Below are 53,850 nucleotides of genomic sequence, written 5' to 3' on the forward strand. Positions count from 1 at the left end.
CCATCTTCTCAATGCGCGCCGCCTCGGCCTGATGAAGCCGGAGGCCTACATCATCAACACGGCGCGCGGCGAGGTGATTGACGAGGCGGCGCTCGCCCGGGCGATCCGCGCCGGCACCATCGCAGGCGCCGGCCTCGACGTGTTCGAGCGCGAGCCTTCCGTCAATCCGGACCTGCTCGGCTTGCCGAACGTGCTTCTGCTGCCGCATATGGGCTCTGCCACCATCGAAGGGCGCACCGAGATGGGCGAAAAAGTCATCATCAATATCAAGACCTTCGCAGACGGCCACCGCCCGCCTGACAGGGTTATCCCAGCCATCCTCTGATCATCGCCCCGGCGCGCCCGCGTCCGGTGAGCCTTCTCGCTATTGCGCGAGGGAGACATCCTCTCGCGGCGCCCTTGCGCGGTTGAGAAAGGCCCGAAGGTCTGCGGCGCTGCGCGCGGCGATTTCTTCCTGGGGCAGGTGCCCGACCCCCTCATAGAGAATGTATTCCGCGCCCGGAATGGCAGCGGCAAACTTCGCGCCGGCAGAGTGCGGGATCACATTGTCCTGGTCCCCATGCATCACCAGGGTTGGCACTTGGATGGATGACAGCAGCTCGTCAGAAGCGACCTGCCGGTTGCTGCGCCCGCCGGTCAGCTGCAGCAGGGCGTCCCGGTGGCAAGGCGCGCGGGAGAAGGAGGCATAGCGGTCCACCATATCCTGGGTCACGAAGGAAGGGTCCGCAAAGCTGCGCTCAAGTCCGGACCGGATCATGTTGGTCAGGTCGAGGTCCCGTATCACACGGCGCGCCAGCCCGATTTCAAGAATGCGGAAAACCGCCGGCCGGGAGTCTGGCTCATCGCCTTCTCGTGGCCAACCCGCCGCATTGACCAGAACCAGAGCCTCCAGCCGCTGGGGATGGGTAAGGGCATAGTGCCAGGCTGCAGAGCCGCCCATTGAATTGCCCGCCAGGGTAAAGCGCTCAATGTTCAGGGTACGAACAAGCCGGTCGATCACATCGACAAACTGGTCGGGCCCGATGGTTTCATTATCGAGACAGGTCGACAGGCCGTGCCCGGGCAGGTCAATGCTGACAACCCTGTAATCCCGCTTCAGGTCTGCCACCCATGGCTCCCAGGTATGCAGCGACGCTGCAAAACCATGGACCAGCACAATGACCGGCGCATTGCGCGGGCCCGTATCGCGGAAGTGAATCTGCTGATTGTCGCCGAGGCTCAGATAACGGCTGTCCACATTCGCATACAGCGTCTCAAGCTTCCCGAACGGGATATCATCCCGGCGGAGCGTAAGCCATCCTGCAAAGAGGATCACTCCGATCGTCAGAAGGACGGCAAATAGGCGAAGCAATGTGGCCCCTGCTGTTCTGGATGGCAGCACTTAGGCGTGAATAACGCCTCGGGTGCCGCTCCTGTCAAATGATCTGTTCAGGCCGAACACACCGGGCACTGCAAATCGCGGCGCAGCCGTACGGTTCGGGTCTCACTCCGCAATCCGTCGATGACAAGGATACGCCCGATGAGCGGATCGCCCGCGCCGGTGATCCATTTGACGGTCTCAAGCGCCAGAATAGAGCCCGTGAGTCCCGTGACCGCGCCGACCACCCCAACCTCGTCGCAGGCCTCTGCCGCAGGCGGCGCCTCAGGCACCCAGCACTGATAGCAGGGCGCCTGCGCGATCACACCGGAGGCGAAGACACCGACCTGTCCCGTCCACCCGCTCACCGCCGCTGAGACCAGCGCGCGCCCAGACGCGTGCGCGAGCCGGTTCAACGCGAACCGCGTTGCGAAATTGTCCGATGCGTCGACCAGCACGGTGCCTTCTGGCCGGCTGTCTTCCGCAAAGCGTTTCGCCATGACGCGAACGTCAATCGACGGATCGAGTGCCGCAATCCGCGCGCCCAGTGTCTCAGCCTTGACCGCGCCGGTATCGGCTTCGGCGAATTGCACCTGCCGCTGAAGGTTCGACCGTTCCACACGGTCATCATCCCAGATCTCGATCCGGCCCACGCCTGCCGCAGCAAGGTACAGCGCAGCCGGCCCGCCCAGCGCGCCCGCGCCGATGATCGAAACCGATGCCGCGCGCAGCTTCTGCACGCCCGGCCCGCCGATTTCCTTGAGCAGGATGTGGCGGCGATGGCGGTCAAGCTCTTCGGGCGACAGGCTCATCCTCCCGCCCTCAATTGTGTCGAGGATAGAGCGTGCTCCCGCGCCCGCAGATACACCCAGGCCGGCGCTGCCCGCCGCCCCAGCGATACTGCGTCACGCTCGCAGATCCGTGCGTATGCGAACTTCCGTGTGAACAGGCTGGCCCGCGAAATCCGGCTGCCCGGCCGGGCGATGATCGCCACTGGCACTGCCCGCGCCAGCCGCTCCCAATCCCTCCACCGGTGAAAGCTCCTCAGATTGTCCGCCCCCATGATCCAGACAAACCGTACCCCTGGCATCGCCCGCTTGAGCGCGGCAACCGTATCAACCGTATAGGTCAGCCCGAGCCGCGCTTCGATATCGCTCACCCGCATCCGGCGCCCCTGCGCCATGTTCCGCGCGGAGGCAAGCCGCGCCTCGAATGATCCGTGCTCGGCCTTCAGCGGATTGCCGCGCGCAACGATCCACCAGACGGCGTTGAGCTGCAGCCGCTTCAGTGCCGTCTCCGCGACATGCAGGTGTCCCGCATGGGCCGGATTGAAGCTGCCCCCCATCAGCCCGATGGTCAGGCCTCTGCCACGCCCCCGGGCCGGGCCGGGCAGGGGCACGGGCCTCAAGGCCGGACCTGGCCCGTGCCGCGCACGGCATATTTGTAGGTCGTCAGCTGGTCGGCGCCCACTGGCCCGCGCGCATGGATACGCCCCGTTGCAATCCCGATCTCGGCGCCGAACCCGAACTCGCCGCCATCTGCAAACTGCGTCGAGGCGTTGTGCAGCACGATGGCGCTGTCGACCCGCGCAAGGAATGTCTCGGCTGCGGCGCTGTCCTCGGTGATGATCGCATCGGTATGTCCGGACGACCAGCGATCGATATGCGCCAGCGCGCCCTCCAGCCCGTCGACCACGGCAACCGACAGGATCGGCTCCAGATATTCCGTCGCCCAGTCTTCATCCGTTGCCGGAGCAATGTTCGGCATCAGCGCCCGCGCCTGCGCGTCGCCGCGCAGTTCGCAGCCCTTCGCTTCCAGCGCTTCCGCAATCCGGGGCAACAGGTCCGCCGCCACGCTTGCGTCGATCAGCAGGGTTTCGGTCGCGCCGCAGATCCCCGTGCGGCGCATCTTGGCGTTCACCGTGATGGCCACCGCCTTTTCCGGGTCCGCGCCGGAATGCACATAGGTGTGGCAGAGCCCTTCCAGATGGCCGATCACCGGCACCCGCGCCTCTGCCTGTACCCGCTCGACCAGGCTTCGCCCGCCGCGCGGCACGATAACATCCAGCGCGCCGCCAAGCCCGCCCAGCATCAGGCCCACGGCCGTCCGGTCCGTCGTGCCGACAAGCTGGATTACATCCTCCGGCAGGCCTTCTGCTTTCAATGCGCTGCGCATCGCCGCCGCAAGCCGCCCCGAGGAGTGCGCGCTCTCCGAGCCTCCCCGCAGGATTGCCGCATTGCCGGAGCGCAGGCACAGCGCGCCAGCATCCGCCGTCACATTCGGCCGGCTTTCATAGATGATACCAATTACGCCCAGCGGCACCGCCACCCGCGCAATGTCCAGCCCGTTCGGCCGGCTCCAGCGCGCCAGTTCCCGGCCGATCGGATCGGGCAGGGCAGCGACCGCTTCAACGCCTGCCGCAATCGCCTCCACACGTCTTTCGTCCAGTGCCAGCCTGTCCAGCATCGACGGGGCGAGACCCTTGTCCCGCGCAGCGGCCATATCCTTCGCATTAGCCGCCAGGATTTCCGCAGAAGCCGCGCGGATGGAGGCGGCAATCGCCTTCAGCCCCCGCGTCCGGTCGTCTGGCGTCAGCAGGCCGAGCGCGCGGGACGCTGCACGGGCGCGTTGGCCCATGTCCATCATGGTTTCGGTCAGATCGGCGAGGGGCGGGTCAACAAGACGGGTCATGGCCTCCAAGTGCCGCAAATGCTGCATGGCCGCAAGCCTGCCCCCTTTCAGGCTTCATCCAGATTGGCGGGCTGACAAGGCGCCAGAAGGCGCTAATGTCCTCTGCAAACAGGAAAACTGCGGAGGAACCCCATGATCGACATCGAAGCGATGCCTTATCTCGCCGACATTCCGCGGGTGCAGGCGCAAATCCGCCCGCAGGCGACCGCCTTCTGGTTCGAGGGCAAGACCACCACCTATGGTGAACTTGAAGCGCGCTCGAACCAGGTTGCCAACGGCCTCCTGCGGCTGGGCATCAAGCCGGGTGACCGGATCGGCTATCTCGCCAAGAATACTGACCAGTATTACGAGATGATGTTCGGCTGCGCCAAGGCGCGCGCCGTCATGAACGGCGTCAACACCCGCCTTGCCGCCCCGGAGGTGAAATTCATCCTCGCCGATGCCAAGGCAAAGGTCCTGTTCGTCGGCAAGGAATTCTACGCCATGATCGACCAGATCAAGGCAGAGCTGCCGGACCTCGTCCGCATCATCACCCTCGATGGCGACCGCGAAGACTGGGACTTCTACCCCTCCTGGCGCAATTCCTGGCCCGCGACGCCGCCCGGCCTTAAGCCCACTGGCGATGATGATGTCATCCAGCTCTACACCTCCGGCACGACCGGCTTGCCCAAGGGCGTGCAGCTGACGAATGACAATTACCGGGCCTTCTTCACCCAGGCGAGCCTGCTCGAATGGTCCAGCTACGGCGTCGATGAGGGCGTGATGAACGCCATGCCGCTTTTCCATGTCGCCGGTGTCAATGTCGGCATCCTGTCTGCAGCCCAGGGGTCGCGCACCGTCATCCTGCGCGACATCGACCCCCAGCTGATCCTGAAGCTCATCCCGGAACACCAGATCGCCCACGCCTTCTGGGTGCCCGCCGTCATCCTGATGCTGACCCAGCAGCCGAACATCAAGGACGTGGATTTCTCCAGCCTGAAACAGGTGTTCTACGGCGCCTCGCCCATCTCCGAGGCCCTGCTGCGCACGGCGGTGGAGATCATGGGCGCCCGCTTCACCCAGCTCTACGGACTGACGGAAACCGTCGGCGCCGGCACCTTCCTGCCGCCGGAAGCCCATGACCCCAGCTGGGGCAAGCTGCGCTCCTGCGGTGTGCCGTGGCCAGGCGCAATCGTCCGCGTCGTGGATGGCACGGGCAATCCGGTGCCAACCGGCGAGGTCGGCGAAATCGTTATCAAGTCCGGCTTCGTCATGAAAGGCTACTGGAACCGCCCGGAAGCGACCACCGAGTCCATCCGGAACGGCTTCTTCCACACGGGCGATGCCGGCTATTTCGACGAGGACGGCTTCCTCTATATCCACGACCGGGTGAAGGACATGATCGTCTCAGGGGGTGAGAACGTCTATCCGGCCGAGGTCGAGAACGCCATCTTTGGCGCGCCGGGTGTGGCCGATGTCGCCGTCATCGGTGTGCCTGATGATAAATGGGGCGAAGCGGTCAAGGCCATCATCGTAAAGAAGCCCGGTGAAGATCCGACCCCGGACAGTATCATCGCCTGGGCGAGGGAGCGCATTGCCAGCTATAAATGCCCGAAGAGTATCGACTTCATCGACGCCCTCCCGCGCAACCCCTCCGGCAAGATCCTCCGCAAGGATTTGCGCGAGCCCTATTGGAAAGGGCGTGAGCGCCGCGTCGGCTGAGGCCGTCAGGGCAGCGCGACGAATTGCGGCCCGGTTCCCTGCTGCCCGGCCTTGTCGCCCGGGTTGTATAGCGCGCAGCGCTTCAGCGAGAGGCAGCCGCAACCGATACAGCCATCAAGCGTCTCGCGCATCTCCTGCAGCGCTGAGATCTTTGCGTCCAGCACCGCCCGGACCTTCAGGCTGATCGCCCGCCAGTCCGCCGCATTCGGCGTGCGCCCGTCCGGCAGGCTGCGGAACGCTGCGCTGATCTCCTCGATCGACAGCCCCAGCGACTGTGCAATCCGCACGAACGACACCCGGCGTATATCCGCGCGCAGGAAGCGCCTGTGCCGCCCGCTGCTCCGGAACGAGCGGATCAGCCCGCGCTCCTCATAATATCGCAGCGCAGACACGGCGACGCCCGTGCGCTGCGCCAGGTCGCCAATTGTTAGGACGTCGGAAGATTTCATGGGAGTGATTTTCTGCTTGATCTCAAGTGGACTTGAGATTGTATCGGAAGAGCCAGGCACAGTCCAGCTCAGGAGACACGCATGGCTCTCGCAAACCCCCGCCCGCCCCGTATCGAGCATGTGAACATTACCGTTCCGGATTCGGAATACACCGCCCGCCTGTTCGAACAGATTTTTGGCTGGCACGTTCGCTGGCGCGGCCCGGCCATGAATGGCGGCCACACTGTCCATGTCGGCTCTGGCGACCATTATCTCGCGCTCTATTCTCCGGGACCGGATCATCCGTGTCCGCAGCAATTCGAGAAGGGCCTGCCCCTCAACCATATCGGCATCGAGGTTGACGACATCGTCGCCATCGAGGCCCGCGTGCGCGAGGCCGGCCTGCTGCCCTTCAGCCATGCAGACTATGAGCCGGGGCGGCGATTCTATTTCTTCGACGAAAGCAATATCGAGTTCGAGATCGTCAGCTACGTCCCCGTCCTCGAGATGGTTCGGTGACGGCGCAGCCAGCCGGCTGTCACATCGTTCAGTGCGCGAGCTTCATCCAGTCGCGCGCCGCCTGCAGGGCGATCTTGACCTCATCGGTGCTCATCATCTCCGCCATTTCCTGGCGCTGCAGCTTGGCATCCTCATGCCCGCGCACGGCGGCAAGGTTGAACCATTTGTGCGCCTCGACGAGGTTCACATCCGTGCCCGTGCCGGTCGCATAAGCGAGCCCTGCGCGGTAGAGGTCTTCGGTATTGGAGTGCGCGCCGAGCAGGCTGGCGGGCTCCACCGGTATGTCTGAATAGGCCATCTCTTGTTCCTTTGTCCCATCTGTCTGACCGGCCGGGTTTTCCCGTGCGCGGCCTGAATGCCATCACGCGCCGGATCATCCGGCGACGGACAAAGCCTGCCCGAGGAGGGTTGGAACAAGGTTAATTTCGCATTTGCCATGCGCCCGGAGCGTTAACGCATGACGGGCCTACAATTAGGATTCGCCCGATTCCGGCGCGTCCATCCCGGGATAGCGCGCGAAGGCCGGGATCTCATGCAGCCGGGCAGCCCATGGCGCGGCCTCCGCCAGCTGCACCTGCGCGCCCGGAGAAAAGGCGCCCGGATCATCCAATGTCATCGCCTGCACATCGATCAGCCCCGGCAGGAAGGTCTCGTTGATATAGTAGAGGCCCGTCCCGCACGCCCCGCAGAAATAACGGAAACTGTCGCCGGAAGAGTTCACCGCCCGCGCCTCGCCGCGCGTGATCCTGAACACCTCCTTCGGCATCACCGCCCAGGCGACCATCGGCGCGCCGGAACTCTTCTGGCAGTCCCGGCAATGGCAGACCGCCACCCTGTCCGGCGGCGCCGAGAGCTCATACCGGACTTCTCCGCACTGGCAGCCTCCCAGAATGGCCATGCCCATTCCTCCCAAATGTTCATGATTTGTTCATCATATGCGGCGGGCCGCGCCCTGTCAAACAAAAACCCCGCCGTTTCCGGCGGGGTTTCGGCTTTACTCTGGCTCAGCCTGAAATCAGGCGGCAACCTTCTTCTTGGCCAGCGACTTGGCGAGCTTTTCCATCGCCTTGCCCTTGTCGATATTCTCGACAGCTGCCAGCTCGCGGGCCATCCGGTCCAGCGCGCTCTCATACAGCTGACGCTCGGAATAGGACTGCTCCGGCTGGTCATCGCCGCGGTGCAGGTCGCGAACGACTTCCGCAATCGAGATCAGGTCGCCCGAATTGATCTTCGCCTCATATTCCTGCGCCCGGCGCGACCACATCGTGCGCTTGATGCGGGCCTTGCCGCCCAGCGTCTTCAGCGCATCGTCCACCAGTTTCGAGCCGGCCAGCGCGCGCATGCCCGAGGCTTCGGCGCGATTCGTCGGCACGCGCAGGATCATCTTGTCCTGGTCGAACGCCACAACATAGACTTCCAGCTGCATGCCCGCCACCGTCTGCGTTTCGATACCGGTGATCCTGCCGACCCCGTGCGCGGGATAGACAACACTCTGCCCGACCTCGAACGAATGTGTCCGAGCTTCTGCCTTCTTTGCCATGTTTGGTAAGACCCTTATCTACACACAGTGCAAGAGACGAGTTTCCCCAGCCCAGTTCCCGGATAGGTTCTGAGTTAGGATTTCCCGCTCTTCATAAGTTGTTGCTCAAGTCTTAGGGGTAGCACAATCTTGCAGGAATTACAACAGTCTGGAACAGAGCGCCCCGGAAAAAGGTCCGTTTCAGGACGATTTCAAAGGTTAACGCCGGATTCGCCATGGAAGTTGCGGAAACTCCGCAAACTGCGGCCACTGCAATGCGTTCGCAAGTCCGGCGAGCCTGGGGATCAGTCCCCGGTACCGGGGTTCGGGCTGAAATATTTTTCCAGCTTGCCGGTTTCCTGCGCAAACTGCTCGCGGTCTGCCGGCGGCTCCCGCATCCGGGTAATGTTGGGCCAGACCTTGGCATATTCTGAGTTCAGCTTCAGCCATTTGCCGTCCGGATCGTCCTCGGTGTCCGGCTTGATCGCCTCCACAGGGCATTCCGGCTCGCACACCCCGCAATCAATGCATTCATCGGGATGGATGACGAGCATGTTCTCGCCCTCATAGAAGCAGTCGACCGGGCAGACCTCGACACAATCCATGTATTTGCAGCGGATGCAGGCATCGACAACGATATAGGTCATGGGGGCAGGGGTCTCGCAGGCTGAATTCGACCCGCCACTTGGCGGGGACGGGCCCAAGTGTCAATGAGCCGGGCTACAAGGCGATGGCAGATCCGCTCACCCCGCCCCGCTGCTGCGCGCTTCGGCGGCCCGCCGGGCCTGCGCCCGCAGCACATCATCGACATGCAGAAGGCCCGCCACATGGCGCACATAGGCGTCCTCAAGCTCGCTGTGCTCGCCATCGGCAAACACCACCCGGTAGATCGCCTCGATCACCTTCACCCGCTCCGCCAGCGGCAGCTTTTTCGTGTGCCGGGTGAACTGGTGACTGCCCACCGCTTCTTCCGCTAGCGTTTCCGCTTCCGCGAGCACGGCATCCGCCTTGGCGGCATCGAAATGGAACACTTCCAGCAGGATCTCAGCGATCATGTCGCTTTCGATGTTCACATATACCCCGTCCACCAGCGCCGCCTCGACCAGCAGCGCGGCAATCGCCGTCTCCGCCGGCATGGGCTGTTCGGCAGGCGTTTTCGGCGTCAGCAGTTTTCGGATGCGGTCCATCATGGTTCGGCCTCCAGGGCGCGGTAGAGCGTCCGTGCTTCGTCTGCCGGGCCCCGGCGCTCGCCAAGGTCCAGAACTTCCACCGAATAGATACGCCCCGCCTTCCCGAATGTCACCACATCGCCCACCGCAACCAGTGCGCCGGGTTTGTCAGTGCGCCGTATCTGGCCAAGATGCGACAGGCGCACCCCATGCCCCCGCACATGCCCTGTAGAAAGTGCGCGCGTCTTGAAAAACCGCGCGCGCCACAGCCAGACGTCGAGGCGCAGCGTGCCTGCGTCCGTCATTCGAACGGTTTGTAGACGAAGCCTGCCTCCGCAGCAGGCTCAGCTGCTGTCTCGGCAGTGGGGCGTTCGCGCCTCGGCTTTTTCGGCTTGGGCGCCCGGGGCGGTTTCGGCGGCGGCAACAGGGCCGCCAGCGCCGCAAACGGGCTGTCAGGGTCTGCCTGCTTGCGCGGCGGCGAGGCCTGGCGCGGTCCGCCCCGCTGATCGGGCCGCTGGTCTGACCGTTGACCTCGCTGACCACCCTCCCTGGGGCCGCTGCGGCCTTCCGGGCGCGGGCCCTTGCCCTGCGGGCGGTCTCCTTGCGGACGCGGCGGCCGGTCACCTGGCGGCGCACGCTCGCGCCGGGGCGGGCGCCCGCCCTCGCTTTCCGGGTTCGCGCGCGCTGCATAGCGCCACAGTGTGACCGCTTCACTCTCCTTGTCGCGCTCGGCCGGCGCCAGGCCGAACCCTTTCAGCACGGCCGGCCAGTCATCCGCCGGGCATGACACCATCGAGGCGAGGTCAATCGGAATGGCGAATGCGTTCTTGCCGGCTTCCTTGCGGCGTTTCGAAATCTCCCAGCCAAGCCGCTCGGCGAGGTCCGCGCGCACCGCCCGGCGCCCGAAGCGCAGATAGCCATTGGCGGTCAGCGCCTCGTCCGGCCAGGTCCCGTCCAGCGGGAAGGATCCCGCCCCCTCCGGCGCCAGCGGATAATCCGCCCCGCCCGCCACCGCCCTCAGAATCGCAATCATGCGCTGCGCTGCTGGCTTCTGCGCGTCCGGCACATGCACCGCCACCCGGCCTGCGCGGATGCCCGCCGCTTTCAGGGCTTCCCGCTGGTCCGGTGTCAGGCGCACAGGTGGGTCATCCCGGCGCAGATCCACCGCCGCGCCGGTCTCCAGGATGCGGAAGGCGAGCCCCCGCGCCATGCCTTCCAGCTTGTCGCCGCTTTCCCCGGCCGCGAGGCGCGCATGTGTCGGCAGGACCCGCGTAATCTCGCCCTTCAGCCATTCTTCCATCCGCTGCAGGGCAGGGGCACGCTCAGACGGCTCCACCTCCACCGCGCCGATCAGCTCCAGCCTCGGCGCCATCCAGCTCGCCCCGCGCAAGAGGCGCGCCACCGGCGCCTCGCGGAACTCGATCTCGGCTGCGCCCGTCAGCTTGAAGGCGTCTGCCGGCGCGCCGGTAATCTCGGCCAGCCGCTGGCTCAGCACCGGGCGGATCGCCGCCAGCGCCGCGCCGCGCACAGCCTTGCCTTCCAGCGTGCGGGCATCCACTGCCGGCTCGAACACAAGGCCCCGGATACGGCCGACCAGATGGCCTTCCACGGTCACATCGCCGTCCGGCGTCAGGTTCGTCACGAGGGCGTCTTCCTTCCTGAGGCCCGCGAGCAGCGCCGTCGTGCGCCGGTCCACGAAACGGGCCGTAAGCGCCTCGTGTAGCGCGTCCGACAGGGAGTCTTCAATCTCCCGAGTCTTCTGCTGCCAGTAGGCAGGGTTCTCCAGCCAGTCCGGCCGGTGCGCGGCGTAGGTCCAGGTCCGGATCGCGGCGAGGCGCTGCTGCAGCTGCGCGATGTCCCCGCGCGGCTGGCCGAGGTCCTCCATCCGCCGTTCGAGACCCTCATCGGAGAGCCGCGCATCCGGGTCGGCCAGCGTATCGGCAAGGCCCAGCACCAGCCGTCCATGCCCCTCCGGCCCTGCCTTGCGGAAGTCCGGCAGCCGGGCAAGGTCCCACAACCGGCGCACCTTGCGCTCGCCAGTCACATTGGGGCCAATGCCGCCATCCTCGCTCATCCGGCGCAGCACCCATTCGTCCAGCGCGTGCGGATTATGGATCAGCACCGGATTGCCGGAGGGCCGCTCAAGGCTGCGGATCAGGGTTTTGAGACTGGAGAAATCGAGCGCAGATGAGCGCCACTGCACCGCGCCCACCGGGTCGAACCGGTGCTGCTCGATCGCTTTCCACTCTTCCTCGGCAAAGTGCGGGCAGGTGCCCGTCTCGCCAAACTCTCCATCCGTGCGGAAGCGTCCGGCCCGGCCCGCGATCTGCCCGCATTCGGCCAGCGACAGCGCGCGGTGGCGCCGCCCGTCAAACTTCGCGCGCGAGGCAAACACCACCCGCCCGACATCCAGGTTCAGCCCCATGCCGATGGCATCGGTCGCCACGATGTAATCCACCTCGCCGGACTGGTAGAGCGCAACCTGCGCATTGCGCGTGCGCGGGCTCAGCGCCCCCATCACCACCGCCGCGCCGCCCTTCTGCCGGCGCAGCAATTCGGCAATCGCGTACACTTCCTCGGCTGAAAAGCCGACAATCGCCGTCCGCTTCGGCAGCTTGGTGATCTTGGTATGGCCGGTATAGCGCAGCTCCGAGAACCGCTCCCGCGGCTCCATCTCCGCGCCGAGTTTCAGCTCGCGCAGCACACCGCGCATCGTGTCGGCGCCCAGCAGCAGCGTCTCGTGATTGCCGCGCAGGTGCAGGATACGGTCGGTGAACACATGTCCCCGGTCCTCGTCCTCAGCCAGCTGGATCTCGTCGATGGCGACAAAGTCTGCCCGCACATCCACCGGCATCGATTCCACCGTGCAGATGAAATACCGCGCCGTCGGCGGCACGATCCGTTCCTCGCCGGTAATCAGCGCCGCATGTGGATATCCCTTCGCGGCGACAACCCGGTCATAGACCTCCCGCGCCAGCAGGCGCAGCGGCAGGCCGATCATGCCGGTGCCATGCCCCAGCATCCGCTCGATGGCGTAATGCGTCTTGCCGGTATTGGTGGGGCCCAGAAGGGCCTTCAGCGTGCTCATGAAGGCGCAAGGGATGGGCTGCGGCGCGCGTCAGGTCAAGCGCGGGCAGCCTCCATCCGGATCATGCCCATCATCTCGGGCCGGAACCCGGGCGGCAGGCGCGTGCCCGCATCATACAGCGCCCCGGTGAACACAGCCCCGGCCGCATCGCCCCACAGGCAGGTCGCCCCGCTGAGGTTCGCGCCGGACAGGTCAGCTTCCTTCAGCAGCGCGCCGGTAAGATCAGCGCCGATCAGCGAGGCGCACACCAGCCGCGCCCCGCGCAAATTCGCGCCCTTCAGCGACGCGCTTCTCAGGTGCGCATGGGCGAGAGAGGCGCCCAGCAGGCGCGCATGATCCAGCCCTGCGCCTTCAAGGTTTGCCCAGTCGAGCCGCGCGCCCCTCAGTTCGCAATTGCGAAAGCGCACGCCCGCAAAGTCGCGCGCCGTCAGGTCCGCGCCGTGAAAGTCGCGTCCCTCGATCCGTGCGGCGTCGCCTGCTCCGCGCGTTGCGCCCTGCATGTCCGCAATCCCGGTGCCCATCATGAAATTTCCGTCAGCCTTCTGCCTATCTGGGGTTATTCGGCCTCGCAGGGAAGGGCGTTTGCGCCCGGATCTCAAACAATGCCTTGCGGCTGCACTGCAGCGGCGCGATGAAAGTCCGGATTGGACACGCGGCAGCCCTCGTCATAATCTCAATACAGCGTTAACCTATGGAGCTGGGGCGTTCATTGGCATTCGCATGGGGATATCCGGGATGTTCAGACAGTTGACCGCGCGGTCCACCCGCGCCGCTATGGCGGCCCTGCTGGCAGGCGGCGCCTTGCTTGTGGCCTGCGACCGGATCGAGGAGCGGCTTGGCCGGGCCCGGGAAGTCGCAGACGCCTCTGTCGGCCAGATCAGCGGCGAGACCATCGTCGATCCTGGCCAGCGCAATCTCGCCCGGGCCGCGCCGCTGGACCGCGCCATCGCTGGCACGGTCATGGCCCAGTTCGCCGTCGATGAGGAGGAAACCCCGCTCTTTGCGATCGGCTCCATCATCGCCAAACCGAGGGAGCTGGTCGACGACGAGGAAGCCGCAGGCGGCATCTGGGAGGACGACTATTTCGACGAGACCTCCGAGGAGGATCTGTCAGGCGATCCCGGAGCGCCGGTGGCTGGCGCACCCGTGGTGGAAGGCACCGCCCCGCGCACAATCGAAGAGCTGAGGCCCGCCTTGCGGCAGGCCGAGATCGCGACCCCCGAAAACCTGCGCCGCATCCGGATTGACCCCCGGGACATGCAGGAAACCCGGCAGGAAGTGGCCCGCGCCGCCCGCGACCTTGAACAGATTGCCATTGAAGCGCCGGGCGACATGGTCCAGCAGCGCCGGATCCAGCGGTCCGAAATTCGGGCGCTAGAGCCGGAAGCACAGGAGGAAGTGCTCAAACTTGCCCGCCGCGCTCCGGTGACGCGCCAGGCCGTCCGCCGCCAGCTTGATGCGAATGAAGTGATGCTCGAAACCATGTCGCGCTATGGCATGGGCGGCGAGGTGCAGCTCTCCCGTCAGGGACAAATGGTCATCCAGCTGGGCACCGATGGCGCCAGCCCCACCCAGTTCCGCGGCCGCGCCGCCGCTGCCGAATTCCTCGCCCGCGCCGATCAGGTCGACTGCCCGGAGAATGCGAGCATCGAGACCATTCGCGCCGACCTCGCGCTCGCCACCGCCTGCATGGTCCGCGACCTGCAGGACTCCGGCCAGTTCGAATATGTCGAGCGGGATTATATCTTCCAGAACCAGTTCGCCCGCCGCCCGCCCGAAAGCCAGCCCGGCACACCCGGCGCCAGCCGCCCTCCGCAGGCTGGTACGCCCGCAGCGCCCCAGCCCGCCAGCTTCCTGCCGAACGACCCCCTCTGGGCGCTGCAATGGCACTTCCGTGATCGCGGTACCGCCGATGGCCGCGCGCCGGGCGGCGCCGGTTTCGAGAGTTTCTGGCAACGCCAGGGCACAGCCGGCTCACGCGATGTCGTCGTTGCCGTGGTCGATACCGGCATCCAGAAGGACCATCCGGACATTGCCGGCTCGCCCAACATCATGCCGGGCTGGGACATGGTGTCCGATCCCCGCATGGGCAATGACGGCGATGGCCGCGATCCTGACCCGACCGATCCCGGCGACATGTGCGACCCGACGCGGCCCGGGGCTGCTGACAGCTTCCATGGCACGCATGTGGCAGGCACTATCGGTGCGGCGGCGACTAACAATGGCTCGGGCGTTGCCGGCGGCGCCTGGAATGTCCGCATCGTCCCGGTGCGCGCGCTTGGTAAATGCGGGGGCCGCCTGTCGGATATCAACGACGCGATTCGCTGGGCCGCCGGGCTCATTCCGGCGGAACATCCTGACGGCCGTGAGGTGTGGAACGAGAATCCCGCCCATATCATCAACCTGTCCATCGGCCTGCTCGGGGCCTGCCCGGCATCCCTTCAGGACGCCATCGATTCTGCGGCTGCCGAGGGCGTTCTCGTCGTCGCCGCTGCGGGCAATGCCCGCCTGCCGACCAGCTTCTATGCGCCCGCCGGCTGCCGGAATGTCATCACCGTGGCGGCAGCAGATGCGCGCGGCCACATCACGCCGTATTCGAATTTCGGACCGGAGGTGATGCTGCTCGCCCCGGGCGGCGACCTGACCCGGGATGACAATGGCGACGGCAAGCCGGACGGTGTCCTGTCCACCAAGCGGGCGACCGACTGCTTTGATCCGGTCACCGGCGAAGGCGTCGAGAATTGCTATTATGCCTACGAGCAGGGCACCAGCATGGCCGCGCCGCATGTCTCCGCCGCGCTCGCCCTCCTGCGCGCCCGCGATCCGGATGCGCGGCCCGGCGACCTTGTCAGTAAGCTGATGTCCTCGGTCGATCCCCGCAGCACGCTTCAATGCGCGAGCCCCTGTAGCCAGTATCCCGGCACGACGCCCTTGCCGGATGATCCGGAAATGTGTTCGCGCCCCTGCGGATCGGGGCTGCTGAACCTCGCGAATGTTCCGGTGCCGCCCGCCAATAGCGGGTCCAGATAACCGGATGGGCTGGCCGAACCTCCCGCTTGATCTCCGTGGACCGCTCGGCCTGGTTGGTGCCGGCCTGCTCGCGGGCGCTGCCGCGCTGGTCACCGCCGGCATCACCGGGGGCGGCAACTCCAATCAGGGCGCGGCGTCCGTCGAGGCTGCGGTGATCGGTTCTAGCGAAATGCCCGCCGGTTCAGCCGAAGCGTCAGAAGACGGGCCAATCCCGCTGGTTGAGCCAGCCGGAGATCTAGCCTCGGTCGAGGTTATTCCGCCCGCGATTGCGCGCCCGGTGATTGATCCGGAGCCGGCACCGCTGAGCGAAGTGTCCCCCGCAACCCGCCCCCCGGTGGCCCTCCTGTCGCCCCAGCAGGCCGGCGGCGGCCCGGTCAGCATCCCTGCGCGGGCCGGCATGGCGGAAGTCGTCTACATCGTCCGCCTGCGCGGCGCCCCGGAAGCCGACCTCATCACCCGCAATTTCCGCCGCGATCCGCAGGCTGCCTATGCCGCCTGGGCCGACCTTATCGAGCGGGTGCCCGAACTCGCCGAGTTCGAACTTGCCGGCGCCACCTATTCCGGCGAGCTCCGCCTGCTGTTCCGGATGCCGTCGGCGACACCTGCGGCCGTGCGCGCCATTCAGGACCGCCTGCTCGCCATCGAGGGCGTCGCCTATGCAGACCCCGATTTTATTGCCCATCCGGGTAAGGAGGATACGCCATGAAGCTGCTCAGCCCGCTCGTCCTGTCACTGATGCTGACGGCAGCCCTGCCCCTTGCGGCCTGCGACCAGCTGCCCGGCCGCGCCCCGGGCCCCGCCGTGCCCGCTGACGGCCCGGTTCCGCAGCCAACGGAAGAGACCATTCCCGAGGCCGCTGGCGGCGACCTGCCGGTCCATCCCCAGGCGGCCGCCAGCGACACCGCGATCGACTGGGACGCCGCCCGCCGCGATCTGGCCTCCCGCTCGCCGGACAGCATGGTCGGTGCCTTCCAGGTCGCCTCCGGCGAAGCGGCCCCGCCCGTGCCAGTCTTCCTGCCCTCCGCGCCAGTTACCGCCCAGAGCGGGGAGGAGGGTCTGCGTTTCCAGCCGCTCGCCGATGGCTATTTCGCCTTCCTGCCGGGTGAGCGCTGGGACGCTGTGGTCAATGGCACCAACCGGGTCATGCTGGCGCCCGGCGAAACCCGCCAGCCGCGCAGTGACACATTCCTGTTCCAGCCAACCCTCACCGGCGCCCAGGTCTCCTTCTCGCGCTATGGCGCAGACTATCTCGTCGAGTTCGAGTGCAAGGAGCTGACGAATGGCCAGCCCACCTGCATCACCGCCGACGAGGCGGTCGCCTTCGCGCAGGATCTCGTGATCGCGGGGACACGCTGATGCGCCGGGCTTACTCCGCAGCCGGCCTCGCCTTCATTCTCGCAACGCTTGCGGGATGTGATGTGGTCCGTTTCCCCGGCGATGGCCGCCCGCCGCCAGAGCTGCCCCCGGTCGGCCCCGTCACGCCGCCCCCGGCGGACCCTTCGCCGGATATCCCTGTGCCGGACCCTGCCGGCGGCGATCCCGCCATTCCGGACGATCCGTCCACGGAAGTCCCCGTTGATCCGCAGCCGGACGACCCGGCCACGCCGGATCCCGTCCCCCAGCCGGACCCTGAGCCCGAGCCTGAGCCGGAACCTGAACCTCCGGCACCTCCGCCGCCCCCACCGCCACCGCCTGCGCCGGTCTTCAGCTTCTATGCCCCAGGCGCGCTGCTGCCGGGCACGGGCGGCGGTTTCCCGGAACAGATCGTCCATGCGCCGGACATGCTGTTCCCTATCAAGTCGGCCCCCGCCTATCTCCAGTCGCAGGTCTACACGTTCGGCGGCGGCATTGCCGGCGGCGATCAGTGTGATGCGCGCAACTATGCCTATCCCTGGCGGGACAATTTCTGCGAAACCCGCACGGCGGATCGCGGCACACCCTTCTGCCCGGTCCACCGGGTTCATCAGGGCCAGGACATCCGCGTCGGCACGGCGGCCGATTGCAACGCCCTGCGCCGCCAGACGCCCAGCCAGCGCGGCCTCCATGAGGTTATCGCGGTCGAGGACGGCGTCATCACATCGGTCGGCACCTATACGGTCAAGCTGCGCGCCGGCGGCACGATCTACAATTACATGCACCTCAACATGAACCGCCTGTCGGTGACTGCCGGCCAGTCCGTCCGCGCCGGCGACCTGCTCGGCTATGTCTCGAATGATTTCGGCGGCACGCCGACGACCATCCACCTGCATTTCGAGATCGTCCAGAACAGCGGCGCGCATGGCTGGGTGCACGTCGCGCCCTACCTGTCGCTGGTCGCGGCCTATGAGCGGCGCCAGAACGGTCCGGGCGAGCGGCTCGAACAGCCGGTCGTGACTGCGTCCGAAGAGATTTGGCAGATCCCCGAGGGCTTCGTCTTCACGGATTGATGCCGGCCAGATGGAATGCAGAGAGGCCCGCAGGCAGCGGCGGCCTCAGCCCGAAATCGCCTGCTCGTCGCGCTCGCCGGTGCGGATGCGCAGGATCGATTCCAGATCGTGCACGAAAATCTTGCCGTCGCCGATCGTCCCGGTGTTGGCCGCTGCGGTGATCGCCTCGATGAACCGCTCCACCTCGTCATCGGCGCAGGCAAGTTCCACCTTCACCTTGGGCAGCAGGCGCACTTCATATTCCGCCCCGCGATACACTTCCGTCTTGCCCTGCTGGCGGCCATAGCCGCGCACTTCAGTGACCGTCAGGCCGGTGGCGCCTGCATCGGAAATGGCCTCGATCACGGCATCAAGGCGGCTCGGCTTGAAAACGGCAGTGATGAGTTTCATGGCCTTGAGTCCCCCTGAAGATGCGGATGCTGCGCTTGCGAACGTAACCTACATAACAAATTCGTCAATGTTCATCCCGTCTCGCCGCCGGGGCAGGGCGCGCCAGACGGATCCGGTCGGTCACCGGCGCCGCCGCGCCGCCCTTCGGCGGGGCATAGAGCCGCTTCACCGCCTCGACCAATACCACCCCGCCCAGCCCCGGCGCCAGCACCCGGCCAATCGCCTCCCAACCTTCAGCGGCTGCCGTCACCAGCTTCACATCCATCGGCGGCATGTAGAGCGCGCTGGATGAGGCTGTCACCTGGAACAGGCCGATGGAGAGCAGGTTCGCCAGCTGCGCCCGCGTCCAGGGCCGGCCCTGCCCGAAGGGCGTGCGCGTCGCGCGTGACCACAGCCCCGCCCGGTTGGCCGCCGCCAGCACGATCCGCCCCTCCGGCGCCGTGATCCGCCAGATCTCGCGCATATAGAGGCGCGGGTCGCCGGTCTCTTCCAGCCCGTGCAGCACGATCACCCGGTCGAACATCCCGTCCGGAAAGGGCAGGCGCGGATCGCCCACCGCCACGGCGGAATTGCCCCGCCCGGAATAGTCCCAGCGCACCAGCCCATGCTCATGCGGCACCGCCGCCACGATCCGCGCCGGCCCCGCCGCAAAGGCATCCAGCACCGGCAGCGCATAGCCGAGCCCCAGCATCGACAGCCCCCGGCAGTCGCCCCAGAGATCCGTCAGCTTGCCCGACAGGATGCGCGCCGCCGCCGTGCCCAGCGGGGCGCCATAAAAGCGTTCAAGGGTGACGGCGTCCTGTCGCATCGCTATGGCTTAGCCGGACCACCACTCAGACAGGAACACAGAAAGGGAGACGTTGGAAATGAGCATCGTGATCGACATACACCAGTTTCCATGCCTGAACGATAATTACGGCTATCTCATCCACGAGCCTGTCTCGGGCCGCACCGCCGCCATCGACACGCCTGATGCCGCGAAATATCTTGAAGAAGCCTCAAGGCGCGGCTGGACCATCACCGATATCTGGAACACCCACTGGCATCCCGATCATGCCGGCGGCAATCTCGCCATCAAGGAAGCCACCGGCGCTGTCATCACCGGCCCAGCAGGCGAGGCGGCGAAAATTCCCGGCCTCGACCGCCCGGTCAAAGGCGGCGACATCGTGGCGTTTGGCGGGGTGGAGGCGCTCGTGATCGACGTGCCCGGCCACACGCTCGGCCACATTGCCTTCCATGTTGCCTCCGCCGGCGCCGCCTTTGTCGGTGACGCGGTCTTCGCGCTCGGCTGCGGCCGCGTGTTCGAAGGCACCATGCCGATGATGTGGGACAGCCTGAAACGCCTGAAGGCCCTGCCACCGGAAACACAGCTCTATTGCGCGCATGAATACACCGCCTCGAACGCCCGCTTCGCCGTGACGATCGAGCCGGAAAACAAGGCCCTGAAGGACTATGTGGCCTGGATCGAAAAGCAACGCGCCGCCAACGCGCCCACCGTGCCCGCCCTCCTCAAACGCGAACTCGAAACCAACCCCTTCCTGCGCGCGGACCTGCCGGAAATGCAGCTCGCCATGGGCCATCCGGGCGACGCCGCAGCCACCTTCGGCGAAATCCGCAGCCGCAAGGACCGGTTCTGATGGAGCGTGCCCTCTCCGGCGATCTCGGCGCGCGGGAAATCATCCGCCTGCTGAGCCTCGCCCCTCATCCCGAAGGCGGCCATTACGGCGAAACCTATCGTCCGCAGGCGGAGGGCCGCCCGGCGCTGACGGCCATTTACTATCTTCTGCAGGCGGATGAAGTCTCCGCCTGGCACCGCGTCGATGCCGATGAAGCATGGCTCTGGCACGCGGGCGGCCCGCTCGCGCTCACCTTGTCTCCACCAGACGGGAGGGGCGCAGCTTCAATCATCCTCGGGCCAGACCTGCGCGCCGGCCAGCGCCCACAAGCCATAATCCCGGCCCATCACTGGCAGGCCGCCGAATCTCTCGGCGCTTGGACCCTCGTCTCCTGCCTCGTCGCCCCGGGCTTCGATTTCTCGGGCTTCACCCTCGCCCCGCCAGGCTGGCGCCCGGAGGTATAGCGCCCCGCAAGGCTTGCTCCTGCGCCCCACTTCACGTCTCATGTCACCCCGGCAGAAGCCGGGGCTCAGCGACAATAAATCACCGCACTCTGACAATCCGGGAAAATCCGGGTCCCGGCTTCCGCCGGGATGACATGCGGGAAGGGCATCGCACGCAAATAGAACGATCCGTGCGCTGAGCGCTTTCCGGGCGCCCCCGATCAGCTCGCGATATACTGCGCGCCGTTCACCGTCATCGTCGCGCCATTGATGAAGGCGGCTTCATCCGAGGCGAGATAGACGCAGATCGAGGCGATTTCCTCGGCCTTGCCCAGGCGGCCCACAGGGATCGTTGCGATGATGCCTTCCAGGACTTCGGGTTTAACCGCCTGCAGCATCTCGGTGTCGATATAACCGGGTGCCACGGCATTGGAGGTGATGCCCTTCTTGGCGCCTTCATAGGCGAGCGCCCGGGTAAAGCCGATCAGCCCGGCCTTGGCGGCCGAATAATTTGCCTGCGTGAACTGGCCCTTCTGGCCATTGATCGAGGAGATGTTGATGACGCGGCCGAAATTCCGCTCCCGCATCCCGTCCCAGACCTGCCGGGTCACGTTGAAGGCCGAGGTCAGGTCCACATCAATCACTTCGCGCCACTGGTCACGCGTCATCTTGTGGAAGGGGGCGTCGCGCGTGATGCCAGCATTGTTAACCACAATGTCCACCGGGCCGACCGAAGCCTCGATCTCCTTCAGGCCTGCGCCGACTGCGTCATAATCGGCCACATCGAATTTGAAGACGCTGATGCCCGTCTCGTCTGCGAACGCCTTCGCGGCGGCATCATTGCCGCCATAATTGGCGGCGACATTGTATCCCTTCGCTTTCAGCGCGAGGCTGATCGCCCGGCCGATGCCGCGTGTTCCGCCTGTCACCAGTGCTGTACGTGCCATGTTGTTAATTTCTCCCCTCGGTTTGTTTGTCTTCACGCTTGCCCGCTCGGGCGGACAACTTCAATAGCGCATTGGTCTTATCCAGCTTTTGTGCCAAGATTTCGCACTAGCACAAAAATTGCTTGCTCCACGAGAAGGGCAAGCCCGCGAGGTGAGGTTATGGCAAGGCAGAGCGGCTCCGGCGGGCCGATCATCATCAAGAAATATGCGAACCGGCGTCTCTATGACACGTCGACCTCGTCCTATGTCACCCTCGAACACCTCTCCGAACTCGTCCGCGAAGGCCAGGACTTCGAAGTCCGCGACGCCAAGACCGGCGAGGATCTGACCCGCCAGGTCCTCACCCAGATCATCTTCGAACACGAAACCAAGGGGCAGGGCGCCCTGCCGCTGAATTTCCTGCGCCAGCTTATCGGCTTCTATGGCGGCGGGGCGCAGGCTTTCCTGCCGCCCTTCCTCGAAATGTCGATGAACAGTTTTTCCGCAGCCCAGAAGGAATGGCGCAAGGCGGCCAATCCCATGAACCTGTTCGAGGCGCAGGCCCGGCGCAACATGGCGATGTTCGAACAGGCGATGAAGCTGTTCAATCCCGCGCTCTACCCGGCCCCCGGCACATCTGAAACAAAGACGTCAGCGCCGCCGGCGAACCCGCTGATGGAATACCAGGCCGAAGCCCTTGCCGCGATGCAGGAGCAGATGGAAACCATCCAGAAACAGCTCGCCGAGCTCTCCCGAAAAGACTGAAGCAGAGGGGCTGACCCGCGCCGCGCGCGGGCCAGCGTCCCCTCCGGGCCTTAAAGGTCTCCCGCCACGCCGAAGTCGCGGCGTGCCGACACGATCGTGACGATCACCCCCGCCAGCACATCCAGCAGCGTCATCGACATCAGGATGAAGAAGGTCGAGGTCGCAAAGTTCGGCATCAGCAGGAACTGGACAAGGCACAGGATGAACAGGAGCAGCGAGATGCCGTGATTGATGATCGTGGCGGTGCCGGTGCTCGTCGATTTCAGGATTTCCAGGAACAGGAACACAACCGCCACCAGCACGATGGCATCGCCCTTGGTCAGAACCCACTCCACGCCGGAAATCATCGGCAGGCCGACGAACCGCTCGTTCAGCAGCGCCGCCATCGGCGCCGGGATCTGCCCGGTTGCATCGGGCTGGGCCACCGGCGCGCCAAACATCAGCGCCATCAGATTGTAAAGAATGACCGGGATGACGAGCAGCGGAAAGATGCCGAAGACGACGCGCATGAATGACCCCTGTTTCTGTTGACCCTTGCCGTTTCCGTTGCGCCGCTGCTGATCCATCTTCGCAGCCGCGACGCCAGTCAGCGCAAGTCTCGTGCTTTTCGAGGCTTTCGATGACATTACCACCCTCAGGAACGGTTAACCGGGAAGCCCCTGTCTAAACTATCCCCCCGGGTGATGCGAGCGGATTTGCAGCGCCGAGGCCAGAACTGGCGGGTTTGCGCCGGGTTTCAGCGCTCGCGCGGCGGCTCGAACCGCGCCTCTTCGGCCCGGTGGTGCAGCTGCAGGTTGAGCAGGATGGCCTTCGCCACCGGCAGAAGCCACAGGCACAGCCCGGTCACCATCAGCGCCACCCCGATCATCGCCAGCACTTTCAGGAGGTCCGGCAGCGGGCTCATCGGCACCAGGAACAGGAAGGGCGCCGTCAGGATCAACACGCCGAACCCGACAAAGAAGGCCGGCCCGTCCGCTGTGTCCGCCGCCCGCATGTCCCGTCCGCAAGCCGGGCATTCCTCCCGCAGCTTCAGGTATGCCGAGAACACCTTGCCCTCGCCGCACGCCCCGCAGCGCAGGCGCAGGCCGGACAGGATCGGGGTCGCTGGCTTGGTCATGCCCGTCAGTTAAGCGCCGCTCAGCCCATCCGCGCTGTGACAAACCCCCGCGCCGCCCCTTGACGCGCCCCGGCGCTTTGCCCACGAGTGCGCCCGTTTTGTCACCTCCCCGGAGCGCCCCATGCCCGACCCCGTCTTCCAGCGCATCGCCCTGATCGGGGCCGGCCTCATCGGCGCCTCCATCGCCCGCGCAGCCGCCGAAACCGGCGCCGCCGAAGTGATTGCGCTCTATGACGCGAGCGCCGATGTCCGCGCCCGCGCCGATGCGCTTGGCCTCGGCAGTGTCGCGCCCACGCTGGAAGCTGCTGTCAGTGGGGCGGACTGCGTTATCCTCTGCGTCCCCGTCGGCGCCATCGGCGCAGTCGCGGCCGGCGCCGTGCCGCACATGAAGGATGGCGCCATCCTCACCGATGTCGGCTCGGTCAAGGCAGAGGCCGCCCGCGCCCTCGCCGCCGCCGCCGAGCCGCGCCTGCATGTCATCCCCGGCCACCCCATCGCCGGCACGGAACAGTCCGGGCCTGAGGCGGGCTTTGCGACCCTCTTCCGCGGCGCCTGGCATATCCTCACCCCGCTGCCCGGCGGCGGAGAGGGTTACGACGCGGCTGTCGATGCGCTCAGCGCTTTCTGGCAGCGCCTCGGCGCCCGCGTCGAAACCATGGACGCTGCCCGCCATGACCGCGTCCTGGCCATCACTTCGCACCTGCCCCACCTGATTGCCTTCAACATTGTCTCCACCGCCTTCGACATGGAAACGGTGGAGCAGGGCGAAGTCGTCAAATACTCCGCCGGCGGCTTCCGGGACTTCACCCGTATCGCCGCCTCCGACCCCGTCATGTGGCGCGACGTGTTTCTCAACAACAAGGAAGCCGTGCTCGAATGCCTCGGGCGTTTCTCCGAAGACCTCGCCGCCCTCCAGCGCGCCATCCGCTGGGGCGACGGCGATATGCTGATTAAAGAATTCACCCGCGCCCGCTCCATCCGCAAGGCGATCATTGATGCGGGCCAGGATTGCAGCGCGGTCAACTTCGGCCGCAACGCGCCCGATACCGAAGACCAGGCCTGAAGCGGGGTTATTTCGGCGCGCGTTTCGCCAGGATACGCTGCAGCGTCCGGCGGTGCATGTTCAGGCGCCGCGCGGTTTCCGAGACATTGTGATTGCACAGCTCATAGACCCGCTGGATATGCTCCCAGCGCACGCGGTCTGCCGACATCGGGTTCTCCGGCGGGGCAGGGCGCTCATCCTTGGTCGCGGTCAGCGAACGAATGATGTCTTCCACATCCGCCGGCTTCGACAGGTAATCCACCGCCCCGGCCTTCACCGCCGCTACCGCTGTCGCAATCGCGCCATACCCCGTGAGGATCACCGCGCGCGCTTCCGGGCGGTATTTGTGCAGCTGTTCCACCACTTCCAGCCCGCTGCCATCTTCCAGCCTCAGGTCCAGCACGGCATAGGCCGGCGGGTTGAGCCGCGCGATATCCTTGCCTTCCGAAACGCTAGAGACTGCCGAGACCACAAAGCCCCGCTGCGCCAGTGCCCGGGCCAGGCGCTGCACGAACGGGCCGTCGTCATCCATTACCAGGCAGGATTTGTCTTCCACGCCTTCGAGGCTCGGATGCAGGTTCACAGTGGCAGGGCGTTCCATGGGGCGGGGGCTCCTTCAGGGGCCTGATCAGGTCAATTTTTGGCCATATAGGGCGTATTCGCCGACTAATCCAAGCCGCGCGGCAGCAGGGCGGCGAGCGGCCACACCGCCTGCACAACCGCGCCGGTGCGCGGCGGCGTCCGGTTGCGGCTCGCAATCCGCCCGCCCGTCCGCTCGATCAGCGTTTTCGCGATGAAAAAGCCCAGTCCCATATCCCCCCCGCCAAGGCGCGCCTCGGACCTGTCAGATATGTAGGGCTCGCCCAGTTTCGGCAGCACTTCCGAAGAAAATCCCGGTCCGTCATCGGTTATCGTGATCACCACCTGGTCCGCCGTCCAGCTGGCGGTCGCCTCCACCCGGCTGGCGGCAAAGCTCACCGCATTCTCGATGAACGCGCCGAGGGCATGCAGGATTTCCGGGCTCCGCCCGATCACCGGCGGGCGGTCCTCTGCGCCTTCGCCCGGAACCGCGCGCACGATTACCGCTACGCCGAGGCCTTTCATCGGCGCCGCCGCCTCCTCCACCAGCGCGTCCAGCGGCATCCTTGCGTGCACAATGTCGGTCGCGTCCCGCGCCTCGCGGATCGCCGACAGGATGCCCCGGCAGCGTTCGGCCTGTTCGGCGATCAACCCGATGTCCTCGGCATGGGGATCGCCGGGCGGCAGGTCGCGTACCAGCTCATTGGCCACCAGGTGGATCGTCGCCAGCGGCGTGCCCAGCTCATGCGTTGTCATCGCCGACATCGCGCCCAGCGCCGACAGTTTCTGCTCGCGCGCCATCACCACGCTCGCCGCGTCCAGCGCGCGCACAAGCCGCGCCTCGTCCTGGCTCACCCGCGCCGCCGACAGCGTGAAGAATACAACCCCGACCGCCAGCGCCGCAAACTGCCCCCACTGGAACAGGATCGGCAAATGCGTGCCGCCCGCCCGGTCCCAGGGCAGCGGCAGGCTCAGCACCGGCATCAGCGCCGCAAGGCCCAGCGCCAGAACGGCAATCAGGCTCGCCCGCAGCCGGCTGAGGCTCAGCGCCGCCACCGTCACCGGCGCCAGCATGAGCAGCAGGAACGGGTTCGACAGGCCCCCTGTGGCCGCAATCAGGGCCGCCAGCTGCACCGTGTCGAAGCCCAGCTGCAGCATCGCCTCCCAGCCGCGCGTCAGCCGCTGGGAGGGGAAAGCGAAAGACAGGAACACATTCAGCCAGGCCGAGGCCGCAATGATCGCCAGACACAGCGCCAGCGGCATATCAAAGCCCAGCCCGAACGAAACCAGCAGAACCGCCGCCGTCTGCCCGGCTACCGCCAGCCAGCGCAGCGTGATGAAGGTGCGCAGCCGTGTGCGCCCCAGCGCCGATTGGGCCGAGCCGAGCCCCTCGGGCGCGAGCGTGAAGATCGCGTCCTCAAAACCTAGTCTCGAATCGCGGCCCGCTTCATCCATGCCGGTCTTATGCGGCAGCCTGTCCCTTGCGCCAAGCGCGGCAATCCGGCCTATGAGGCGCCATGATCCGTGCCGTTCTCCTCGCCGCTTCCGCCCTTTTCGCTCTCGCTGCTTGCGGAGAGGCTAGCGCCCCCGCCAGCGGCCCGGCGCCGATTGCCAAGGCCGGCGGCGTCCAGTCCGGCTGCACCAGCCGCGCCTATCCCCAGATCGGCGGGCCGATCAGCCTCACCGACCATAACGGCCGGCGTGTCACAGAGGCTGATTTCAAGGGCCAGCCCACGGTGATCTATTTCGGCTTCACCTATTGCCCGGATGTCTGCCCCGCTGCGCTGAGCACGCTCGGCGCGGCCTACCGCATTCTGCCCGAAGACGCCGTGCGCCCGCAGACCCTGCTGATCACGGTCGATCCCGAGCGCGACACGCCCGAAGCCCTCGCGCTCTACACAGGCTCGCAATCCTTCCCGCCGGGTCTCCTCGGCCTGACGGGCACGGACGCCGAAATCCGCGCCGCCGCCGATGCCTTCAAGGCCGACTATGCCCGCGTCGACCAGCCCGACAGCCTCGCCGAATACACGATGGACCATACCGGCCTCATCTATGTCATGGACGAGGATTGGTCCCTGAAGACCTTCTTCACCCACGAAGACACCCCCACCACCATCTCCGCCTGCCTCGCGGAGTTGTTCTAGGCGAGGTTCAGCACAAGGCTGAACGCTGGAAATCGCTGGCCCTCCGGCTGGAAGGGCGCCGTTGACAGACTTCTGACTGCCCGGTTTGCTTCGAGTATGGACCCACGCCCGCCCACTCGCACCCCGCATTTTGTCTGGGACAATGATGGGCCAGCCACTCTGTCATCGGCGCAGGGGCTCTTGTCCCTGATGTGCAGTTACGCCAGCTTCTCGCGGGACTGGATGGACCGCGAGGGGCGCAGCCTTCACGTGGCCGTGGAAAGCGAAACACAACAGGACGCGATCATCACGCTTTCGGGTGTCATCAACGGGCGCATCGAACTCTCCATTGCCCCGTCTCTCTGGCTGCGTGTGGATGTCTATCTCGGCGGCGCCTGGTTCGGGCGCGGCTGGATCGAGCGCGGCTATGAGGAGTGCGAGATCTGGCCCGACGGGTCTGACGGCATCATCGGGCCTCGCGTCGAGGACGATCCGCCGGGCCGCATCTCGAAGCGTGGCTCCTGGATCCAGTTCGACACGTCGCAATGGCCCGGCCACGAGCGCCCGGAGCGCTGGGTGGGGTTTGAGATAACCGGGGCCTGACGGCTGCAGACCCTCTCGCGAGAAGCTCGCTAAGGGAAGCCTGCGTATCAACACGCCCGCCGAAACAATCTTCACCTGCCTCGCGGAGTTGTTCTAGACTGGGCGCAGAGCAGGAGCGCAGCATGTGGGACGGCGGCCCTTTCAGCGGCACGAAGATGGCGCTGATCTGCGAGACCTCCCTCATCGCCTACCTGCGGGACGACAAGCCCGGAATCCCGTTCCCCGGCATGTGGGACCTGCCCGGCGGTGGCCGCGAGGGCGCAGAAAGCCCCATCGAATGCGCTTTGCGCGAGCTTGAGGAAGAATTCGGCCTGCTCCTCGATCCCGCCTGCATCCGGCAGGTCAGACGCTATCACAATCCCGCGCGCACTGGCCTCGACACCTATTTCTGTATCGCCGCCGCGGAGGCCTCAGACATCGCGCGCATCCGGTTCGGAGACGAGGGGCAGCACTGGCGCCTGATGGGAATCGAAGAATTCATCTCCCACCCGAACGCCGTCCCCCACCTCCAGCAACGCCTCGCCGAAATGCTCCGGCAATTCTGACCTAGGGTGGCCAGCTGGCGCCCCTAAACCTCGTCTGCCCCGCCGGGGTTCCTCCGCCGGCGGATCAGCCACATCACGCCGCGCAGGTCGGACAATGCGTCCGCCAGCCGGCCGAAATTGGTATAGTTCGACTTGCCCGTCCCGCGCGGGCGGTGGTTCACGTCCCGGAACTCCACCTCATGCCCGTCCGCTCGCATCAGCGCCGGCATATACCGGTGCATGTGATCGAAATACGGCAGCTGCAGATACGCCGCCCGGTCCATCACCTTGATGCCGCAGCCGCTGTCATCGCAATCATCGCGCAGCAGCCGCTTGCGGATGCGGTTGGCAAACCGGCTGCCGAAACGCTTCCACGCCGTGTCCTTCCGGCTCGCGCGCCGCCCCATCACCATCTTCAGCCCGTGCGGGGCATCGGCCCGCGTCATCTGGCGGTAGAGGTCGGGCAGGTCGGCGGGGTCATTCTGCCCGTCGCCGTCCAGCGTGCCGATGATGGGCGCCCGCGCGCCCTGTATCCCGGTGCGGATCGCCCGGCTCTGCCCGGCATTGTTCCGGTGGCTGAGGATGCGCAGCATCGGATACTGCGTCTTCAGCGCGATCAGCTTCGCGCGCGTATCGTCGCTCGAACAGTCATCGACGAACACCATCTCATAGGCCCGACCATCGAGCGCCTTTGCAATCTCGGCCACCAGCTGGCCGACATTGCCGGACTCGTTATGCACCGGCACAACCACGGAAAATTCAAGCGAGTCAGCCACTCCGGCAGTTCCTGCATCAGTTTCAGACAGAGGGGCCACATACCCGCCTCTGCGTCCAAAAGCGAGCCTCCTGAACAGGGCGCCTGTTGCCGCGCCGCCGCCGCCAATTCCGCAAGACGGCTGCCGCGCGCCGCGCTAGAAGGCGGGCCATGACCCTGCTCGACCGTATGTCCCATGGCTGGAAGGCCTGGGCGCTGCTCTTCCTCATCACCTTCGCCGCCGCCGCGCCCGGCGTGGTCATGATCCCCGCGCTCGACCGGGATGAGAGCCGCTTTGCCCAGGCCTCCAAACAGATGCTGGAGGAGGGCGACTTCATCCTCATCCGCTACCAGGACGAGCTGCGCAACAAGAAGCCCGTCGGCATCCACTGGCTGCAGGCTGCCTCCACCGCCGCCTTCACCGGGCCTGAGGCCAAAGCGATCTGGACCCACAGGGTGCCCAGCTGGCTCGGCGCGGCCTTTGCCACGCTCGCCTGTTTCTGGGCCGGGATTCCGCTCATCGGCCGTCGCGCCAGCTTCCTTGGCGCCGCCCTGCTCGGCGCCACGATCCTTTTGACCACCGAAGCTCACATCGCCAAGACCGATGCGCTGCTCGCCTGCCTCACCACCCTCGCGCTCGGCGGCCTTGCGCGGCTCTATTCCGAAACCGGCACGCCGCGCGCGATGGCCGTCATCGTCTGGGCAGCCCTCGGCGCCGCCTTCCTCGTCAAGGGGCCGGTCGCGCTGATGGTTGCGGGCTTTGCCGCCGCCGGTGTGTGGCTGTGGGACAAGCGCCGCACGGGCGAAGGCGGCAGATGGTGGCGCCCGCTGCTCTGGCTGCCGGGCCCGGCCCTGTTCCTCCTCATCGTCCTGCCCTGGTTCATCGCGGTCGAGATTTTCTCCGGCGGCACATTCCTCGCCGGCGCGGTGGGGGAGGACCTTTCCGACAAGGTCGGCGGCGCCTCCGAAGGCCATGGCGGCCCGCCCGGCTACCACCTCCTCGCCAGCCTCGTGATGTTCTTCCCGGCGATCCTCCTGCTGATCCCCGCCATCATGGCCAGCCTCCGTTCCCTGCGGGGGGAAACCCTCACTGCCCTCGGACATGGCACGGACGGCCTCCGCTTCCTCCTTGCCTGGGCTGTGCCCACCTGGCTGTTCTTCGAAATCCTGCCGACCAAGCTCGTCCACTATGTGTTGCCCGCCTATCCGGCCCTCGCGCTGCTCTGCGGCTATGCGGCGGTGCAGATGATGGACGGTATGAAGATGCCCCGCGCGCGCGGGCTTGGCATGGTGCTCTTTGCTGCCGGCGCCATCCTTCTCCTCACTGTCTCGTTCCCGGGCGTCACCTCTTACGTGATGGATGGGGAATCCCGCCGCTTCGCCTCTGTCTCGCGCGAACAGGTGCAGGAGGCCTGGCTGGCCTACCGCGAATTCCCGCTCTGGTTCTGGGCCGCAGGCTTTGCCCTCGCCGGTCTCGCGCTTGTGGAGTCCGCCCGCGCGCGCACCGGCGCGGCCATTACCCTTGCCGTCTGCGCCAGCCTCGCCATCGGCTGGCATGTGCGCGGCGTCATGCTGCCCTCGCAGGCCTGGCTCCACCCGACCGAAACAGCCCGCGCCGCGCTGGAAGATGTCTGCGGCGTGCCGGGAGAGGCGGACCTCTGCAATGTGCCCGTGCCCGCGCGTGTCCTCGCGCTCGGCTATTCGGAGCCCTCCTATGTGATGACGCTCGGCACCCAGAACCTCCACTCGCCAAAAGCCCCGCAGACGCTACCCACCGATCCCGCCGCCTATCCGGTGGTCTACCTCCTGAACTTCGAAAGCCGGGGCGAGCCCGCGATGACGGACATTGCCGCCGCCCTGCGCGCGGAGGCCATCAGCCTCGGCGCCTGCCTGACGGAAGGCGAAAGCCACTATGCGCTCAACTATTCCAATGGCCGCCCGGTCCATTTCCGCGCCTGGCGGTTTGATTGGGGCAGCTGTCCCTGAAGGCCTGCCTATCCAACAGAAATCCGGCGTGTATTCCAATAATATCAAGGCCATAAAATAAACTTATCCGACCCCTGCCGCAGCGGGTGTATAATGCCTGCAAGATGTTCTCGCGCCTCCTTCCCGCTCCTGGCCTGTCACCGCTGCAGCTCCTGCTGTGGCCGCTGATCTGGCTGCAGCTGGTCGCGCTGAAACATGTCATCCGGCGCCATTACGGCCGCGGCGTGCCCTACCTCGTCGTAATCAGCCGCTTCGGCTTTGTCGAAATCGCCCGCATCGCGGCCGAATACCGCGAAAGCGTCATCCCTGGCCACCTCGTGCCCGGACCTGCGCCGGCGCCGAAACCCGTCAGCGCAAGGCTGCGCCAGCTCGCCGCGATTCTGACCGATGCCCGCGCCTGCGTGCCTGCGCCGCTTCTGGCCGTCCCTGCATTCGCGGGGCCGCAAACCGGGGCGCAAACCCTCACCCCCGACACATCCTAGCGCGCACCTACGCGGCACTGCATCGCCATCTTCGTCATGCCCGACCGGCAAAGCCGGTCCGGGCCCCCATCCCGTGCCCGAAATCCACAGCGCTACGCCGCGTCGTCCCCACACGCCCCACCCCTGTCATTCCGGCGAGCGCCGGAGCCCAGAGGCGGCAATGCACCCTGTAAATTCTGGATCCCCGCATTCGCCGGGAAGACAAGACGCGGGAGTTTCCCGGTTCCCCGATAAAGCCCAGCTGCCCAGCAAAGAAGCATCCAGGAAGCTCCTCAGAGCTCCAGTTCAACATCCCAATAGAGGTAATCCATCCACGTCTCATGCAGATGGTTGGGCGGGAAGCGCCGGCCGATTTCCTGCAGCTGGTAATTGTTCGGCCGGAAGGGCCGGCGCTGCAGTTCCAGCCCGCTATCCTTCAGCATCCGGCCGCCCTTTGCGAGGTTACAGGGGCTGCAGGCCGCCACGATATTTTCCCAGCTCGTCCGCCCCCCGCGCGAGCGCGGCACGACATGGTCAAACGTCAGATTGTCCGGCGAGCCGCAATAGGCGCATTCGAACCCGTCGCGCAGGAACACGTTGAAACGCGTGAAGGCCGGCGGGCGGTCCTGCCGCACGAAGTCGCGCAGCGCGATGACCGAAGGCAGGCGCATCTCCCGGCTCGGGCTGCGGATCACGCAGTCATATTCGGCGATGATGTCCACCCGGTCGAGGAAGACGGCCTTGACCACTTCCTGCCAGGGCCAGAGCGACAGGGGATAATAGGAAAGCGGCCTGAAATCCGCGTTCAGTACGAGGGCAGGGCGGCCGTGGGGCGGGGCGGTGATGATCTCAGCCATGCATCCCTCCGGTCGGGGCCTTATGGGCGGTATCCTGCGTATCGCGACTGAAGACGGCGGCTCCTCTAGCTGTCTCGCCCGCTTCATAGGCGATTCCTGTCATGAGATTATGACAGTGACCGGCGAACGCAAGCCGCAGCTTTCAGGCGCCTTTCGGGGCCGGGGCGGCATCGCGCGCCCGCTCGGCATTCAGCCAGCCCCACAAGAGGTGCGCCGCCACACCCCGATGCGGCCGCCAGGCCTCGGCATGTGCAGTGAAGGCTTTTGACTCCATTCGGATTTCATAGCCGCCAAGCTGCTTGTGGGCCTCCATCAGGCCGACATCCGCCACCGGGAACGCATCCATTGCGCCGACCGCATAGAGCAGGAACAGCTCCGCCGTCCAAGGCCCGATGCCGCGCACCGAAACCAGCTCCGCCCGTGCCGAATCAAGCTCAGCCGCGCACACGCGCGCAAGGCTGAGCTCGCCGGTCACCATCGCTTCGGCAATGGAAGACAGGTGCGCGATTTTCGGCCGCGACAGGCCGCACGCCCGCAGCGCCTCGAAGTCTGCCGCCAGAAGGCTTTCCGGCGTCACCTCGCCAAGGTGCCCCTCCACCCGTCCCCAGATGGTGGCCGCCGCCTTGGTGGAGAGTTGCTGGTGCGCGATCACCCGGCCGAGCATCGCGAAGGAAGGCTCTCCCGTCCGCCAGTCCGGCACCCCGATGGTCTCATACGCCCGCCCCAGCGCCGGATCAGTCCCGGCCAGCCGTTCACACGCCGCCTTCAGTTTCCGGCGGGTGGGGGCAGATGTCATGGACGGCGCCCCGCCTGCGCTGCCCGGCCTTCTTCCAGCAGCCGGTTGGAGGCCGCTTCAAGCTCACCCTCCAGCCGCGGCATCAGCGTCTTCCGGTCCAGCCCCGCCGGGATGGGCGGCAGCACCTCATACACCACCAGCCCCGGCCTGCGCCGCGCGCCCTTCGCCGGCCAGCACAGCCCGGCATTGGTCGCCACCGGCACGATTGGCAGGTCCAGCGCCTTGTTGAGCGCGGAAATCCCCGCTGGCTGATAGGCTGGCGGCGCGCCCGGCGCTGTCCGCGTCCCTTCCGGGAAGATCACGACCGAGCGGCCCTTTGCGGCCCGCGCCTTTGCGGCGGCCACCATGGCCTTCAGCGTTTTCGCCGTCCCCGCACGGTCAATGGGGATCATGTCCGTCTTCAGCGCATACCAGCCGAGGAAAGGATAGAACAGAAGCTCCCGCTTCAGCACGATCGCCGGCTCCCGGCACAGCAGGAAGGGGATGAACACGTCCAGCATACAGTGATGCTTGCCGGCATACAGGAACGGCTCGGGCGGCAGATGCTCCCGGCCCCGGATTTCCGTGCGCACGCCGCAAATGTGTTTCAGCCCGAACCGGATGATCTGGGTATAGAGCCCAATCGCCCGCATTGCCGCCACCTTGGGCAGGACCATCAGCGGAAGATAGATCATCGCTGCCAGCGCCATCCAGCCATACAGCCAGACCACGAACAGCCAGGAACGCAGCATCGTCATTGCCGTGCCTCTAGCTGCGTTCTGCCGCCGCGTCACTACATGACAGACCGGAGCGCGCGCATCACCGTCAGCCCGGCTGCCAGCCGCGCAGCCAGCCCCGCAATGATCGGCGTGGCGATCAGGATGGTGAGGTCGCCAAGGCCGAGGCTCAGCTCCGGCAGCAGCCCGCCATGGCCGGGCGCGCTGCGGGCGAGCGCGATCAAGAGCGCGATGCCGGCCAGCGCCACCAGCGCGCCCACCGTTCCGGCCCGCAGCCCCAGCAGCCAGAACCGCCGCTGGAACAGCCGGGCGATGAACCGGTCCCGCGCCCCGGCAATGTGCAGCACGTCTACAATGTCCCGCCGGGCCAGCAGGGCCGCATGGGTGGCAAAGGCGACCACCGCGATGGCCGACGCCGCCAGCAACGCCACGATGACCAGCGCGATGAGCCGCGCCGTGCCGAGCATCCTGCGCACCTCGCCCGCCCAAGCGGCATGGGAGTCCACCGCAGCCGGATGGCCGGCGGTCTCCAGCGCGGAGACAAGCACGCGGCTGATATCTCCGGCCTCGGGGTCTGCAGTCACCGCAATCAGGCGGGGCACCGGCAGGTCGGCGGGCAGGCCCCGGCTGCCGAAGGTCGGCTCCAGCAGCAGCGAGATCTCCGCATCCGACAGGAGCCGCGCGCCGCTGACGCCGGCAATCTCGCGCACCAGCCGGGTGGCGGCTTCGGCGGCGGCAGCGTCGGCATCGATCAGGGAAACCGTGTATTCGCCCTCCACCTCGGCGGTCCAGGCCTGCGCCGCGCCATAGGTGGACTTCGCCGTCAGCGCCGCCAGCGCCGCCAGGAAGCAGAGCGCGCCCACGACAAAGAACAGCGCCGCCTCGCGTGCATCCTCGAGGGGCAGGAGGGAGGTTTCGCCGCGTTTCATGTGGCTACCGCCCGCTTTGCGGCCGCGTCGCTGCGCCGCCGCGCAGTCTCGCCGGAGGCGGGCTCCTCCTTCACCAACAGGCCGTTCAGGATCCGGTAGACCGGCGCCTCCACCTGCCGAACGAGGCCCATATCATGCGTTGCGATGATCACGGTGGTGCCAAGGCGCTTGTTGAGCTCGGTGAACAGCCGCATCAGGCGCGCGCCCATTTCCGGGTCGACGTTGCCGGTCGGCTCATCCGCGATCAGCAGGTCCGGCTGGGTGACCACCGCGCGCGCGATGGCGACGCGCTGCTGCTCCCCGCCGGACAGGGTCTCCGGCCGCTTGTGCATCCGCTCGCCAAGGCCGACCCAGGCAAGCAGCTCCTCGACATCGGCGCGGTAGTGCGACTCGCGCCTACCCAGTACCCGCAGGGGCAGGGCGGCATTCTCATAGGCCGTCAGATGTCCGAGCAGGCGGAATTCCTGAAACACGACTCCGATGCGCTGGCGCAGGTGGGAAAGCTGGTCGCGGCTGAGCCGGCTGGTCGGCCGGCCGAAGAGGGACACCTCGCCCGAGCTTGGCGGCTGTGCCAGATAAAGCAGCTTCAGGAGGCTCGACTTGCCCGCCCCGGAGGCACCGGTCAGGAAGCTGAACGAGCCGGGTTTCAGGACGAGATCAATCCCGCTAAGAATATCGCCTGACGAATCATAGCGCAGCGTCACCGCATCGAGGCGCACCGCCGCATCATCAAACAGGTCCGCGCGGGGATAACTCATGGGCGGGGGCCTCCCTGGCAGCGGGCAAGACGGGCGGGGCGAGAAGCGGGAAGAGCGAAGCGGGCCATGATCCTTACCTGTCCTTCCTGCAGCACCCATTATTTCGCCGATGACTCAACAATCGGTGAAAGCGGCCGCACTGTTAAATGCGCCAGCTGCGGCCATTCCTGGTTCGTGCGGCCTGCGGGCGACGATACCGAGCGAGAGCCGCCCCCGCCGCCGCATGAGCTTTACCGCGAACGGATGCGGGAACGACGCCGCGAAAAGAGCCGGCTGGCCGCTGCCCTCTCATGGGTCCTGATGGCGCTGGTGTTCGTCGGCCTTACGGCGGCGGCATTCTTTTTCCGCAGCGAGATCGTGCGTGTCTGGCCGCAATCGGCAGGCGCCTATCGCCTGTTCGGACTTGAGGTGAACCGGTTCGGCCTCGATTTTGAAGGCCAGGTCGTCACCCGCACCTTCAATGATACCGTGCCGATCGTGACGATTACGGGGCGCGTGGTGAATGTGTCCCAGGCCGCTGTGGACGCACCCGGCGTGCGCATTGACCTGCGCGATGAGCGCGGGGCGGTGGTCGCCACCCGCTACAGCCTGATCACGCCGATTGCGCTGCAGCCCGGCGAAGCCGGCCAGTTCGGCGCGGTGATCGAGCCGGCCCCGAATGAGGCGTTCGACCTGGGGCTCAGCTTTGTCGAATTGTCCGAGGTGCCGCCCCTGCCGCCGGCCGGGCCTGTTCCGGACCTGCGCGATATGCCGCCTGCGGATGATCCGTACAGCGATGGGGATTAGGTAATGGACAGCGCGCCTGCGATGGAAGTGATCGTCAGCGAGGCGGACCTCGCCGCGCGCATTGAGGACCTTGCAGACCGGCTGGCCGCCCGCCTCGGGAAAGATCCGTGGACGGCGGTTTCCATCCTGATCGGCGCGATGCCGTTCACCACCGACCTCATGAAGGCGCTGGCGCGGCGCGGCGTCATGCCGATGCTGGATGTGATCTGGCTGGAAAGCTACCGCGATGCGCGCGAAAGCTCCGGCCGCGTCGTCGTGCGGGCCGACATCTCCCGCTCTGTCGAAGGGCGCGGCGTCGTGCTCATCGACGATGTGTTCGACACCGGGCGCACGCTGGATTTTGCACGCAGCCATCTTCTGGCCAAGGGCGCACGCGAGGTGATCACCGTGGCGCTGACCCAGAAACCATGGGCCCCGCGCGGGGCCGACGGAGTTGATTTCTGCGCCTTCGACGCGCCGGGCCGCTTCCTCGTCGGCTATGGCATGGATGACAAAGGGCAATATCGGGGGCTGCCCTTTATCGGGGCGCTTGATTGATTTGCTTGGTGCTGATCGCAGGCTGATGCCTGCGGCACCTGTGCCTGCGCCAAAAATCCGGAGCTCATCCTGAGCGCAGTCGAAGGATGTGCCAAGCGGAACCGCCCCGCGTCCCGGCTCGCCCTTCGACTTCGCTCAGGGTGAGCCTTCGGCAGCTGTCAGGGATTTTCAGGGAACGGAACAAGTTTCTGTCGTGACCCCCGATGGCCTTCGGTCATCAGAGGTCACGACACAGGCGTCAGATAATCAGTAGGCGACCGAGAAGCGCACGCCATAGAAGCGGGGCTTGCCGGCGATGAAGGTCGGGATGCCGAAACCGTCGCCGGTATTGCCGGCATCGATGATATACTTCTCATCGAGCAGGTTGGTGGCGTAGGCTTCAACCGAGAAGCGGTCGCCCGGCAGGTCGAGGCCGAGATTCAGGTTGAGGAGGCCGTAGGCATCCTCGCTGATCAGGTCGCGCTTGGAATTGTCGAAATAGACTTTCGACTGCCAGGTATAGCTCGGCACCACGCGCACCGTGCCGAAGCCGGTCTCGGCCCGGAAGCGGGCGGCGAGCGAGGCGGTATGGTCCGGCGAGAGGCGCAGCGGGTTGCCGCCGAACTGCTGCGGCTGTCCGTTCACGGACTTGTCGAAGCGGGCGTTGTTGTAGCCATAGGAGGCGATGACGTTCAACGCGTCGCTGACCAGCCAGTTCGCCTGGATCTCGCCGCCGGTGGAGGAGGCATTGCCCGCATTGATCGGCACGATGATGCCATCATCCACGATGCTCGACTGGAAGTTCTTGTACTCATAGGTGAACACCGAGGCATCGAGCAGGAGGCGGTTGGCGAGCAGGCTCGACTTGACGCCCACTTCATAGCTGTCAACCGTCTCGGCCGGCAGCAGGGTGAAGCGCTGGTTCGGGTTGGTGAAGGACGGCGCGATGACTTCAGGGATGCGCCCGCGGGCATAGTTGCCAAACAGGTTCACATTGTCCGAGAGCTGATATTTCGCGGCAAGGCGCCAGGTAACGCCTTCGAAACTGTCGGACCGGGTGAGGCGGCCATTCGTCGGGGCCACAATGATCGAGCCGAGCGTAAGATTGCTCGGGCCATTGGTGTTGCCGGCCTCGATCGAGGTGCGCTTGTCTTCGTCCGTGAAGCGGATACCGCCGGTGATCTCGAGGCGGTCATTCACGGCATAGCTGGCATCGGCGAACACATCGAGGGCAACCGTGCGGCCATAATTGGCGAAGAATTCCTCATGGAAGGGCTTCAGCGGGATCACGAGCAGGCCGCCCGATTGCTGGAAGGCGGTGAGGTTGATGGCCGGAAGGGCAGAGGCGGGCGGGGCGTTCGGAGCGGTCAGGAAGCCGCCGAGGAAGGCCTGGATCGCGCGCTCGTCAAAGCCGAGCGGGACGAGCTGGCGGCCGGTTTCCTTGAAGTAGGAGCCGCCGATAAAGCCGGTGAAAGCGCCGCCGCCATCATAGTTGAAGCGGATTTCCTGGCTCAGCTGGTCGCCCTTGGCGTCCTCTGCGAAGATCAGAAGCTCCGTGCCGAAACCGTCGGGATCGAACACTTCGAGGCTGTTGAAGTGGCGCGTGCCGGTGATCGAGCTGGCGGTCCAGCTGTCGGAGATGCGCCAGTCAGCGAGGAAGGTGGCGGACTGGACCGTGCGGTCGAGCCCGAGTTTCCTGCCGCCGAGGAAGCCGCCGAAGCTGTTGAGGTTGGCAGGCTCCCACGGATCGACCGAGGCGCCGGGGGCGGGGGCATAGACCTTCGATTTGAAGGACGTGCCGGTGTTGTCGTTTTCCTGCCAGTTGAGGATCAGGTCGAGGCGCACATCGGGCGAGGGCTCGAGGCCGAAGCTGACGCGCACGGCGCGCATGTCTTCGCCGTTGAAATCATCCTCATTCGGATTGAGGCTTTCGACGAAGCCATCGCGCTTGCGGTAGCGGGCGGCGACGCGCACGGCGAAGGTGTCGGCGATGACCGGATAATTGACGGCGCCATCGGCGAAGACCTCGCCGAAATTGCCGCCGCCGATGGTGGCGCGGGCGGTGGTCTCGGCAGTGCTGGCTTTCGCCTGGATGATGTTGACGCCGCCGATCAGCGCGCCCCGGCCGAACAGGGTCGGCTGCGGGCCTTTGGCGACCTCGACGCGCTCAACATCAAACAGCTCGACGATCGAGCCGCGCGAGCGGGAGAGGGAAACCCCGTCCTGGAAGATGGCGATGCGGGGCTCGATATTGGCCTCGCCGGAATCCGAGGTGATGCCGCGGATCACGAAGCCGGGATTGTTCGGGCTCTGCTCCTGCACCTCGAAGCCGGGAATGAAGCGGGCGACATCCTCGAAATCGTCAAGGCCGAGATCGCGCAGGAAGGAATCATCGACCACGCTGACGGCGACGGGCACGTCGCGCAGGCTCTGCTCGCGCTTCTGCACGGTGACGGTGATCGTGTTCTGGACCAGCGGGCTGTCATCCGCCTCGGTGGTTTGTGCGACGGCCGCGAAGGGCGCGGCGAGCATCAGGCCGGTCAGCGAGGCGCTGCCGAGAAGGGTTTTCAACATGGGAGGCTCCTGCGGTGGGTATTTCGCAGGTGCGGTAGAGATGGTTGGCGACAGATGCGTTTCGGTTTTGCGACGAACTGGTAACAGGGCCGTCATGTGGCGGCGCAGCAACAGGGGGTGCCAGTTTTGTGGTCAGGTCCGCCGCATGTCAGGGCAGTGGTGACCGCCTGGCGGCACTACCACGCCCCGACATTCGGTGCGCTGGCCCAGGGTTCCTGCGGGGCGAGGGGTTTGCCCTTCTGGAGGAGTTCGACGGAGATGCCGTCCGGCGAGCGGATGAAGGTCATGCGGCCATCGCGCGGGGGGCGGGAGATGGTGACGCCGAGATCGGCGAAGCGCTGGGTGGCGGCGTAGATGTCCTCAACCTCATAGGCGAGGTGGCCGAAATTGCGTCCGCCTTCATAGGCCGTCTCGTCCCAGTTATGGGTGAGTTCCACCATCGGGATGTCCATGGCGGTCGGCGAGGTGCCGGGCGGCACGCCGCCGCGCGCAGCAATATCCTGCGGCGAGGCCAGGAAGACGAGGGTGAAGCGGCCGGCTTCATTGTCATAGCGGGTGATCTCGGTGAGGCCGAGGCCGTCGCAATAGAAGCGCAGGGCAGCGTCAATGTCGCCGACGCGGACCATGGTGTGGAGATAGCGAATGCTCATGAATGGGCGTCCTTCAGATGGCGGATGACCTGGCGCAGATTGGGCGGCATCAGGGCGTAATAGCGCCGCATGGCGATGGCGAGGATGAGGATGGTGAGCCCCATCACGGCGAGGAAGAAGCTGAAAGTGTGGATGAAGGTGCCGACCTCGAAGACCGGATCGGAGCCGGTGGCCTGCCAGATGGCGGTCCACACCGAGTTGAACAGGCTGGAGACCGGGGCGAGCGTCACGGTCATGAAGGCGGCGCAGGCATAGACATAGGTGCCCGCGCGCGGGCCTTCGGCGCGCAGGTAGAGATCGGTGAATTCCTTCTGGCTGACGCTCGGTGGCAGCTCGCCCTCCTGCTGGCGCAGGGCGAGGAGCTGGGGTGCAAAGTCGCGCGCTTGTTTCCAGCGCCACGCAAGATGGGCGCCCCAGGCAAGGATGGCGATGACAAGGAGAAAATAGACCCACATGGGCTGAAGACAGGTTCCCGGACTGGCGCAGCGCAGATCAGGGCGCCGGGAGATCAGCCCCCGGCGAGGCGCGCGCGTTCATAAACCAGCATGGCCCGTTTCCGGTCCACACCCCAGTGATAGTTATGTAGCCGGCCATCGGCTGCAAGGGCCCGGTGACAGGGGATGAACCAGCTGAGCGGATTGGCGCCGACCGCTGCGCCCACAGCGCGGGCGGCTTTCGGCATGCAGACCTGCGCGGCCAGGGCGCCATAGGTGCGCGTCTCGCCCGCCGGAATGTTGATCAGCGCGCGCCAGACCTGGCGGCGGAAAGGCGTGCCATAGAGGCAGACGGGCAGGGGCGCGTCCTCCTCGAACACCTGCCGGGCCATGCGCTCTGCGGCGGCGTCGTCGCGGCGGATCGTGGCGCCCGGATAGCGCCCGGTGAGGTCGGCAAAGGCGTCGTCTTCGCGCCGGCCCTGATGCTGGAAGCCGGTGCGCGGGGGGGCGCCCTCATCAATGAAGCCGAGCGCGACGAGGCCGCGCGGGCTGATCAGCCAGGCGCCCATGCCGAACGGGGTCGGCGCGCGGCCAAGGGTCAGGTCTGCGCCGCGCCCGCCGGCCTTGGCTTCGCCGGGGCTGAGGGCTTCATGGGCGATGAACAGGTCGTGCAGCCGGCCGGGACCAGAGAGGCCGATCTCGAGGGCGGCCTCCAGCACGCTGGCGCCACCCCGAAGCGCCGCGCCGGCCTCGGCATGGGCGATGGCGGACTGGAACTGGCGGGGGCTGACCCCGGCCCAGCGGCTGAACTCGCGCTGGAAATGCGAGGGCGAGAGGCCGGCAGCCCGGGCAGCCGCGTCAAGGTCAGGCCAGGCGTTCCATGTGTCGCCGAGCCAGCCGAGGGCCTTGGCCATCCGGTCATAGGCGCGGGCGCGCTCGTCGAGGGGGAAGGGGGCGGGGTCCATGGGCGCAAGATTGCCGCAGGCCGAAGGGGCGCGCCACCCGATTCCTGCGGGCGGCATTCCGGGGCAGGCTGCGCCATAGGCCGGGGCAGGCTGCGCCACAGGGCCGCTGTTCCAATTGCCCCTTTCCTGCGGCAGGGAAGACGCGCAAAGTGGCGCGCACAAAACACGAGGGAAGGGAAAAACACGGCCATGGCGGACGCCCGCAGCATCATCCTGCATGAATATCCTTCCTCCCCCTATGCCGAGAAAGTGCGCCTGGCGCTGAGGCTGAAGAACCTCGGCTATGCGCGCGTCGAGCTGCCGATGGTGATGCCGCGGCCGGACCTGATGCCGATGACGGGGGGCTATCGCCGCGTGCCGGTGATGCAGATTGGCGCGGATGTATTCTGCGACACGGCGATCATCCTGCGCGAGCTGGAGACGCGCTATCAGCACCTGCCGCTGAAGCTGCCCGGGCATGAAGGCCTCGCGCAGATGGTGGCAGGCTGGACGGATGGGCGCTGGTTCCAGTGCTCGGTCGCGGTGATCTTCGGCGCGATCGGCGACGGGGTGCCCGAGACGTTCATCAAGGACCGGGAGCAGCTTTCCGGCCGGCCGTTTGACCTTGGCGCGATGAAGGCGGTGGCGCCGATGATGCGCGACCAATGGCGCGCGCGGCTGATGCTGCTGGAAGAGCGCCTTGCGGGCGGCAAGGGCGCGGGCGCCGGCCTCTACATGATCGGCACGAAGCCGGGCCTCGTCGATGTCCACGCCTATATGAATGTCTGGTGGATGAAATCGGCGGTGCCGGACTTTGCCGATGCGTGCCTCGCCGTCGCGCCGCTGACTAGGGCCTGGTATGAGCGCCTGAGCGAGGTGACGGGCCAGGCGCCGGAGACGATCACGTCTGCCGAAGCGCTGAGGATCGCGAAGGATGCGGCGCCCCGCCTTCTCGCCGCCACGACGCTGGACGAGCCGCAGGGCTTCCGGGCGGGCGAGCGGGTGGCGGTCGCGCCCGACGATTACGGGCAGGTCTGGGTCGAGGGGGAGCTGGTCCATGCCGACGCGCAGCGCGTTGTCCTCCAGCGCGTTTCGGACGAGGCCGAGACGATCCATGTTCACTTCCCGCGGGCGGGCTATCTGGTGCGCCGGGCCTGAGCAGAACCTGAACCCCGGCCCGATCGGGGCTTGCGATGCAGCCTCCCTCCGCTAGGCTCTCTGGAAAGAGAACCCTAGGGAGGAGCAATCATGAGGAAATGGCTTCTGGCGGCGGCGGCGCTTGTGACCGCCTGCGCGCATGTGACAGCGGATGAGGGCGCGCGGCCCGCGCCGGGGGATGAGTGGTATCCCTCGCGCTTCGGGGCGGAGGACCGGCTGGGCGCGATCAACCTGATCACGCCGGAGAAGACGGCGGCTGCCGCGCAGCTCATCCGCACGGGCAAGACCTATGCGCTGGGGCAGGTGACCGGGCCGGACACGCCGGCCTATGGGCCGCGCAGCTATTCGATGACAATTCTTCAGCTCTCGGACGGTTCCGGCACGCCGCTGGGCGAGAACCGGGCGACGGGGAATGACGATCTTGTCTTCACCTGGCTCGGCATTGGCAGCCAGATCGACGGGCTCGGCCATATGGGCATCAATCACCGCTATTATAACGGCGTTCCGGTGGCAGACTTCGTCACCACCTCCGGCGTGACCCAGTTCGGCACGCATGAGCTGCCGCCGATGGCGACGCGGGGCATCCTGCTCGACATGACGAAACAGTTCGGCAATCCGGTGCCCGCGGGCACGGCGTTCAACCGCGCGGAAATAGACCGTGCACTGAGCGATGCGGGTCTCAGCGTGGAGCCGGGCGATGTCGTCCTGTTCCATACCGGCATGATGCAGGCGCTGGAAGGCGTTAAGGAGCTGTCACCGGTGGAGCCCGGGCTCGGCGTTGAAGGCGCGCAATACCTTGCTGACCTTGGCGCAGCGGCGGTCGGCGCAGATACCTGGGCGCTGGAAGTGATCCCGTTCGAGAATGAGCTGAGACCGTTCGAGGTGCACCAGGTTCTGCTGGCGAAGAACGGGGTCTATATCCTCGAGAACATGGTGACGCATGAGCTTGCCGCCGACGGGGCGACGGAGTTTTTCTTTGCGCTCGGTGTGCCGCGGCTCGAGGGCTCTGTCCAGGCGATCATCAATCCGGTCGCGATCCGGTAATCTGTATACAGAATGAAAAGCGCCGCCCCCGGATGGGAGCGGCGCTGATCGTTCATCTGCCTGCGGATCAGAAGGTCAGCATCGCCTTGACATAGACGAAGCGGCCCGAATAGCCGAAGGGCGAGTAGGTCGAGAACGGCGTGTTGCCGGTCGTGTTGAGGCCCAGAGGGGCAGCGTCCGGATATTCGTCGAACAGGTTGTCCGCCCCGGCCGACAGGGTCAGCCGGTCATTCCAGGTGTAGCGGCCTTCAAGGTCGATCACCGTTTTCGGGCTTTGGGTATAGCTGAGCGCCGCATTGGCCTGCGGCACGAGCACTTCGCCATAGCGAATGCCGCGCAGCGTAGCACCGAACACGCCGTGCTCCCAGTTCAGCTGGCCGGTGAACTTGTCCTTCGGCGCGCCTTTTTCATAGGTCTCGACGTTGACGCGGCCGAACAGCACCGGTGCCGGGTTGAGCGCGGTGAGCTGCGGCAGGGCCGGGACAGCTGTGACCTTGGTTTCGTTGAAGTTCGCGCCAAGTGTGGCGTTGAACGTGCCAAGGCCCGTTTCCGGGAAGGTGTAGTTGGCGATGATGTCGACGCCTTGCGTTTCGGTATCCACACCGTTCAGGAAGAACCGGCCGCCGCCCGCGCCGATGAAGCCCTGCTGCTGCAGGAAGGCCTGGACGTTTGTCTGGGTCAGGTTCTCGGACAGGACGATCCGATCATCCACATCAATGCGGTAGGCATCGACGGTGAGGTTGAAGGCGCCCATGCGGAAGACCGCGCCGAGGGCATAGTTGACCGAGGTTTCGGCATCCAGCGGCTTCGCGCCGAGGGCAACCGCCACCGGGTCATCGACCGTGAAGGTGGTGATGTCGAAGGGAACGCCGTTGATGAAGTTCGTTGAGGTCGTCGTGAAGTATTGCTGCTGCAGCGACGGGGCGCGGAAGCCGTTCTGGATCGACCCGCGAAGGGCGAAGTTTTCGTTGAAGTCATACCGGGCGGCGAGCTTGCCGGTCAGCGTCTCGCCGAAATCGGAATAGGACTCCCCCCGCACGGCGGCGGAGACAAGGAAGGCATCGGTGAGGTTGGCTTCCAGGTCGAGATAAATGCCGATGGCCGTGCGGTCTTCATCGCGCTCATTCTCCGGGCGGAAGCCGGGGAATACCTGAGAGCCCGACGCGGTCGGGTTGCCGTTCGGCAGCAGGACGCCGCCATTGCGGTAGGAGTCCGGCTCGCCGGCGAAGATCTCATAGGTCTCGCGGCGGGCTTCCACGCCCCAGGCGACGTTCAGGTCGGAGGCGAGGCCGCCGACTTCAAAGCCGCGCACGAAGCCGAGGTTGGCGACAAGCTGGGTGTGCTGGTAGCCGCCGGCATCGAACGAGGTCTTCGAGGATGGGCCCAGCGACCGGTTCAGCGTGTCGATGATCTGGAACTTCATCTTGTTGGAGCCGTAGCCGATCGAGGCATCAGCCTCCCAGCCGGCCAGCTCGAAGCGGGCGCCGCCAAGGGCCGAATAGTCCGTGGTCGTCGGATTGATTTTCGGCAGGAAGCCGTCCGGATAGATCTGGATGACGTTGCGGGCATCGTTCGCGACCCGGATGAAGCCCGCCGAGACGGTTTCGCGGTCCTGGAAGCTCGCCCAGCCATAGAGGTCGACGCCGTTCTGCAGCGTCATGCCGGCATTGGCGAACAGGCTGACCTGTTCCAGTTCCGGCTCGCCTGTCCAGGCATTGAAGCGGTTGATGCTGCCTTCGCGCGGGTCCGCCGCGCCGTTGACCAGCGGGTATTGCTGGCGGTGGTCATATCCCGAGCGCTCGGTGCGGCTCTGGTCCTTGTACTCGCCGGTGATGGTGATGAAGCCATCATCGCCCAGCGAATAGCCTTTCCAGCCGCCGACGGTCAGGATCTGGCCGTCGGTGCGCTTGCGGCTGACCGTGCGGCCCGGATCGGGCACGCCGGCCAGCGTGGGCTGGATGACGGGCACGGTGTATTCGGTTTCGCGCCAGCCATAGCTCGCCTGGATTGCGCCGCCCGAGTTGGCTTCGCGCAGGCGCACATTGACCACGCCGGCAATGGCATCCGAACCATAGAGCGCCGAGGCGCCGTCACGCAGGATTTCAACACCTCCCACCGCGAGCGAGGGGATGGTGTTGAGGTCGACCGCCGAGGCGCCGCGCCCGATCGTACCGTTGACGTTCACGAGGGCAGCCGAGTGACGCCGCTTGCCATTGACGAGGACGAGGGTCTGGTCCGGGGCAAGGCCGCGCAGGGCTGCCGGGCGGATCGAGTCGGTGCCGTCTGCGAGGGCAGGGCGGGGGAAGTTGAAGGAGGGCAGGTTGACCGAAAGGGCCTGGTTGAGTTCGCCGACGCCGATGTTCTGCAGCGTCTCGCCGGAGATCACGTCGACTGGTGCGGCCGTATCCAGCGCAGACCGGTTGGCAACCCGTGTGCCGACCGTGACGACGGTCGTCAACGTGCGTGCCTCTTCATCCTGTTCCTGGGCAATGGCCGGCGCAGCTGCGGACAGCAATGCGACGGTTGTAGCTGCCGCTAGCAGCGAAGCTTTGAATTTCATGTGGTTCACCCCTCGTGTAGGCCGCCCGTCCGTTGGCGGCGTTGTGGAAAGTTATATGCAAGCTAAGGTGTGGGGGCTTGCCCAATCAACAAGTGAGTGAGCCTCAAATCACGCTTTAGGTCCAGAATTGTTGTAATTTTGACACAACAATACTTCCGGAGAACAGAAAATGAGCATGAAACGCCGCGTTTGTCTGATCACAGGCGCGTCTGCCGGCATCGGCGCGGAGTTTGCGCGCCAGTATGCAGCGCTCGGCTGGGACCTTGTGCTGACCGCGCGGCGCGAGGACCGGCTCCAGCAACTCGCCTCTGAGGTGAATTCGAAACACAGGATCGAGGCGCATGTGATCGCCTGCGATCTCGCAGATCCTTCGGCGCCGGCTCAGCTGGTGGCGGAGCTAGAGTCGCGCGGCATTGAGGTGGACGCGCTGGTCAATAATGCCGGGTACGGACTACCGGGCACATTCTTCTCAACGCGCTGGGAGGAGCAGGAGGCGTTCCTGCAGGTCCTGCTGAAAGCGCCGGTGGAGCTGACGCACCGGCTGCTGCCAGGTATGGCCGCGCGCAGTTTTGGGCGGATCATCAATGTGGCTTCCCTGGCCGGATACACTGCCGGCAGCGCCGGGCACACGCTTTACGGGCCGGTGAAGGCCGCTCTGATCAAGTTTTCGGAGAGTATCGCGGCGGAGTGCAAGGCGCTCGGCCATCAGGACATCCGCTGCACGGCGCTCTGCCCCGGCTTCACCTGGAGCGAATTTCATGACGTGAACGGCACGCGCGAGGCGACGAAACAGATGCCGAAATGGATGTGGATGCAGGCAGAACCTGTCGTAGCGGCGGGGATCGCGGCGGTTAATCGCGGCCAGCCAGTGATTGTGCCGGGCGGCGTCAACAAGCTGATCGCGACGCTGGCGAGGGTGCTGCCGGAACCGGCGGGGCGGGCGCTCGTCTCGGCGCAATCGGCGCGGTACCGCAAACTTTGAGCATTTTCTGTCCGCCGCCCCGGCTGCGATGTTGCACCGCACAAGGCTGCTATGTCAGAATGCAGGGGCCGCCCTATAATAAGTCCGGACAAAGGGGCGTGAAACGAACGAGGGAGACGCGCACATGGACGGACTGAGCGGACTGACGGGCCTTGGACAGCCTGTGATCGGCGATCTGACGGGGGTGATGGCCTCTGCGGTGCGGGCGGTGGACGGTTATGTGGCCGAAGCGACGCGGGGTGCGCGCGCCCAGCTGGCCGGGCCGGACGGCAAGCCCGACCGGGCTGCCTTCGAGCGCCACCAGCACCTCGCCCATGGTCTCGCCTGGCTTGTCACCTATGCCGAGACGCTGCGCCAGGTTTCCGACTGGGCCGGGCGGCTGGAAGCGGAAGGCCGCTTCGGCGAGGCCGAGGCGCTGCTCTCCCAGATCCTGTTCGGAGAATATTGCGCGCAGATCGTCGGCGGCATTCCGATGAACCAGGGTGAGGTCATCCGCCCGCATGAGCTTGGCAGCCTTGAGGCGGCCGATGCCCTGTTTGCCGATGCCTCGACCCGCCTCCTGATCCTCGAGGGCAAATCGCCAGCGGCGATGGCGGCGGCGGCAAAACTGCTTCCGGATGCGCTGTCGCGCCACTCGGTGGAGCAGACCGGACTCGACGAGACGATGGAGATGGTGCGCGACCAGTTCGCGAAATTCGCCTCTGACCGGATCAAACCGCACGCCCATGGCTGGCACCTGCGCAATGATTACATCCCGATGGATGTGGTGGATGAAATGTCCGAGCTCGGTGTGTTCGGCCTGACGATCCCTGAAGAATTCGGCGGGCTCGGCATGGGCAAGACGGCGATGTGCGTTGTCTCTGAGGAGCTGTCGCGCGGCTATATCGGCACAGGCTCGCTCGGTACACGCTCCGAGATCGCGGCAGAACTCATCCTGATCGGCGGCACGCCGGAGCAGAAGGCCCACTGGCTGCCGAAGATCGCGAGCGGCGAAATCCTGCCGACGGCGGTGTTCACCGAGCCGAATACGGGCTCTGACCTTGGCTCGCTGCGCACGCGCGCGGTAAAGTCCGCAGACGGATCGCATTACACGATCACCGGCAACAAGACCTGGATCACCCACCCTGTGCGCGCCGACCTGATGACGCTGCTCGCGCGGACGGATCCGGCCACGAACAATTTCTCCGGCCTGTCGATGTTCCTCGCCGAGAAGCCGCGCGGCACGGACGCTGACCCATTCCCGGCAGAGGGCATGACCGGCGGCGAGATCGAAGTGCTCGGCTATCGCGGCATGAAGGAGTACGAGATCGGGTTTGACGGTTTCCAGGTGAAGTCGGAAAATCTGCTGGGCGGTGTGGAGGGCCAAGGCTTCAAACACCTGATGGCGACCTTCGAGAGCGCGCGCATCCAGACGGCTGCCCGCGCGGTCGGCGTCGCGCAGAACGCGTTCGAGACAGGCCTGCGCTATGCGCTCGACCGTCAGCAGTTCGGCCAGCCGATCTTCAATTTCCCGCGCGTCTCCAACAAGCTGGTGATGATGGCCGCCGAACTCGTCGGCGTGCGCCAGCTGACCTATTATTCGGCGCGCCAGAAGGATGAGGGCAAGCGCTGCGACCTTGAAGCCGGCATGGCGAAACTGCTCGCCGCGCGCGTTGCCTGGGCGGCGGCGGATAATGCGGTGCAGATCCATGGCGGCAACGGCTTTGCGCTCGAATACCCGGTCAGCCGCATCCTGCAGGATGCGCGCATCCTGAACATCTTCGAAGGCGCGGGCGAAGTGCAGGCGATGGTGATTGCCCGCCGCCTCGTGGAAGGCGGCAACTGACATCGCCGCCTGACAGGCTGGGACCGGCTGTGCCAAAGGGGCAGCCGGACCCGGGCTTACTGCCAGATACAGAGCGAGGACAGGCCATCATGACGGAACCGGCGCAAGCAAAAACGCCGAGCCGCCCTGTATGGGCACGCCGGCTGAAAGTTGCGCGCTGGCGCGGCATTCGCCAGATCGACCATCTCGAAGTCGTCAAGCATGTGCACGAAGAAGGCGGCCTGACAGGGCGCTACCTGTTCATGACGGTGATGTCCTGCGGCATCGCCATTCTCGGCCTGCTCCTGTCCTCACCTGCAGTCATCATCGGGGCGATGCTTATTTCGCCGCTGATGGGGCCGATCATGCTGATGGGTTTCTCGCTGTCGATCCTTGAGCTTGCCGCCTTGCGCGAAGCGATCGTGTCGCTGGCCATCGGCACGGCGCTGGCGCTGGCAACTTCGTTCCTGATCGTGTTCCTCTCGCCGCTGACGGATGTGACCTCGGAAATCCTCGCCCGGACGCGGCCGAATTTCTTTGACCTGCTCGTGGCGGTCTTCTCAGGCCTCGCGGGCGGCTATGCGGTCATCCACCGCAAGGGCGAGACAATCGTGGGCGTGGCGATTGCGACCGCGCTGATGCCGCCGCTGGCGGTGACGGGCTATGGGCTCGCCACCGCGCAGTTCCACATCGCGGGCGGCGCCTTCTTCCTCTACATGACAAACCTGCTGGCGATTGCGCTGTCGGTGACGGTGCTGTCGCGCTTCTACGGTTTCGGCGAGCGTCACAGCCCGCGCCATACGATGTGGCAGACGGGCCTGATCGTGACCGTGTTCATTGGGCTCTCAATCCCGCTGGGCCTCGCCCTGCGCGACATCGCCTATGAAACCCGGGTGCGCGATGTGACCCGCGACATCGTGCTGGAGCCGTTTGCCGGCGCCGATGCGCGGTTGTCGGACTTTGATGTGTCCTTCCCACGGCGCGGGCCGGCGCGCATCACCGTGCAGGCGACGGTGCTGACCTCAGAGCGCGTGCCGGGCGCCGACGTACGCCTGTCCGAACGGCTGACGGAGCGCTTCAGCCGTCCGGTCGCCGTCTCCATCGACCAGATCTTCGTCGATGACAGCAATGTCACAGAGACCGCGCGCTTCCTTCAGGCGGCGGAAACATCGCTGGGCGCGCCGCTCAGGGCCCAGATGTCACAGTTCGAGGCGCTGGCAGTCGAGCGCCGCACCCAGCGGGAACTCCGCGCAGCTTTCCCCTTCCAGCTCGCTGCTGCGGAGATTGACCCGCCGGCTCGCCGCGCCGTCTTCGCCGCCGCCGTAACGGAGGGAGTGAGCTTCGCCGGGTGGCGCCGCCTGGAAGAAGGCCTGCGGCGCAATTATGCCGACTGGGAGATCACGGTCGTGCCGCCGCCGGGCGATCTGCCGCTTGTGCGCTTCGCCCCCGGTGAGGACACGCTGGCGCCGGACGCGGCGGCGCTGGTGGCGGATATCGGCTGGGCGCTCGCCCGCTGGTCAGCGGGCCGGGCGGACATCATCGCGCTGCAGCCCAACGCGCTGGCGGCGCAGGTCTTCGATGAGCGCGCCATCGGCTACCGCCGGGCCGGCGCGGTGGCGGAAATCCTCGCCGAAGCGGGCATCGAGACCACCATCGCCGGGGAATTCCGCCGCGCCGTGGCGGGCGAAGATCCGGTCACGGACAGTCTCGTGATCCGTCCCCGGATCAGCGAATGACCCCGCCGAGCGGTTCGATATCGGACCGCTCATGCTGGATGATCACCTTGGCGCCGAGGTCGGCGGCGCGGGCCTCGAACGCCTCCATCGCGGCCAGTGTCTGGGCTTCGTTATAGTTGAAGCGCGGCACGCGGCGCAGGTCGCGGCTGGCGGTGCGATGGTAAAGGTCTCCGGTCAGCAGCACCGGGCCCGTTTCCGGCAGCGTCAGTTGCAGAGACGTGTGGCCCGGCGTGTGGCCCGGTGTTTCGAAGATGATGACGCTGCCATCGCCGAACACGTCCTTCTCGCCCGTGAAGGCTTCGCGCTCGAAGCCGGCGAAGGCAGCAAATAGCGCGGCCTGGTCGGCAGTTGTCTGCGGGGCAGAGCCATCGGCGGGGATCATCACATCCAGCTCCGCCTGATGCACCAGCCATGTGGCGCCCAGCACCTGGTCAGCCTGTCCGATATGGTCGAAATGGCTGTGGGAGATCGAGATATAGTCGATGTCACCGGCCGTCAGCCCCAGCGCCTCGAATTGCTCCGTAAGCGTTGCATCGAGCGAGACGGTGAAGATGTCCTGCGTCAGCGGGCCGGCCTGGCGCAGGAGGCCCGGCAGGCCGAGATCCCAGAGCAGGCGGCCTTCCGGATGGTGGATCAGGTAACAGGTATTGGTGAACGTCGCTGGCTGGCCGGCATAATCGCCCGCCGAGGAGAAGCCATCGAGATCGGAGATCTGGATCGTGCCGCAATCGAGCACATCGGCATAGAGGGCAGGGACGGCGGCCTCGCCTGTGTCTGCGGCGGCAGGCTCCGGCGCCTCACCCGGGGCGCCCGGTGTGCAGGCGGCAAGGGCGAGCGCAGCCGCGCCCGCGATAAGGCTGGATTTCAGGGTCATGGCATTCCTCCCGGGGATTTCCCGGCAGGTTAGCCCGCTTCGCCGGGAAAGGACAGGCCGCGCCCATCCGCCTCGACCCGGCGATAGAAACAGCTCGTCCGCTCGGTATGGCAGGCGCCGCCGGTCTGGCGCACCTTCAGCAGCACGGCGTCCTGGTCGCAATCGACGCGGACCTCCACCACCTCCTGTGTGTGCCCGGAGCTTTCGCCCTTGACCCAGAGGCTCCCGCGCGAGCGGGACCAGTAGGTCGCCCGCCCGGTCGCGATCGTCTGCGCGAGCGCCGCTTCATTCATCCAGGCAAGCATCAGCACGTCGCCCGTCTCCGCATCCTGCGCGATGGCAGCTATCAGCCCCGCCGCATCAAAGCGGGGGCGCAGCTCGGCGGTTTCATCCTGCGCGGAGCCGGACAGGGGCGGGGGGTAAGCGCTCATGCGCCGAAGCGCTCGCCGATGCATGCCCTGAAGTCAAGCCGCGCCATTGCGCCTGCCCATCGCCGCGAAAGGGCGCTAGACTGGCGCAAACACATATCTGGGAGACGAGCCATGAGCGCTTTCCGCGAAATCCTCACCGACCTTTCCGGCGGGGTGCTGACCATCACGCTGAACCGGCCCGACCGGCTGAACGCCTGGACCGGCATCATGCAGAGCGAGGTGGAAACCGCCATCCGCGCCGCCGGGGCGGACGAAGCGGTGCGCTGTATCGTGATCACCGGGGCCGGGCGCGGCTTCTGCGCCGGGGCGGATATGGGAGGGCTCCAGTCCATCCAGGCGAATGCCGGGGAGACTTATCAGGCCAAGACACCGGACCTTGCCCCCAGCGCGCCCTCGGCGCTGGAGCAAACTTTCCCCGGACGCTTCGGCCACATGTTTGCCTGCCCCAAGCCGATCATCGCCGCCATCAACGGACCCTGTGCCGGCATCGGCCTGATCCTGACGCTGTTTGCCGACATGCGCTATGCGGCCGAGGAGACGAAGTTCACGACCGCCTTCGCCCAGCGGGGGCTGATCGCGGAGCATGGCATCGCCTGGCAGCTGCCGCGCCTCGTCGGAGAGGCCCATGCGCTGGACCTCCTGTTCACCGCGCGCAAGTTTGACGGGCGCGAGGCCGAGCGCATCGGCCTCGTCAACAAGGCGGTGCCGGGCGAGGCGCTGATGGGCTTTGTCGGCGAGGTCGCGCAGCATCTCGCGACGCAGGTGTCACCGCGCTCGGTCGCCATCATGAAGCGGCAGATCCGCGAGAGCTATTTTCAGTCCTATGCTGCCTCGCTCGAGACCGCCGACGCGGAGATGCAGGCGAGCTTTGCGACGCATGATTTCAAGGAGGGCGTCGCCAGCTTCGTCGAACGGCGCGCGCCCGCCTTCACGGGGAGCTGAGGCAGCATGACACGCCGGATCGATATTGTCGAAGTCGGCCCGCGCGACGGGCTGCAGAACGACCCCGCCGACCTGTCGGTCGACCAGAAGCTCGAATTCATCGCGCGGCTGGAGGCGGCGGGCGTGCGCCGGATGGAATCCGGCAGCTTCGTCAATCCGAAGGCCGTTCCAAAGATGGCCGCGTCGCCGGCCGTGTTCGCAGGGCTGGACCGGACGAAGCCGACACGGCATATCGCGCTGGCGCTGAACGAGACGGGCGTGCGCCGCGCCATCGAGGCGAAGGCGGACGAGATCAATTTCGTACTGGTGGCGGGCGAGGGCTTCGGCCGGCGCAACCAGGGCATGAGCCCGCAGGAAAGCGCCGACATGCTGGCGAAATGCGCGCCGCTGGTGCTGGAGGCGGGGCTTCCCCTGTCTGCGACGATTTCGGTGGCGTTTGGCGATCCCTATGACGGCGATGTGGACATTGCCGTGGTCGGCAGCCTCGCGGCGCAGGCGCAGCGGGCGGGCGTGGCGGAACTTGCGCTGGGCGACACGATCGGCGCGGCGACGCCCTGGGATGTCCGCAGGCGGATTGACCGGGTGCGGATGGAAGCGCCGGACGTGTTCCTGCGCATGCATTTCCACGACACGCGCGGGGCGGGCCTCGCCAATGTGTTTACGGCGGTGGAAGCGGGCGTCGATGTGATCGATGCCAGCTGCGGCGGCATCGGCGGCTGCCCCTTCGCCCCGGCGGCCACGGGAAATGTGGCAACCGAAGATGTCGTCTGGATGCTGGACCGCGCCGGCTTCGAGACCGGGATCGACCTTGGGCGGATGATCGCCACGGCGAAATGGCTGGAAGGCGTTCTGGGCCATCCGGTGGCCAGCGCACTGAGCCGGGCGGGAAGTTTTCCGCCCGCCCCGTAGGGTGCATTAAGCGCAGCGCAATGCACCCTACAGCCGCCCCGCCGCCGCCCTCACCTCCCATCGCTTCGCGACGGGCCTGTTCGGGGCGTCTGCGGTGCAAACGCTTGTCCCTCACAGCCTCTCCCACAAGCGGGAGAGGGGTTCAGCCGTGCCACCCCTTTAACCCCTCTCCCATGAAATGGGAGAGGAGGGG

Annotated in this window: 58 protein-coding genes (1 of these 58 cut by a window edge); 25 read left to right on the forward strand and 33 right to left on the reverse strand. The window is 66.2% G+C overall.

Features of this window, described 5'->3' with window-relative positions; all coding sequences use genetic code 11:
* Positions 1–325, forward strand: partial view of a 2-hydroxyacid dehydrogenase gene (locus tag ACK4SV_RS06260; protein ID WP_409916952.1) — the 3' end only. The gene continues 662 nt to the left of window position 1, outside the view; only the last 325 of its 987 coding nucleotides appear in the window; the start codon falls outside the window, past its left edge; the stop codon is at positions 323–325.
* Between the two features lie 39 nt (positions 326–364).
* On the opposite strand, the gene ACK4SV_RS06265 is transcribed toward ACK4SV_RS06260, so the two are convergent.
* From ACK4SV_RS06265 to ACK4SV_RS06280, 4 genes are all read right to left on the reverse strand, one after another.
* Positions 365–1,351: an alpha/beta fold hydrolase gene (locus ACK4SV_RS06265; RefSeq protein ID WP_409916953.1), complete on the reverse strand. Its 987-nt coding sequence runs from the start codon at positions 1,349–1,351 to the stop codon at positions 365–367.
* Positions 1,352–1,428: 77 nt separating this feature from the next.
* On the reverse strand, positions 1,429–2,169 hold the full coding sequence (locus ACK4SV_RS06270; RefSeq protein WP_409916954.1) for a HesA/MoeB/ThiF family protein: 741 nt from the start codon (positions 2,167–2,169) through the stop codon (positions 1,429–1,431).
* Positions 2,166–2,756, reverse strand: a complete 591-nt coding sequence (locus tag ACK4SV_RS06275; RefSeq protein WP_409917009.1) for a nicotinate-nucleotide adenylyltransferase — start codon at positions 2,754–2,756, stop codon at positions 2,166–2,168. Before ACK4SV_RS06275 ends, ACK4SV_RS06270 begins: the two co-directional genes overlap by 4 nt.
* Positions 2,757–2,761: 5 nt before the next feature.
* Positions 2,762–4,048, reverse strand: a complete 1,287-nt coding sequence (locus tag ACK4SV_RS06280; RefSeq protein ID WP_409916955.1) for a glutamate-5-semialdehyde dehydrogenase — start codon at positions 4,046–4,048, stop codon at positions 2,762–2,764.
* 132 nt (positions 4,049–4,180) lie between these two features.
* Here ACK4SV_RS06280 and ACK4SV_RS06285 point away from each other — a divergent pair, with 132 nt between their 5' ends.
* Positions 4,181–5,749, forward strand: coding sequence for a long-chain-fatty-acid--CoA ligase (locus tag ACK4SV_RS06285; protein WP_409916956.1), 1,569 nt, complete (start codon positions 4,181–4,183; stop codon positions 5,747–5,749).
* Between the two features lie 5 nt (positions 5,750–5,754).
* On the opposite strand, the gene soxR is transcribed toward ACK4SV_RS06285, so the two are convergent.
* Positions 5,755–6,198: a redox-sensitive transcriptional activator SoxR gene (gene soxR / locus ACK4SV_RS06290; RefSeq protein WP_409916957.1), complete on the reverse strand. Its 444-nt coding sequence runs from the start codon at positions 6,196–6,198 to the stop codon at positions 5,755–5,757.
* An 81-nt stretch (positions 6,199–6,279) separates the two neighbouring features.
* On the opposite strand from soxR, the gene ACK4SV_RS06295 reads away from it, so the two are divergent.
* The gene (locus tag ACK4SV_RS06295; protein ID WP_409916958.1) at positions 6,280–6,696 is read left to right on the forward strand and encodes a VOC family protein; all 417 of its coding nucleotides are present in this window, start codon (positions 6,280–6,282) and stop codon (positions 6,694–6,696) included.
* 28 nt (positions 6,697–6,724) lie between these two features.
* Here ACK4SV_RS06295 and ACK4SV_RS06300 read toward each other — a convergent pair whose 3' ends face one another.
* The 8 genes from ACK4SV_RS06300 to ACK4SV_RS06335 form a co-directional block, all read right to left on the reverse strand.
* Entirely contained in the window at positions 6,725–6,994 is a 270-nt protein-coding gene (locus ACK4SV_RS06300; RefSeq protein ID WP_409916959.1) for a hypothetical protein, read from the reverse strand.
* Positions 6,995–7,168: 174 nt separating this feature from the next.
* The gene (locus tag ACK4SV_RS06305) at positions 7,169–7,594 is read right to left on the reverse strand and encodes a GFA family protein (RefSeq protein WP_409916960.1); all 426 of its coding nucleotides are present in this window, start codon (positions 7,592–7,594) and stop codon (positions 7,169–7,171) included.
* Positions 7,595–7,711: 117 nt separating this feature from the next.
* Positions 7,712–8,236 (reverse strand): CarD family transcriptional regulator, encoded by a 525-nt coding sequence (locus ACK4SV_RS06310; RefSeq protein WP_409916961.1) that lies wholly within the window; start codon positions 8,234–8,236, stop codon positions 7,712–7,714.
* A gap of 284 nt (positions 8,237–8,520) precedes the next feature.
* Entirely contained in the window at positions 8,521–8,862 is a 342-nt protein-coding gene (gene fdxA, locus ACK4SV_RS06315; protein WP_409916962.1) for a ferredoxin FdxA, read from the reverse strand.
* Positions 8,863–8,958: 96 nt separating this feature from the next.
* A complete protein-coding gene (locus tag ACK4SV_RS06320; RefSeq protein ID WP_409916963.1) occupies positions 8,959–9,405 on the reverse strand; it encodes a TerB family tellurite resistance protein in 447 nt (148 codons plus the stop codon).
* Complete coding sequence (locus ACK4SV_RS06325; protein WP_409916964.1) at positions 9,402–9,689, reverse strand: RNA-binding S4 domain-containing protein; 288 nt, start codon at positions 9,687–9,689, stop codon at positions 9,402–9,404. Before ACK4SV_RS06325 ends, ACK4SV_RS06320 begins: the two co-directional genes overlap by 4 nt.
* Positions 9,686–12,472, reverse strand: a complete 2,787-nt coding sequence (locus ACK4SV_RS06330; RefSeq protein WP_409916965.1) for a helicase-related protein — start codon at positions 12,470–12,472, stop codon at positions 9,686–9,688. Before ACK4SV_RS06330 ends, ACK4SV_RS06325 begins: the two co-directional genes overlap by 4 nt.
* A 35-nt stretch (positions 12,473–12,507) precedes the next feature.
* Positions 12,508–12,996 carry a pentapeptide repeat-containing protein gene (locus tag ACK4SV_RS06335; protein WP_409916966.1) on the reverse strand — a complete coding sequence of 163 codons (489 nt, stop codon included), beginning with the start codon at positions 12,994–12,996 and terminating at the stop codon, positions 12,508–12,510.
* A 211-nt stretch (positions 12,997–13,207) separates the two neighbouring features.
* Here ACK4SV_RS06335 and ACK4SV_RS06340 point away from each other — a divergent pair, with 211 nt between their 5' ends.
* The 4 genes from ACK4SV_RS06340 to ACK4SV_RS06355 are packed head-to-tail and all read left to right on the forward strand — an operon-like array spanning position 13,208 to position 17,928.
* Positions 13,208–15,502, forward strand: a complete 2,295-nt coding sequence (locus tag ACK4SV_RS06340; protein WP_409916967.1) for a S8 family peptidase — start codon at positions 13,208–13,210, stop codon at positions 15,500–15,502.
* Positions 15,503–15,506: 4 nt separating this feature from the next.
* The gene (locus ACK4SV_RS06345) at positions 15,507–16,208 is read left to right on the forward strand and encodes a hypothetical protein (protein WP_409916968.1); all 702 of its coding nucleotides are present in this window, start codon (positions 15,507–15,509) and stop codon (positions 16,206–16,208) included.
* Positions 16,205–16,858 (forward strand): hypothetical protein, encoded by a 654-nt coding sequence (locus ACK4SV_RS06350; RefSeq protein ID WP_409916969.1) that lies wholly within the window; start codon positions 16,205–16,207, stop codon positions 16,856–16,858. The genes ACK4SV_RS06345 and ACK4SV_RS06350 overlap by 4 nt, the downstream gene beginning before the upstream one ends.
* Positions 16,858–17,928: a M23 family metallopeptidase gene (locus ACK4SV_RS06355; RefSeq protein WP_409916970.1), complete on the forward strand. Its 1,071-nt coding sequence runs from the start codon at positions 16,858–16,860 to the stop codon at positions 17,926–17,928. Before ACK4SV_RS06350 ends, ACK4SV_RS06355 begins: the two co-directional genes overlap by 1 nt.
* Before the next feature lie 45 nt (positions 17,929–17,973).
* Here ACK4SV_RS06355 and ACK4SV_RS06360 read toward each other — a convergent pair whose 3' ends face one another.
* Both ACK4SV_RS06360 and ACK4SV_RS06365 read right to left on the reverse strand, forming a co-directional pair.
* On the reverse strand, positions 17,974–18,318 hold the full coding sequence (locus ACK4SV_RS06360; RefSeq protein WP_409916971.1) for a P-II family nitrogen regulator: 345 nt from the start codon (positions 18,316–18,318) through the stop codon (positions 17,974–17,976).
* Between the two features lie 64 nt (positions 18,319–18,382).
* Complete coding sequence (locus ACK4SV_RS06365; protein ID WP_409916972.1) at positions 18,383–19,126, reverse strand: methyltransferase domain-containing protein; 744 nt, start codon at positions 19,124–19,126, stop codon at positions 18,383–18,385.
* A gap of 58 nt (positions 19,127–19,184) precedes the next feature.
* Between ACK4SV_RS06365 and gloB the strand changes: the two genes are divergently transcribed.
* The gene (gene gloB, locus ACK4SV_RS06370; RefSeq protein ID WP_409916973.1) at positions 19,185–19,955 is read left to right on the forward strand and encodes a hydroxyacylglutathione hydrolase; all 771 of its coding nucleotides are present in this window, start codon (positions 19,185–19,187) and stop codon (positions 19,953–19,955) included.
* Positions 19,955–20,398, forward strand: a complete 444-nt coding sequence (locus ACK4SV_RS06375) for a cupin domain-containing protein (RefSeq protein WP_409916974.1) — start codon at positions 19,955–19,957, stop codon at positions 20,396–20,398. The genes gloB and ACK4SV_RS06375 overlap by 1 nt, the downstream gene beginning before the upstream one ends.
* 200 nt (positions 20,399–20,598) lie before the next feature.
* Here ACK4SV_RS06375 and phbB read toward each other — a convergent pair whose 3' ends face one another.
* Entirely contained in the window at positions 20,599–21,324 is a 726-nt protein-coding gene (gene phbB, locus ACK4SV_RS06380; protein WP_409916975.1) for an acetoacetyl-CoA reductase, read from the reverse strand.
* Between the two features lie 159 nt (positions 21,325–21,483).
* On the opposite strand from phbB, the gene phaR reads away from it, so the two are divergent.
* Positions 21,484–22,068: a polyhydroxyalkanoate synthesis repressor PhaR gene (phaR, locus tag ACK4SV_RS06385; RefSeq protein ID WP_409916976.1), complete on the forward strand. Its 585-nt coding sequence runs from the start codon at positions 21,484–21,486 to the stop codon at positions 22,066–22,068.
* A gap of 50 nt (positions 22,069–22,118) precedes the next feature.
* Here the strand turns inward: phaR and ACK4SV_RS06390 are convergent, their stop codons facing one another.
* The gene (locus ACK4SV_RS06390) at positions 22,119–22,577 is read right to left on the reverse strand and encodes a hypothetical protein (protein WP_409916977.1); all 459 of its coding nucleotides are present in this window, start codon (positions 22,575–22,577) and stop codon (positions 22,119–22,121) included.
* Positions 22,578–22,804: 227 nt separating this feature from the next.
* Positions 22,805–23,185: a DUF983 domain-containing protein gene (locus ACK4SV_RS06395; protein ID WP_409916978.1), complete on the reverse strand. Its 381-nt coding sequence runs from the start codon at positions 23,183–23,185 to the stop codon at positions 22,805–22,807.
* Positions 23,186–23,306: 121 nt separating this feature from the next.
* Here ACK4SV_RS06395 and ACK4SV_RS06400 point away from each other — a divergent pair, with 121 nt between their 5' ends.
* Positions 23,307–24,248 (forward strand): prephenate/arogenate dehydrogenase family protein, encoded by a 942-nt coding sequence (locus ACK4SV_RS06400; RefSeq protein WP_409916979.1) that lies wholly within the window; start codon positions 23,307–23,309, stop codon positions 24,246–24,248.
* A gap of 7 nt (positions 24,249–24,255) precedes the next feature.
* Here the strand turns inward: ACK4SV_RS06400 and ACK4SV_RS06405 are convergent, their stop codons facing one another.
* Both ACK4SV_RS06405 and ACK4SV_RS06410 read right to left on the reverse strand, forming a co-directional pair.
* Entirely contained in the window at positions 24,256–24,828 is a 573-nt protein-coding gene (locus ACK4SV_RS06405) for an ActR/PrrA/RegA family redox response regulator transcription factor (protein WP_409916980.1), read from the reverse strand.
* Positions 24,829–24,893: 65 nt separating this feature from the next.
* Entirely contained in the window at positions 24,894–26,261 is a 1,368-nt protein-coding gene (locus tag ACK4SV_RS06410; RefSeq protein ID WP_409916981.1) for an ActS/PrrB/RegB family redox-sensitive histidine kinase, read from the reverse strand.
* Between the two features lie 62 nt (positions 26,262–26,323).
* Between ACK4SV_RS06410 and ACK4SV_RS06415 the strand changes: the two genes are divergently transcribed.
* From ACK4SV_RS06415 to ACK4SV_RS06425, 3 genes are all read left to right on the forward strand, one after another.
* Complete coding sequence (locus ACK4SV_RS06415) at positions 26,324–26,950, forward strand: SCO family protein (RefSeq protein ID WP_409916982.1); 627 nt, start codon at positions 26,324–26,326, stop codon at positions 26,948–26,950.
* A 189-nt stretch (positions 26,951–27,139) separates the two neighbouring features.
* Complete coding sequence (locus ACK4SV_RS06420; RefSeq protein WP_409916983.1) at positions 27,140–27,532, forward strand: hypothetical protein; 393 nt, start codon at positions 27,140–27,142, stop codon at positions 27,530–27,532.
* Positions 27,533–27,654: 122 nt separating this feature from the next.
* Complete coding sequence (locus ACK4SV_RS06425) at positions 27,655–28,077, forward strand: NUDIX domain-containing protein (protein ID WP_409916984.1); 423 nt, start codon at positions 27,655–27,657, stop codon at positions 28,075–28,077.
* Between the two features lie 23 nt (positions 28,078–28,100).
* Here ACK4SV_RS06425 and ACK4SV_RS06430 read toward each other — a convergent pair whose 3' ends face one another.
* Positions 28,101–28,832 (reverse strand): glycosyltransferase family 2 protein, encoded by a 732-nt coding sequence (locus ACK4SV_RS06430; protein ID WP_409916985.1) that lies wholly within the window; start codon positions 28,830–28,832, stop codon positions 28,101–28,103.
* 149 nt (positions 28,833–28,981) lie between these two features.
* Between ACK4SV_RS06430 and ACK4SV_RS06435 the strand changes: the two genes are divergently transcribed.
* A complete protein-coding gene (locus ACK4SV_RS06435; RefSeq protein WP_409916986.1) occupies positions 28,982–30,796 on the forward strand; it encodes an ArnT family glycosyltransferase in 1,815 nt (604 codons plus the stop codon).
* Positions 30,797–30,900: 104 nt separating this feature from the next.
* Complete coding sequence (locus tag ACK4SV_RS06440) at positions 30,901–31,278, forward strand: hypothetical protein (protein WP_409916987.1); 378 nt, start codon at positions 30,901–30,903, stop codon at positions 31,276–31,278.
* Positions 31,279–31,550: 272 nt separating this feature from the next.
* On the opposite strand, the gene ACK4SV_RS06445 is transcribed toward ACK4SV_RS06440, so the two are convergent.
* The 5 genes from ACK4SV_RS06445 to ftsE all read right to left on the reverse strand — a co-directional run bounded on the left by ACK4SV_RS06445 (position 31,551) and on the right by ftsE (position 35,313).
* On the reverse strand, positions 31,551–32,114 hold the full coding sequence (locus tag ACK4SV_RS06445; RefSeq protein WP_409916988.1) for an HNH endonuclease: 564 nt from the start codon (positions 32,112–32,114) through the stop codon (positions 31,551–31,553).
* 142 nt (positions 32,115–32,256) lie between these two features.
* Positions 32,257–32,910 carry a DNA-3-methyladenine glycosylase family protein gene (locus ACK4SV_RS06450; protein ID WP_409916989.1) on the reverse strand — a complete coding sequence of 218 codons (654 nt, stop codon included), beginning with the start codon at positions 32,908–32,910 and terminating at the stop codon, positions 32,257–32,259.
* Complete coding sequence (locus tag ACK4SV_RS06455) at positions 32,907–33,647, reverse strand: lysophospholipid acyltransferase family protein (RefSeq protein WP_409916990.1); 741 nt, start codon at positions 33,645–33,647, stop codon at positions 32,907–32,909. Before ACK4SV_RS06455 ends, ACK4SV_RS06450 begins: the two co-directional genes overlap by 4 nt.
* A 35-nt stretch (positions 33,648–33,682) precedes the next feature.
* Positions 33,683–34,555 (reverse strand): cell division protein FtsX, encoded by an 873-nt coding sequence (locus tag ACK4SV_RS06460; RefSeq protein ID WP_409916991.1) that lies wholly within the window; start codon positions 34,553–34,555, stop codon positions 33,683–33,685.
* Positions 34,552–35,313: a cell division ATP-binding protein FtsE gene (gene ftsE / locus ACK4SV_RS06465; protein ID WP_409916992.1), complete on the reverse strand. Its 762-nt coding sequence runs from the start codon at positions 35,311–35,313 to the stop codon at positions 34,552–34,554. The genes ACK4SV_RS06460 and ftsE overlap by 4 nt, the downstream gene beginning before the upstream one ends.
* A gap of 66 nt (positions 35,314–35,379) precedes the next feature.
* On the opposite strand from ftsE, the gene ACK4SV_RS06470 reads away from it, so the two are divergent.
* Both ACK4SV_RS06470 and ACK4SV_RS06475 read left to right on the forward strand, forming a co-directional pair.
* Positions 35,380–36,099 (forward strand): MJ0042-type zinc finger domain-containing protein, encoded by a 720-nt coding sequence (locus ACK4SV_RS06470; protein ID WP_409916993.1) that lies wholly within the window; start codon positions 35,380–35,382, stop codon positions 36,097–36,099.
* A gap of 3 nt (positions 36,100–36,102) precedes the next feature.
* Positions 36,103–36,636 (forward strand): phosphoribosyltransferase, encoded by a 534-nt coding sequence (locus ACK4SV_RS06475; protein WP_409916994.1) that lies wholly within the window; start codon positions 36,103–36,105, stop codon positions 36,634–36,636.
* 246 nt (positions 36,637–36,882) lie between these two features.
* Here ACK4SV_RS06475 and ACK4SV_RS06480 read toward each other — a convergent pair whose 3' ends face one another.
* The 4 genes from ACK4SV_RS06480 to ACK4SV_RS06495 form a co-directional block, all read right to left on the reverse strand.
* Entirely contained in the window at positions 36,883–39,189 is a 2,307-nt protein-coding gene (locus ACK4SV_RS06480; RefSeq protein WP_409916995.1) for a TonB-dependent receptor, read from the reverse strand.
* 176 nt (positions 39,190–39,365) lie between these two features.
* Positions 39,366–39,839, reverse strand: a complete 474-nt coding sequence (locus ACK4SV_RS06485; RefSeq protein WP_409916996.1) for a VOC family protein — start codon at positions 39,837–39,839, stop codon at positions 39,366–39,368.
* Positions 39,836–40,294, reverse strand: coding sequence for a hypothetical protein (locus ACK4SV_RS06490; RefSeq protein ID WP_409916997.1), 459 nt, complete (start codon positions 40,292–40,294; stop codon positions 39,836–39,838). Before ACK4SV_RS06490 ends, ACK4SV_RS06485 begins: the two co-directional genes overlap by 4 nt.
* Before the next feature lie 53 nt (positions 40,295–40,347).
* Positions 40,348–41,238, reverse strand: a complete 891-nt coding sequence (locus ACK4SV_RS06495) for a methylated-DNA--[protein]-cysteine S-methyltransferase (RefSeq protein ID WP_409916998.1) — start codon at positions 41,236–41,238, stop codon at positions 40,348–40,350.
* Positions 41,239–41,427: 189 nt separating this feature from the next.
* Here ACK4SV_RS06495 and ACK4SV_RS06500 point away from each other — a divergent pair, with 189 nt between their 5' ends.
* Both ACK4SV_RS06500 and ACK4SV_RS06505 read left to right on the forward strand, forming a co-directional pair.
* A complete protein-coding gene (locus ACK4SV_RS06500) occupies positions 41,428–42,375 on the forward strand; it encodes a glutathione S-transferase (RefSeq protein WP_409916999.1) in 948 nt (315 codons plus the stop codon).
* A gap of 90 nt (positions 42,376–42,465) precedes the next feature.
* Entirely contained in the window at positions 42,466–43,419 is a 954-nt protein-coding gene (locus ACK4SV_RS06505) for a cyclase family protein (RefSeq protein ID WP_409917000.1), read from the forward strand.
* Positions 43,420–43,486: 67 nt separating this feature from the next.
* On the opposite strand, the gene ACK4SV_RS06510 is transcribed toward ACK4SV_RS06505, so the two are convergent.
* Positions 43,487–45,979 carry a TonB-dependent receptor plug domain-containing protein gene (locus ACK4SV_RS06510; RefSeq protein WP_409917001.1) on the reverse strand — a complete coding sequence of 831 codons (2,493 nt, stop codon included), beginning with the start codon at positions 45,977–45,979 and terminating at the stop codon, positions 43,487–43,489.
* A 169-nt stretch (positions 45,980–46,148) separates the two neighbouring features.
* Here ACK4SV_RS06510 and ACK4SV_RS06515 point away from each other — a divergent pair, with 169 nt between their 5' ends.
* From ACK4SV_RS06515 to ACK4SV_RS06525, 3 genes are all read left to right on the forward strand, one after another.
* Positions 46,149–46,961, forward strand: a complete 813-nt coding sequence (locus tag ACK4SV_RS06515) for an SDR family NAD(P)-dependent oxidoreductase (RefSeq protein ID WP_409917002.1) — start codon at positions 46,149–46,151, stop codon at positions 46,959–46,961.
* Between the two features lie 124 nt (positions 46,962–47,085).
* A complete protein-coding gene (locus ACK4SV_RS06520; RefSeq protein ID WP_409917003.1) occupies positions 47,086–48,786 on the forward strand; it encodes an acyl-CoA dehydrogenase family protein in 1,701 nt (566 codons plus the stop codon).
* A gap of 89 nt (positions 48,787–48,875) precedes the next feature.
* Entirely contained in the window at positions 48,876–50,501 is a 1,626-nt protein-coding gene (locus ACK4SV_RS06525; protein WP_409917004.1) for a DUF389 domain-containing protein, read from the forward strand.
* On the opposite strand, the gene ACK4SV_RS06530 is transcribed toward ACK4SV_RS06525, so the two are convergent.
* Both ACK4SV_RS06530 and hisI read right to left on the reverse strand, forming a co-directional pair.
* Complete coding sequence (locus tag ACK4SV_RS06530) at positions 50,491–51,375, reverse strand: N-acyl homoserine lactonase family protein (RefSeq protein ID WP_409917005.1); 885 nt, start codon at positions 51,373–51,375, stop codon at positions 50,491–50,493. The genes ACK4SV_RS06525 and ACK4SV_RS06530 overlap by 11 nt on opposite strands.
* A 29-nt stretch (positions 51,376–51,404) precedes the next feature.
* Entirely contained in the window at positions 51,405–51,806 is a 402-nt protein-coding gene (hisI, locus tag ACK4SV_RS06535) for a phosphoribosyl-AMP cyclohydrolase (protein ID WP_409917006.1), read from the reverse strand.
* Positions 51,807–51,917: 111 nt separating this feature from the next.
* Here hisI and ACK4SV_RS06540 point away from each other — a divergent pair, with 111 nt between their 5' ends.
* On the forward strand, positions 51,918–52,748 hold the full coding sequence (locus tag ACK4SV_RS06540) for an enoyl-CoA hydratase (protein WP_409917007.1): 831 nt from the start codon (positions 51,918–51,920) through the stop codon (positions 52,746–52,748).
* A gap of 6 nt (positions 52,749–52,754) precedes the next feature.
* On the forward strand, positions 52,755–53,657 hold the full coding sequence (locus ACK4SV_RS06545; protein WP_409917008.1) for a hydroxymethylglutaryl-CoA lyase: 903 nt from the start codon (positions 52,755–52,757) through the stop codon (positions 53,655–53,657).
* The last annotated feature ends 193 nt before the right edge of the window (positions 53,658–53,850 follow it).

It is taken from the genome of Hyphomonas sp., assembly GCF_046313735.1.
Lineage (GTDB): Bacteria > Pseudomonadota > Alphaproteobacteria > Caulobacterales > Hyphomonadaceae > Hyphomonas.

Bases quoted from the DNA above. Each gene is read 5' to 3' on its own strand.
- ACK4SV_RS06325 (WP_409916964.1), bottom strand. From the start codon at position 9,689: ATGACGGACGCAGGCACGCTGCGCCTCGACGTCTGGCTGTGGCGCGCG.
- ACK4SV_RS06360 (WP_409916971.1), bottom strand. From the start codon at position 18,318: ATGAAACTCATCACTGCCGTTTTCAAGCCGAGCCGCCTTGATGCCGTG.
- ACK4SV_RS06330 (WP_409916965.1), bottom strand. From the start codon at position 12,472: ATGAGCACGCTGAAGGCCCTTCTGGGCCCCACCAATACCGGCAAGACG.
- ACK4SV_RS06460 (WP_409916991.1), bottom strand. From the start codon at position 34,555: ATGAAACGCGGCGAAACCTCCCTCCTGCCCCTCGAGGATGCACGCGAG.
- ACK4SV_RS06300 (WP_409916959.1), bottom strand. From the start codon at position 6,994: ATGGCCTATTCAGACATACCGGTGGAGCCCGCCAGCCTGCTCGGCGCG.
- ACK4SV_RS06310 (WP_409916961.1), bottom strand. From the start codon at position 8,236: ATGGCAAAGAAGGCAGAAGCTCGGACACATTCGTTCGAGGTCGGGCAG.
- ACK4SV_RS06390 (WP_409916977.1), bottom strand. From the start codon at position 22,577: ATGCGCGTCGTCTTCGGCATCTTTCCGCTGCTCGTCATCCCGGTCATT.
- ACK4SV_RS06355 (WP_409916970.1), top strand. From the start codon at position 16,858: ATGCGCCGGGCTTACTCCGCAGCCGGCCTCGCCTTCATTCTCGCAACG.
- ftsE (WP_409916992.1), bottom strand. From the start codon at position 35,313: ATGAGTTATCCCCGCGCGGACCTGTTTGATGATGCGGCGGTGCGCCTC.
- soxR (WP_409916957.1), bottom strand. From the start codon at position 6,198: ATGAAATCTTCCGACGTCCTAACAATTGGCGACCTGGCGCAGCGCACG.
- ACK4SV_RS06375 (WP_409916974.1), top strand. From the start codon at position 19,955: ATGGAGCGTGCCCTCTCCGGCGATCTCGGCGCGCGGGAAATCATCCGC.
- ACK4SV_RS06455 (WP_409916990.1), bottom strand. From the start codon at position 33,647: ATGACGATGCTGCGTTCCTGGCTGTTCGTGGTCTGGCTGTATGGCTGG.
- ACK4SV_RS06495 (WP_409916998.1), bottom strand. From the start codon at position 41,238: ATGGACCCCGCCCCCTTCCCCCTCGACGAGCGCGCCCGCGCCTATGAC.
- ACK4SV_RS06425 (WP_409916984.1), top strand. From the start codon at position 27,655: ATGTGGGACGGCGGCCCTTTCAGCGGCACGAAGATGGCGCTGATCTGC.
- ACK4SV_RS06285 (WP_409916956.1), top strand. From the start codon at position 4,181: ATGATCGACATCGAAGCGATGCCTTATCTCGCCGACATTCCGCGGGTG.
- ACK4SV_RS06295 (WP_409916958.1), top strand. From the start codon at position 6,280: ATGGCTCTCGCAAACCCCCGCCCGCCCCGTATCGAGCATGTGAACATT.
- ACK4SV_RS06510 (WP_409917001.1), bottom strand. From the start codon at position 45,979: ATGAAATTCAAAGCTTCGCTGCTAGCGGCAGCTACAACCGTCGCATTG.
- ACK4SV_RS06490 (WP_409916997.1), bottom strand. From the start codon at position 40,294: ATGTGGGTCTATTTTCTCCTTGTCATCGCCATCCTTGCCTGGGGCGCC.
- ACK4SV_RS06515 (WP_409917002.1), top strand. From the start codon at position 46,149: ATGAGCATGAAACGCCGCGTTTGTCTGATCACAGGCGCGTCTGCCGGC.
- ACK4SV_RS06320 (WP_409916963.1), bottom strand. From the start codon at position 9,405: ATGATGGACCGCATCCGAAAACTGCTGACGCCGAAAACGCCTGCCGAA.
- ACK4SV_RS06405 (WP_409916980.1), bottom strand. From the start codon at position 24,828: ATGGAACGCCCTGCCACTGTGAACCTGCATCCGAGCCTCGAAGGCGTG.
- ACK4SV_RS06475 (WP_409916994.1), top strand. From the start codon at position 36,103: ATGGACAGCGCGCCTGCGATGGAAGTGATCGTCAGCGAGGCGGACCTC.
- ACK4SV_RS06400 (WP_409916979.1), top strand. From the start codon at position 23,307: ATGCCCGACCCCGTCTTCCAGCGCATCGCCCTGATCGGGGCCGGCCTC.
- ACK4SV_RS06305 (WP_409916960.1), bottom strand. From the start codon at position 7,594: ATGGCCATTCTGGGAGGCTGCCAGTGCGGAGAAGTCCGGTATGAGCTC.
- ACK4SV_RS06345 (WP_409916968.1), top strand. From the start codon at position 15,507: ATGGGCTGGCCGAACCTCCCGCTTGATCTCCGTGGACCGCTCGGCCTG.
- ACK4SV_RS06420 (WP_409916983.1), top strand. From the start codon at position 27,140: ATGTGCAGTTACGCCAGCTTCTCGCGGGACTGGATGGACCGCGAGGGG.
- ACK4SV_RS06415 (WP_409916982.1), top strand. From the start codon at position 26,324: ATGATCCGTGCCGTTCTCCTCGCCGCTTCCGCCCTTTTCGCTCTCGCT.
- ACK4SV_RS06505 (WP_409917000.1), top strand. From the start codon at position 42,466: ATGAGGAAATGGCTTCTGGCGGCGGCGGCGCTTGTGACCGCCTGCGCG.
- ACK4SV_RS06485 (WP_409916996.1), bottom strand. From the start codon at position 39,839: ATGAGCATTCGCTATCTCCACACCATGGTCCGCGTCGGCGACATTGAC.
- ACK4SV_RS06335 (WP_409916966.1), bottom strand. From the start codon at position 12,996: ATGATGGGCACCGGGATTGCGGACATGCAGGGCGCAACGCGCGGAGCA.
- ACK4SV_RS06545 (WP_409917008.1), top strand. From the start codon at position 52,755: ATGACACGCCGGATCGATATTGTCGAAGTCGGCCCGCGCGACGGGCTG.
- ACK4SV_RS06410 (WP_409916981.1), bottom strand. From the start codon at position 26,261: ATGGATGAAGCGGGCCGCGATTCGAGACTAGGTTTTGAGGACGCGATC.
- phbB (WP_409916975.1), bottom strand. From the start codon at position 21,324: ATGGCACGTACAGCACTGGTGACAGGCGGAACACGCGGCATCGGCCGG.
- ACK4SV_RS06450 (WP_409916989.1), bottom strand. From the start codon at position 32,910: ATGACATCTGCCCCCACCCGCCGGAAACTGAAGGCGGCGTGTGAACGG.
- ACK4SV_RS06525 (WP_409917004.1), top strand. From the start codon at position 48,876: ATGACGGAACCGGCGCAAGCAAAAACGCCGAGCCGCCCTGTATGGGCA.
- ACK4SV_RS06280 (WP_409916955.1), bottom strand. From the start codon at position 4,048: ATGACCCGTCTTGTTGACCCGCCCCTCGCCGATCTGACCGAAACCATG.
- ACK4SV_RS06365 (WP_409916972.1), bottom strand. From the start codon at position 19,126: ATGCGACAGGACGCCGTCACCCTTGAACGCTTTTATGGCGCCCCGCTG.
- ACK4SV_RS06520 (WP_409917003.1), top strand. From the start codon at position 47,086: ATGGACGGACTGAGCGGACTGACGGGCCTTGGACAGCCTGTGATCGGC.
- ACK4SV_RS06530 (WP_409917005.1), bottom strand. From the start codon at position 51,375: ATGACCCTGAAATCCAGCCTTATCGCGGGCGCGGCTGCGCTCGCCCTT.
- ACK4SV_RS06470 (WP_409916993.1), top strand. From the start codon at position 35,380: ATGATCCTTACCTGTCCTTCCTGCAGCACCCATTATTTCGCCGATGAC.
- ACK4SV_RS06395 (WP_409916978.1), bottom strand. From the start codon at position 23,185: ATGACCAAGCCAGCGACCCCGATCCTGTCCGGCCTGCGCCTGCGCTGC.
- phaR (WP_409916976.1), top strand. From the start codon at position 21,484: ATGGCAAGGCAGAGCGGCTCCGGCGGGCCGATCATCATCAAGAAATAT.
- gloB (WP_409916973.1), top strand. From the start codon at position 19,185: ATGAGCATCGTGATCGACATACACCAGTTTCCATGCCTGAACGATAAT.
- ACK4SV_RS06445 (WP_409916988.1), bottom strand. From the start codon at position 32,114: ATGGCTGAGATCATCACCGCCCCGCCCCACGGCCGCCCTGCCCTCGTA.
- ACK4SV_RS06435 (WP_409916986.1), top strand. From the start codon at position 28,982: ATGACCCTGCTCGACCGTATGTCCCATGGCTGGAAGGCCTGGGCGCTG.
- ACK4SV_RS06270 (WP_409916954.1), bottom strand. From the start codon at position 2,169: ATGAGCCTGTCGCCCGAAGAGCTTGACCGCCATCGCCGCCACATCCTG.
- fdxA (WP_409916962.1), bottom strand. From the start codon at position 8,862: ATGACCTATATCGTTGTCGATGCCTGCATCCGCTGCAAATACATGGAT.
- ACK4SV_RS06480 (WP_409916995.1), bottom strand. From the start codon at position 39,189: ATGTTGAAAACCCTTCTCGGCAGCGCCTCGCTGACCGGCCTGATGCTC.
- ACK4SV_RS06350 (WP_409916969.1), top strand. From the start codon at position 16,205: ATGAAGCTGCTCAGCCCGCTCGTCCTGTCACTGATGCTGACGGCAGCC.
- ACK4SV_RS06340 (WP_409916967.1), top strand. From the start codon at position 13,208: ATGTTCAGACAGTTGACCGCGCGGTCCACCCGCGCCGCTATGGCGGCC.
- hisI (WP_409917006.1), bottom strand. From the start codon at position 51,806: ATGAGCGCTTACCCCCCGCCCCTGTCCGGCTCCGCGCAGGATGAAACC.
- ACK4SV_RS06540 (WP_409917007.1), top strand. From the start codon at position 51,918: ATGAGCGCTTTCCGCGAAATCCTCACCGACCTTTCCGGCGGGGTGCTG.
- ACK4SV_RS06440 (WP_409916987.1), top strand. From the start codon at position 30,901: ATGTTCTCGCGCCTCCTTCCCGCTCCTGGCCTGTCACCGCTGCAGCTC.
- ACK4SV_RS06500 (WP_409916999.1), top strand. From the start codon at position 41,428: ATGGCGGACGCCCGCAGCATCATCCTGCATGAATATCCTTCCTCCCCC.